Source organism: Salmonella sp. SJTUF15581 (genome assembly GCF_043356775.1).
GTDB lineage: Bacteria > Pseudomonadota > Gammaproteobacteria > Enterobacterales > Enterobacteriaceae > Salmonella > Salmonella enterica.
The window spans coordinates 692060-739615 of the sequence record NZ_JBEUJY010000001.1; the positions used below are offsets into that span (position 1 = coordinate 692060).

41 protein-coding genes and 1 rRNA gene (1 of these 42 running past the window's edge) are annotated in these 47556 nt (G+C 53.2%); 29 read left to right on the plus strand and 13 right to left on the minus strand.

Annotation, left to right across the window (positions count from 1 at the left end):
- Together degP and cdaR are read left to right on the plus strand one after the other, a co-directional pair.
- On the plus strand, positions 1–893 hold the 3' portion of the coding sequence (degP, locus tag ABVN36_RS03255) for a serine endoprotease DegP (protein WP_000753961.1). 535 nt of this gene lie to the left of the window's left edge; the window shows 893 of its 1428 coding nt (coding positions 536–1428); its start codon lies off the left edge, out of view; it ends in the stop codon at positions 891–893.
- 152 nt (positions 894–1045) lie between these two features.
- Positions 1046–2203, plus strand: coding sequence for a DNA-binding transcriptional regulator CdaR (gene cdaR, locus ABVN36_RS03260; protein WP_000929420.1), 1158 nt, complete (start codon positions 1046–1048; stop codon positions 2201–2203).
- A 121-nt stretch (positions 2204–2324) separates the two neighbouring features.
- Here the strand turns inward: cdaR and ABVN36_RS03265 are convergent, their stop codons facing one another.
- Together ABVN36_RS03265 and ABVN36_RS03270 are read right to left on the minus strand one after the other, a co-directional pair.
- Complete coding sequence (locus ABVN36_RS03265) at positions 2325–5294, minus strand: putative mucin/carbohydrate-binding domain-containing protein (protein ID WP_023138967.1); 2970 nt, start codon at positions 5292–5294, stop codon at positions 2325–2327.
- 185 nt (positions 5295–5479) lie between these two features.
- Positions 5480–5866, minus strand: a complete 387-nt coding sequence (locus ABVN36_RS03270) for a DUF3461 family protein (RefSeq protein ID WP_000272193.1) — start codon at positions 5864–5866, stop codon at positions 5480–5482.
- 246 nt (positions 5867–6112) lie between these two features.
- Here ABVN36_RS03270 and ABVN36_RS03275 point away from each other — a divergent pair, with 246 nt between their 5' ends.
- Positions 6113–7414, plus strand: a complete 1302-nt coding sequence (locus tag ABVN36_RS03275) for an MFS transporter (RefSeq protein ID WP_023138966.1) — start codon at positions 6113–6115, stop codon at positions 7412–7414.
- Positions 7415–7450: 36 nt separating this feature from the next.
- On the opposite strand, the gene dapD is transcribed toward ABVN36_RS03275, so the two are convergent.
- From dapD to map, 3 genes are all read right to left on the minus strand, one after another.
- Positions 7451–8275, minus strand: a complete 825-nt coding sequence (dapD, locus tag ABVN36_RS03280) for a 2,3,4,5-tetrahydropyridine-2,6-dicarboxylate N-succinyltransferase (protein WP_001186676.1) — start codon at positions 8273–8275, stop codon at positions 7451–7453.
- 29 nt (positions 8276–8304) lie between these two features.
- The gene (gene glnD, locus ABVN36_RS03285) at positions 8305–10977 is read right to left on the minus strand and encodes a bifunctional uridylyltransferase/uridylyl-removing protein GlnD (RefSeq protein WP_001094519.1); all 2673 of its coding nucleotides are present in this window, start codon (positions 10975–10977) and stop codon (positions 8305–8307) included.
- A 237-nt stretch (positions 10978–11214) separates the two neighbouring features.
- Complete coding sequence (map, locus tag ABVN36_RS03290; RefSeq protein ID WP_001018214.1) at positions 11215–12009, minus strand: type I methionyl aminopeptidase; 795 nt, start codon at positions 12007–12009, stop codon at positions 11215–11217.
- Between the two features lie 450 nt (positions 12010–12459).
- Between map and rpsB the strand changes: the two genes are divergently transcribed.
- The 21 genes from rpsB (at position 12460) to tilS (ending at position 38123) form a co-directional block, all read left to right on the plus strand.
- The gene (gene rpsB, locus ABVN36_RS03295) at positions 12460–13185 is read left to right on the plus strand and encodes a 30S ribosomal protein S2 (RefSeq protein WP_000246886.1); all 726 of its coding nucleotides are present in this window, start codon (positions 12460–12462) and stop codon (positions 13183–13185) included.
- A gap of 257 nt (positions 13186–13442) precedes the next feature.
- Entirely contained in the window at positions 13443–14294 is an 852-nt protein-coding gene (gene tsf / locus ABVN36_RS03300) for a translation elongation factor Ts (protein ID WP_000808106.1), read from the plus strand.
- A gap of 144 nt (positions 14295–14438) precedes the next feature.
- The gene (gene pyrH, locus ABVN36_RS03305) at positions 14439–15164 is read left to right on the plus strand and encodes a UMP kinase (RefSeq protein ID WP_000224567.1); all 726 of its coding nucleotides are present in this window, start codon (positions 14439–14441) and stop codon (positions 15162–15164) included.
- Positions 15165–15310: 146 nt separating this feature from the next.
- Entirely contained in the window at positions 15311–15868 is a 558-nt protein-coding gene (gene frr, locus ABVN36_RS03310) for a ribosome recycling factor (RefSeq protein WP_000622423.1), read from the plus strand.
- Between the two features lie 141 nt (positions 15869–16009).
- On the plus strand, positions 16010–17206 hold the full coding sequence (ispC, locus tag ABVN36_RS03315) for a 1-deoxy-D-xylulose-5-phosphate reductoisomerase (protein ID WP_000811905.1): 1197 nt from the start codon (positions 16010–16012) through the stop codon (positions 17204–17206).
- A gap of 312 nt (positions 17207–17518) precedes the next feature.
- The gene (gene ispU, locus ABVN36_RS03320; protein ID WP_000947413.1) at positions 17519–18277 is read left to right on the plus strand and encodes a (2E,6E)-farnesyl-diphosphate-specific ditrans,polycis-undecaprenyl-diphosphate synthase; all 759 of its coding nucleotides are present in this window, start codon (positions 17519–17521) and stop codon (positions 18275–18277) included.
- A 12-nt stretch (positions 18278–18289) separates the two neighbouring features.
- A complete protein-coding gene (gene cdsA, locus ABVN36_RS03325) occupies positions 18290–19147 on the plus strand; it encodes a phosphatidate cytidylyltransferase (protein ID WP_000922422.1) in 858 nt (285 codons plus the stop codon).
- A gap of 11 nt (positions 19148–19158) precedes the next feature.
- Complete coding sequence (rseP, locus tag ABVN36_RS03330; protein WP_000949017.1) at positions 19159–20511, plus strand: sigma E protease regulator RseP; 1353 nt, start codon at positions 19159–19161, stop codon at positions 20509–20511.
- 31 nt (positions 20512–20542) lie between these two features.
- Positions 20543–22954, plus strand: a complete 2412-nt coding sequence (bamA, locus tag ABVN36_RS03335) for an outer membrane protein assembly factor BamA (protein ID WP_001240922.1) — start codon at positions 20543–20545, stop codon at positions 22952–22954.
- Positions 22955–23076: 122 nt separating this feature from the next.
- Positions 23077–23562, plus strand: coding sequence for a molecular chaperone Skp (gene skp / locus ABVN36_RS03340; protein ID WP_000758966.1), 486 nt, complete (start codon positions 23077–23079; stop codon positions 23560–23562).
- A 3-nt stretch (positions 23563–23565) separates the two neighbouring features.
- Positions 23566–24591, plus strand: a complete 1026-nt coding sequence (gene lpxD, locus ABVN36_RS03345) for a UDP-3-O-(3-hydroxymyristoyl)glucosamine N-acyltransferase (RefSeq protein WP_023138965.1) — start codon at positions 23566–23568, stop codon at positions 24589–24591.
- Between the two features lie 105 nt (positions 24592–24696).
- Complete coding sequence (gene fabZ, locus ABVN36_RS03350) at positions 24697–25152, plus strand: 3-hydroxyacyl-ACP dehydratase FabZ (RefSeq protein WP_000210741.1); 456 nt, start codon at positions 24697–24699, stop codon at positions 25150–25152.
- Between the two features lie 3 nt (positions 25153–25155).
- Positions 25156–25944: an acyl-ACP--UDP-N-acetylglucosamine O-acyltransferase gene (gene lpxA, locus ABVN36_RS03355; RefSeq protein ID WP_000565950.1), complete on the plus strand. Its 789-nt coding sequence runs from the start codon at positions 25156–25158 to the stop codon at positions 25942–25944.
- Positions 25944–27092, plus strand: coding sequence for a lipid-A-disaccharide synthase (lpxB, locus tag ABVN36_RS03360; protein WP_000741216.1), 1149 nt, complete (start codon positions 25944–25946; stop codon positions 27090–27092). The genes lpxA and lpxB overlap by 1 nt, the downstream gene beginning before the upstream one ends.
- Positions 27089–27685, plus strand: a complete 597-nt coding sequence (rnhB, locus tag ABVN36_RS03365) for a ribonuclease HII (protein WP_000569411.1) — start codon at positions 27089–27091, stop codon at positions 27683–27685. Before lpxB ends, rnhB begins: the two co-directional genes overlap by 4 nt.
- Before the next feature lie 23 nt (positions 27686–27708).
- A complete protein-coding gene (gene dnaE / locus ABVN36_RS03370; RefSeq protein ID WP_001294835.1) occupies positions 27709–31191 on the plus strand; it encodes a DNA polymerase III subunit alpha in 3483 nt (1160 codons plus the stop codon).
- Positions 31192–31203: 12 nt separating this feature from the next.
- A complete protein-coding gene (gene accA, locus ABVN36_RS03375) occupies positions 31204–32163 on the plus strand; it encodes an acetyl-CoA carboxylase carboxyl transferase subunit alpha (RefSeq protein ID WP_000055753.1) in 960 nt (319 codons plus the stop codon).
- 179 nt (positions 32164–32342) lie between these two features.
- Positions 32343–34106, plus strand: coding sequence for a chitinase (locus ABVN36_RS03380; RefSeq protein ID WP_000524168.1), 1764 nt, complete (start codon positions 32343–32345; stop codon positions 34104–34106).
- A 75-nt stretch (positions 34107–34181) separates the two neighbouring features.
- Positions 34182–36323: a lysine decarboxylase LdcC gene (gene ldcC, locus ABVN36_RS03385; RefSeq protein WP_001021042.1), complete on the plus strand. Its 2142-nt coding sequence runs from the start codon at positions 34182–34184 to the stop codon at positions 36321–36323.
- A 55-nt stretch (positions 36324–36378) separates the two neighbouring features.
- The gene (locus tag ABVN36_RS03390) at positions 36379–36768 is read left to right on the plus strand and encodes a VOC family protein (RefSeq protein ID WP_000901088.1); all 390 of its coding nucleotides are present in this window, start codon (positions 36379–36381) and stop codon (positions 36766–36768) included.
- Between the two features lie 62 nt (positions 36769–36830).
- Entirely contained in the window at positions 36831–38123 is a 1293-nt protein-coding gene (gene tilS, locus ABVN36_RS03395; RefSeq protein ID WP_017441518.1) for a tRNA lysidine(34) synthetase TilS, read from the plus strand.
- Positions 38124–38206: 83 nt separating this feature from the next.
- Here tilS and rof read toward each other — a convergent pair whose 3' ends face one another.
- Both rof and ABVN36_RS03405 read right to left on the minus strand, forming a co-directional pair.
- Entirely contained in the window at positions 38207–38467 is a 261-nt protein-coding gene (gene rof / locus ABVN36_RS03400; RefSeq protein WP_000062330.1) for a Rho-binding antiterminator, read from the minus strand.
- Positions 38454–38654, minus strand: a complete 201-nt coding sequence (locus ABVN36_RS03405) for a YaeP family protein (protein WP_001518678.1) — start codon at positions 38652–38654, stop codon at positions 38454–38456. The genes rof and ABVN36_RS03405 overlap by 14 nt, the downstream gene beginning before the upstream one ends.
- A gap of 197 nt (positions 38655–38851) precedes the next feature.
- On the opposite strand from ABVN36_RS03405, the gene ABVN36_RS03410 reads away from it, so the two are divergent.
- Genes ABVN36_RS03410 through nlpE form a run of 3 tightly spaced genes read left to right on the plus strand, consistent with a single transcriptional unit; the run spans position 38852 to position 40549 of the window.
- The gene (locus tag ABVN36_RS03410) at positions 38852–39397 is read left to right on the plus strand and encodes a YaeQ family protein (protein ID WP_001185319.1); all 546 of its coding nucleotides are present in this window, start codon (positions 38852–38854) and stop codon (positions 39395–39397) included.
- Positions 39394–39816 (plus strand): alternative ribosome rescue aminoacyl-tRNA hydrolase ArfB, encoded by a 423-nt coding sequence (gene arfB / locus ABVN36_RS03415; protein ID WP_000560527.1) that lies wholly within the window; start codon positions 39394–39396, stop codon positions 39814–39816. Before ABVN36_RS03410 ends, arfB begins: the two co-directional genes overlap by 4 nt.
- 31 nt (positions 39817–39847) lie before the next feature.
- Positions 39848–40549, plus strand: a complete 702-nt coding sequence (gene nlpE / locus ABVN36_RS03420; protein ID WP_000252575.1) for an envelope stress response activation lipoprotein NlpE — start codon at positions 39848–39850, stop codon at positions 40547–40549.
- A 73-nt stretch (positions 40550–40622) separates the two neighbouring features.
- Here the strand turns inward: nlpE and proS are convergent, their stop codons facing one another.
- The 6 genes from proS to metN form a co-directional block, all read right to left on the minus strand.
- Positions 40623–42341, minus strand: coding sequence for a proline--tRNA ligase (gene proS / locus ABVN36_RS03425; RefSeq protein WP_001260683.1), 1719 nt, complete (start codon positions 42339–42341; stop codon positions 40623–40625).
- 110 nt (positions 42342–42451) lie between these two features.
- Positions 42452–43159 carry a tRNA (N6-threonylcarbamoyladenosine(37)-N6)-methyltransferase TrmO gene (gene tsaA / locus ABVN36_RS03430; protein ID WP_000093988.1) on the minus strand — a complete coding sequence of 236 codons (708 nt, stop codon included), beginning with the start codon at positions 43157–43159 and terminating at the stop codon, positions 42452–42454.
- Positions 43156–43560: an Rcs stress response system protein RcsF gene (rcsF, locus tag ABVN36_RS03435; RefSeq protein ID WP_001202315.1), complete on the minus strand. Its 405-nt coding sequence runs from the start codon at positions 43558–43560 to the stop codon at positions 43156–43158. The genes tsaA and rcsF overlap by 4 nt, the downstream gene beginning before the upstream one ends.
- 118 nt (positions 43561–43678) lie before the next feature.
- On the minus strand, positions 43679–44494 hold the full coding sequence (gene metQ / locus ABVN36_RS03440; RefSeq protein WP_000874215.1) for a methionine ABC transporter substrate-binding lipoprotein MetQ: 816 nt from the start codon (positions 44492–44494) through the stop codon (positions 43679–43681).
- A gap of 38 nt (positions 44495–44532) precedes the next feature.
- The gene (locus tag ABVN36_RS03445; RefSeq protein ID WP_001287486.1) at positions 44533–45186 is read right to left on the minus strand and encodes a methionine ABC transporter permease MetI; all 654 of its coding nucleotides are present in this window, start codon (positions 45184–45186) and stop codon (positions 44533–44535) included.
- Positions 45179–46210, minus strand: coding sequence for a methionine ABC transporter ATP-binding protein MetN (metN, locus tag ABVN36_RS03450; protein ID WP_000594018.1), 1032 nt, complete (start codon positions 46208–46210; stop codon positions 45179–45181). Before metN ends, ABVN36_RS03445 begins: the two co-directional genes overlap by 8 nt.
- A gap of 189 nt (positions 46211–46399) precedes the next feature.
- On the opposite strand from metN, the gene gmhB reads away from it, so the two are divergent.
- Positions 46400–46966: a D-glycero-beta-D-manno-heptose 1,7-bisphosphate 7-phosphatase gene (gmhB, locus tag ABVN36_RS03455; RefSeq protein ID WP_001129900.1), complete on the plus strand. Its 567-nt coding sequence runs from the start codon at positions 46400–46402 to the stop codon at positions 46964–46966.
- A gap of 370 nt (positions 46967–47336) precedes the next feature.
- A 16S ribosomal RNA gene (locus tag ABVN36_RS03460) occupies positions 47337–47556 on the plus strand; the annotation flags it as partial.

Consider the following 47556-nt stretch of genomic DNA (forward strand, 5'->3'; position numbering starts at 1 on the left):
TGGCGGACTCCGACGCGCTGCGCGTGGGGGATTATACCGTCGCTATTGGTAACCCGTTTGGTCTGGGCGAAACGGTGACGTCAGGTATCGTTTCGGCGCTGGGGCGTAGCGGCCTGAACGTAGAAAATTACGAGAACTTTATTCAGACCGACGCCGCGATTAACCGTGGTAACTCCGGCGGCGCGCTGGTGAACCTGAACGGTGAGCTGATCGGTATTAACACCGCGATTCTGGCGCCGGACGGCGGCAACATCGGTATTGGCTTCGCTATCCCCAGTAACATGGTGAAAAACCTGACGTCGCAGATGGTGGAATACGGCCAGGTGAAACGCGGCGAACTGGGGATCATGGGGACTGAGCTGAATTCCGAATTGGCGAAAGCGATGAAAGTCGACGCCCAGCGTGGCGCGTTCGTCAGCCAGGTGATGCCGAATTCGTCCGCGGCGAAAGCGGGTATCAAAGCCGGGGATGTCATTACCTCGCTGAACGGTAAACCGATCAGCAGCTTTGCGGCGCTGCGCGCTCAGGTCGGCACTATGCCGGTCGGCAGCAAAATCAGCCTCGGTCTGCTGCGTGAAGGTAAAGCGATTACGGTTAATCTGGAATTGCAGCAGAGCAGCCAGAGTCAGGTTGATTCCAGCACCATCTTCAGCGGGATTGAAGGCGCTGAAATGAGCAATAAAGGCCAGGATAAAGGCGTTGTGGTGAGCAGCGTGAAAGCGAATTCACCCGCCGCGCAAATTGGCCTCAAAAAAGGCGATGTCATTATCGGCGCTAACCAGCAGCCGGTGAAAAATATCGCCGAGCTGCGTAAGATTCTCGACAGCAAACCGTCGGTTCTGGCGCTGAATATTCAGCGTGGTGATAGTTCTATTTATTTGCTGATGCAGTAATCACCTTTGTCCCCCTTCCGCCATGGAAGGGGGCAACACTTTTCTGTGAAACCCCCCACAACTCCATACTTATTTGCACCGTTTTGTGCATTTGCACAATGTCGAGACCTGTCATCTTCCTTATGCTTGTGCTCTGCTCACAGGAGGGATTTATGGCTGGCTGGCATCTTGATACCAAAATGGCGCAGGATATCGTGGCGCGCACTATGCGCATCATCGATACCAATATCAACGTAATGGATGCCCGCGGGCGCATTATCGGCAGCGGCGATCGGGAACGTATTGGTGAATTGCACGAAGGCGCGCTGTTAGTGCTGTCGCAGGGCCGGGTTGTGGATATCGACGACGCCGTGGCGCGACACCTGCACGGGGTGCGTCAGGGGATTAATCTTCCCTTACGCCTTGAGGGCGAAATTGTCGGCGTGATCGGCCTCACCGGCGAACCAGAGCATCTGCGTAAATATGGCGAACTGGTGTGTATGACTGCCGAGATGATGCTGGAACAGTCGCGGTTAATGCACCTTTTGGCGCAGGATAGCCGTTTGCGCGAAGAGCTGGTGATGAACCTGATTCAGGCCGAAGAAAATACGCCGGCGCTGGTGGAATGGGCGCAGCGTTTGGGGATCGATTTGAACCAGCCGCGTGTGGCGGCGGTGGTGGAAGTCGACAGCGGCCAGCTTGGCGTCGATAGCGCAATGGCGGAACTTCAGCAGTTGCAGAATGCGCTTACCACGCCGGAGCGTAACAACCTGATAGCCATTGTTTCTCTCACCGAGATGGTGGTGCTCAAACCCGCCTTAAACTCGTTTGGTCGCTGGGATGCTGAAGATCATCGTAAGCGCGTAGAGCAGCTTATCTCGCGAATGAAAGAGAATGGTCAGCTACGTTTTCGCGTAGCGCTGGGCAATTACTTTACCGGGCCGGGCAGTATTGCACGCTCATACCGCACGGCGCGCACCACGATGATGGTCGGCAAACAGCGGATGCCAGAAAGCCGCAGCTATTTTTATCAGGATTTGATGCTGCCGGTTCTGTTAGATAGCCTGCGTGGCGGCTGGCAGGCCAATGAGCTGGCGCGCCCGCTGGTAAAACTCAAAGCGATGGATAACAACGGGTTATTACGTCGGACGCTGACGGCGTGGTTTCGCCATAATGTCCAGCCGCTGGCGACCTCTAAGGCGCTGTTTATTCATCGTAACACGCTGGAATATCGGCTAAATCGTATTTCGGAACTGACCGGGCTGGATTTGGGAAATTTTGACGATCGGCTGTTGCTGTATGTGGCGCTACAATTGGATGAACAGCGTTAAGCCCGGCGGCGCTTCGCTTATCAGAGCAGGGAAATTGGGCGAAGTGGTAGGCCGGATTAGGCAAAGCCGCCATCCGACAACGTAATCTCACAGCGCCCGAAGACGCTGTGATGGGGTGGGGTTAATTCGTGGTCAGGCGCTGTAATCCCCGCGCCGTGACCTGCCAGATCACGTGTTGCGGCTGCGGCCAGCTTTCGCCATTGAGCGGGTTGCGGATAACCGACTGGTCTGCGCCCTCGGCATGAAAGACCTCAATCGTATAATCCTCATCCAGCCCGCAGACGTCAGTATAGCCGCCAAGCTGCACCGAACCTTTTATCGACTGACGGTAAACCACCGTACCGCGCGTATTATAAATCGTCACTGCCGCATATTCCGTTGCGAAGTCGCTATGCGGCGCAATTGGGTATGCGGTAAAGATAAATTGTTGCGCACGGATGTCTATTTCCATACTGGCAAAACCATTTTCTTCCTTGCCAATAAGCTGCCAGCTGAATTTATCGCCATATAATGCGGCAGCATCGGCGGTATTTTTCTCTTCCGTTTGTTCCGGTGAGTCGACCTCCAGCCCATCGCTCACCACGCGCCAGCGGTTGTGTTTTTTCAGCGTGACGTTTTGCCCGGTCGTTTCATTGATGGCGCTGCAACGGTAAGGTTCGTCATGGAAGAGCTCAATGTACATTCCCGCTTGCAAAACAACCGTCTCGCTATCGGCTGAATAGTGGGTGATGCCATCATAATGACGGCTATAGATAACCTCGCCGGACTCCTCCTTTACCGTGAGCGTGCTGTATGTCGCGGTATAGTAGGGATGAGGCTGCCCGGCCAGTGTTTCTATTGTCATGCGCTGTTGCCGATTATCGTAAGCAAGCTGGCAAAACGTTCTGTCGCCTTGTCCGCGTAACTGCAACGTCACGCCTTTACCGATGCCTTCGCCCGGCTCGCTGTTATCCGCCGGCAGCACATCAACGCTGTCGCGCATTAACGCGCTACGGGTCGGCTCTTCAATGTGGGAGAGCATCAGCCAGAGATCGTTTTTGCAAGCGGCATAAGGTTGCGCCATTAATAAAGGGCAGGCGCGGATAGCATCTGCGCGATGGGTAAACATAGCCTGGAGATCTGCGGCAGGATCGTTGTTGAGCGAAAAATGATAAAGCCCTTCGCTGTCAAGACGCAGTAACTGATATTTCGTCGACGAGACCAATGTCAGATAGCCCGGCGAGGCTTTCAGGCGGCCAGGCTCGGCATGATAAAGATAAAGGTGGTAGTGGTCGCTAAACGGCACCACAATTTTTCCGGTGGCGCAGTTTGTTCCGTTCATCTTACGTTCAAAAACCTTTTCGCCGCTGGCGGTTAACACCGTTATGCTGGCGTATAACGTATTCGCGAAGTAGCTGTGCGGCGTGGCGTTCGTGATATCCAGAACTAATTGTCTGGCCTCATGATCCACGGCTAAACGGGCGAAGGGCATGTCACCGTAGCCGAGGAAAATCAACTGCTCGTTATGCGCGGCGCTGTCCTGCAAGGCGGTGAAATTAACGGTAAGTGCGTTTTCCCCTTCGCGGATAACCACATAGTCCGTGTCCGGGCGGTATTTCTGCGATCGCCCTTTGGGCAGGGTGAGATGGTAAATGCCAATGGGCAGGTGAGTTAACGTGAGCGTACTGTCGTTGACGGGCAATGTATACGTGCTGCCGGCGTTGTCGTGTAGCGTTAAGGCGCGTCCATAAAGTTGCTCCGGCTGATCGATATTCAGCGTTAGCGTGAGCGTTCCCGTTTTGTTCAGCGCCGCCAGCTCGGCGTTTTCAACCAGCCAGACAAAAGAGTCCAGCCCTAAATGTTGGCGCGCGCTTTCCCATTCGCGCTCCGGCAACAGATCGTAAAGCGGCCAGACGGGTTTTACCGCCTGTGCGGCGATCTGCTCGCGGGTGAACGCATCGACCGGTAAGCCGCACAGCTGAATAAACGGCGCGACGTCATAACCTGAGGCTGTGGCGATGGCGTCCGCCAGCAGATCGGTCAGACGATGCTCGCAGGGCAAAAAGTTTTCGCCAGCACCCAGCTCGCGGTAGTTCTGGTTAAACACCCGAAAGGCTTCTGTTCCGCCTTTAAATAACATCAGCATCAGAAATTGCAGGCGGGGGCGGACGCCCCAGGCGCTAACCGGCGTGCGATTCCGCAGATAGGTAATGAATTGCAATTCCTGCTCAGACTGCCGTCCGTAATTGTAGAGCCAGCCGTCGGTATAAAGATGGTTCCCCTGGTTCAGGTTAAGCTGCTGGAAAAACGCGGCGTAAATGTTGTTCCACACCTCACCGACTGGCAGGTCGACGTCATTCATAAAGACGCCCTGATAGCCGTGACCGATTTCATGCAGAATCGTCCACTGCGTGGCGACATTATCGATCCACCCCTGGCTTAATGTTGCAGCCGTTTGCGCGCACCACCAGGGGAGATAATAAGCCGCGCCGACGCCGTGTTTATCCGCTTTAATAAAATAGCGGTTAGCGACATTTTGATTAAGCGGCGAAGCAGGGCTATCGCTGAGACCAGTCCAGTCATTATAGGCGTCGATCACTCGCGTATAGTACGCATCCAGCGCGGTGATACCGGCGTTGATGACATTAGCGCGATCCGCCCAGGGCAGCAGAAAACGCACGCGGTCCAGTTCCAGCAGGGCAAAAGGCGACGCCTGTTCTTCCCAGGTCTGGAAAAAAGTGTCTTCGGATTGCCCCTTACGCCAGTATGGCAAATTTTTATTGCTGGTTGGCTGTCGGTAGATCACCGAAAACTCGCCGCCCTGCGCAAAAAAGAGGGTATCAATAAAGGGAACGGAATCGACCGTTGTGCTGATCGTTTGCCAGTTGCCGTTCAGCGTAAGCGATTTCTCACACGCTGAGTCATTGCACAGCAGACGGAGTCTGGCGTTACCGGCGTTGTTATTTGGCTGGCGGATTTGCAGCTGCGTATTCGCTGGCAGAATAAATCCCAGCGCCTGGCGGTCGTGCTCGCGCCCCTTTTCAAATTTGATGTTATCCAGTCCGGGGGCCGCAGGCAGCGAATAACATGTTAGCGTGATTTCCTGAGTCATATAACCTCCATAAATAGGGAGGATGAACATAGCTTTTTATTTTTATTAATAAATACAGCAGGATAACGAAATGATATGTATTGAGCCGCTGTGAGGCATAGTGATGAAAAATGGCGGTAGCCGTGAGGCGGATGAGAGGGAGCAGCAGAGTGATAGGGGCTCGAAATGAAGCCCCGGCAGCTTTTTTATTTGCGGGTAAGCTTGTCCAGATCGGCTTCGATTTCACTGATCTTATTCGCGACGACGCTTTCCAGATGGCGCAAGTCGTCGAGGATCTTACGTTTGAGATCGAGTTCTGAGCGGTCGCGCTGGCAGATTTGGTCCAGCTCGTCAATCACATAGCGTAGGTTAGGGCTAATCTCCTGTACTTCTTTATAACCCTGACCGATGCCATCGGCCACCACCGTTTTACGCTGGCGTGGATACTTAAACTTCACGCTTTTAGCAAAGAATTCACCTCTATCCTTTTGAAAATAGATTTTCAGGATATCGTTATTGGCTTCTTGCCGCAGGCTGTAACGATCGATTTCCTCAGGATTGGTAATGCCCAGACTTTTTAGATTGTCATACATAGCGGTATCCTTCATCACACTATAACTTTTGAATAATTAACGAAAAATTGGTTTTTCGCCACCAATGTATACAAAAAAAGCGCGGTTGATCGCAGAAGACGTCTCGGCAACGTCATGAGCAAAAGGGCGGCGGTTATTGATAGCTTAAGTAATTCAACGCGATATTCCGTTTATAGAGAAAGCGTTTGAAGTCAGTGTGGGAAATTGACCGGAGGCCGTGGTCGATAACCTTGAGAGGCGGAGTCTATGTCCGGAACGTATAATGCTACTATTCGCCGGGTGGTGGTTTCCGCCTGGATAGGAAACTCCATTGAATATTATGATTTTCTATTATACGGCCTGGCAAGCGCGCTGGTATTTGGCCCGCTTTTTTTTCCTGGCGCCAGCCCATTGACTGCAACGTTATCTTCTTTTGCCAGTTTCGGCGTGGGATTTATCTCCCGGCCGCTGGGCGCGCTATTTTTTGGCAACAGGGGAGATACGCTTGGGCGTAAAAACACGTTATTAATTACGTTAGGGGGGATGGGCGCGGTCACGTTTCTCATCGGTTGCCTGCCTTCTTACGCCAGTATCGGCGCGCTGGCGCCTGCTTTACTGGTTATTCTGCGTTTTCTACAGGGATTTATGGTTGGAGGCGAATGGGGAGGCGCCATGTTGATGGTCGTGGAATATGCTGCTGGAAAGCACCGGGGGCGGTTAAGCGCGCTATCGCAAACAGGAGGACTCACGGGACAATTATTGGCGACAGGCGTATTTATAGTCGTGACCCAATTACCGAAGGAGGCGTTGTTATCATGGGGATGGCGTATTCCTTTTCTGCTCAGTGCGCTTTTGGTGCTGCCTGGATTATATATGCGTCATCGTCTGGATGAGACGCCTGTCTTCCGTGCGTTTAAAAAGCAGCAGGCCATTAATCATAGGCAGCAAAAAGAAGAAAGGCCGGTGGTCAAAGTGGTACGAGAACAATGGCGCAGCATTTTGCTGATTATAATTCTACGTTTTGCGGAAAGCGTTCCCTTTTTTCTTGCTACCGTCTTCGCGGTTTCCTGGGCGACAACGCAGCTTGGGATTGCCAGCCTGACTATTCTGTACATTGTAATGTTCACCTGTCTGCTGGCGTATCCCATGCACGTGCTATTTGGCATCATGTCGGATCGGCGTGGCTGCCGTCAGGTGTATATTTTCGGCGCGCTTTTTGTCGCGGCAATGGCTTTTCCCTTTTTCTGGCTGCTGGAAAGCCGTTCGCTCATACTGATGACAATGGGCTACGTTCTGCTTATTAACATTGGTCATAATTCACTGAATGCCGTGCAACCTTCTTTTTTCGCCGGACTGTTTCATCCGCCTGTACGCTACAGCGGTTCATCAATTGGCGCTCAGTTGGGGGCGGTTGTGGCAGGGGGATTCACGCCGTTTATCGCTAAAGCGTTAAGCGCAGTCTATGATAACAGTTGGACGTTGGTTGCCGGTTATGTCGTTTTGACTGCGTTGGCTTCGGCGTTTGCAGCAAAGATTGCGCCGGAAACCGTGTTACCGCATTCGCCGTAATGCAAAGGGGGGCTGTCGCCCCCGCTTTTCACTCGCTTAATCAATAGTGCGCAATAATTCGTTAATGCCCACTTTACCACGCGTTTTGGCGTCGACTTTTTTCACGATCACCGCGCAGTACAGGCTGTACTTACCGTCTTTTGACGGCAGGTTGCCGGAAACGACAACGGAGCCCGCCGGTACGCGGCCATAGTGAACTTCACCTGTTTCGCGATCGTAGATTTTGGTGCTCTGGCCGAGGTATACCCCCATGGAAATGACGGAACCTTCTTCGACAATGACGCCTTCCACGACTTCAGAACGCGCGCCAATAAAGCAGTTGTCTTCAATGATGGTCGGGTTAGCCTGCAACGGCTCCAGTACGCCGCCGATACCTACGCCGCCGGAAAGGTGAACATTTTTACCAATCTGCGCGCAGGAACCCACCGTCGCCCAGGTGTCAACCATGGTGCCTTCGTCAACGTAGGCGCCGATGTTAACGTAAGACGGCATCAACACGGTGTTGCGGGCGATAAATGCGCCCTGACGAACGGCCGCAGGCGGAACGACGCGGAAGCCTTCTTTCTGAAAACGCGCTTCGTCGTAATCAGCGAATTTCATCGGGACTTTATCGAAGTAGCGGCTTTCCGCACCGTCGATAACCTGGTTATCGTTAATACGGAAAGAGAGCAGAACCGCTTTCTTCAGCCACTGGTGAGTGACCCACTGACCGTCGATTTTTTCTGCGACACGCAGCGCGCCGGAATCAAGTAGAGAAATGACCTGGTTTACCGCCTCTCGGGTCACGGTATCTACATTAACCGGCGTAATATCGGCGCGGCGCTCAAAAGCGGTCTCAATAACGTTCTGTAACTGCTGCATTGTTAAACTCTTTCATATAAATAAACACACTACCCTTTATCGTTTGGATTGAGGGCCGCTGTCAACCGTTGTTGTACCTCAAGTTGCAGCACATTATTAAGCGCGCGCCGATCCGCTGTGGCGATTATGAATAAATCTTCTACTCGTTCACCAATGGTTGTAATTCGGGCGCCATGAAGCGAAATTCCCAGATCGGCAAAAATTTGTCCGACCCTGGCCAGCAGACCAGGTTGATCGAGCGCGATCAATTCCATGAATGATTTTCTGTCGGTATGGGTGGGCAGAAAATTGACTTCCGTTTCGACCGTAAAGTGCCGTAACTTTGCCGGTTGCCGACGCGGCTGCGGCGGCTGCCAGCTACGCTGCGTAATGGTCTGTTCAAGACCGGTGCGAATAACGTCATGGCGATCCGCCGCCAGCGGGCTGCCGTCTGGTTCCAGAACGATAAACGTATCCATTGCCATGCCGTCGCGAGTGGTAAAGATCTGCGCGTCATGGACGCTTAAATTACGCCTGTCCAGCTCGGCGCAGACGGCGGCAAACAGATAGGGTCTGTCCGGACTCCAGATAAAAATTTCGGTTCCGCCGCGCGTGGCCTGCGGACTGAGCAACACTAATGGTTGGCGCAGATCGTGCTGCAATAAATGGCGTGCGTGCCAGGCGAGCTGATTTGGACTATGACGAACAAAATAGTTAGCGCGACAGCGGGTCCAGATTTTGTGCAGCGCGGCTTCATCAATATTGTCCATTCGCAGCAGCGCCAGCGCCTGAAGCTGATGGTGACGCACGCGCTCACGCATATCCGGCGTATTTTGCATTCCACGCCTGAGCTGTTTTTCAGTGGCGAAGTACAGCTCGCGCAACAGGCTCTGTTTCCAGCTATTCCACAAGGTTTCGTTGGTCGCGCAAATGTCCGCGACGGTCAGGCAGACCAGAAAACGCAGCCGTGTTTCGGTTTGCACCTCTTCGGCAAACTGCTTGATGACTTCCGGATCCTGGATGTCGCGGCGTTGGGCGGTGACCGACATCAGCAGGTGTTGGCGCACCAGCCAGGCGACCAGTTGCGTTTCGCGTGAGTTCAAACCGTGCAGTTCGGCGAAGGTGAGTACATCCTGCGCGCCCAGTACCGAATGGTCGCCGCCGCGTCCTTTCGCAATATCGTGGAACAGCGCGGCGATCAGGATCAGTTCCGGATGGGGAAGCCGCGGCCAGAGATCGACGCATAGCGGATGGCGCTGGCGCGTCTCTTCTTTTGCAAAGCTCTCCAGTTTGAGCATTACGCGGATAGTGTGTTCATCCACCGTGTATGCGTGGAACAGGTCAAACTGCATTTGTCCGACGATGTGCGACCACTGCGGCATATAAGCCCACAGTACGCTGTGGCGATGCATCGGCAGCAGGCCGCGGCTGACCGCGCCGGGATGGCGTAGCATACTAAGAAACAGAGTGCGCGCCTCCGGGATGTAACACAGCGGTTGGCTCAGGTGGCGGCGGGCGTGGCGCAAATGGCGTAACGTCGTAGAGTAAATGCCGGTGATCGCGCTATTGCGCACCATCATATAAAACATGCGCAGGATCGCTTGCGGTTCGCGGATAAACAGCGTGTCGTCACGCAGATCAATGAGCGTGCCGCGCAGTTGAAACTCATCGTCAACAGGACGCGGTTTTTCATCCGCAGGTAGCGCCAGAATCGCCTCGTCAAATAGCTGAAGCAGCATCTGATTAAGTTCGCTCACCCGACGCGTAACCCGGAAGTAGTCTTTCATCATCCGCTCAACCGGATCATTGCCCTCGCCGCTGTAGTTAAGGCGTTGAGCGACGCTTAACTGGCGGTCGAACAGCAGGCGGTTATCGTAGCGACTGACCACCAGATGTAGCGCAAAGCGAATGCGCCACAGGATATGCAGGCACTCGTTGAGCTCCGCGCGCTCAGCCGGGGTTAAAAAGCCGAATCCCACCATCTCATCGAGCGAGGTAGCGCCGAAGTGACGTCGGGCGACCCACTGTAACGTATGGATATCGCGCAGGCCGCCGGGGCTGCTTTTAATATCCGGCTCCAGATTATAGCTGGTGCCGTGATAGCGCTGGTGGCGCTGGTTCTGCTCTTCTACTTTGGCGGCGTAAAATTTGTCGGACGGCCAAAAACCTTCGCTGAAAATATGTTTTTGTAGTGCCAGAAACAGAGCGACATCACCGATCAGCAGGCGCGTTTCGATGAGGTTTGTCGCAACGGTTAAATCAGACAGACCTTCCAGCAGACACTCTTCCAGCGTACGTACGCTATGCCCGACATCCAGCTTGACGTCCCAAAGTAAAGTCAGCAGCTCGCCGACCTTTTGCGCCTGTTCATCGGGCAGCTTTTTGCGGCTTAAAATGAGCAGATCAATATCGGAAAGCGGATGCAGTTCGCCGCGTCCATAGCCGCCGACGGCGACCAGCGCCAGATCGGCAATCTGACCGAAACCGGCCTCAATCCACAGGCGTTGCAACAACTGGTCGATAAATTCGGTTCGGGCTTCAATAAGCTGTTCAGCACAAATGCCGCTGTCAAATGCCTCTCCCAGCCAGTGTTGAAAGATGTCGATGCGGGCTTTGATACCGGCGACGGTCAGTTCAGCGCGCGGCCAGACGCCAGGGTTTTGCGGCTGGTCAGGGAGGGTGGGGAGTGCGGTATTCGCGTGCTGTTCAGGAAGAGTATTCATATGCGCCACCCATTAAAAAGCCGGATAATGGCGTGAACGCCTTATCCGGCCTACGTATTTACTCTTCATCCTTCAAGTTGCTTCTACGTTGGCTGCGCTCGTTCACTCCAGTCACGTACTTATGTACGCTCCTGAAGATTCACTCTCTTGCCGCCTTGAGGCAACTCGAATGATTTTGAGTAAAGGTGTAATTTGTAGGCCTGATAAGATGCGAAGGCATCGCCATCAGGCAAAACATTATTCGTCGTGTGTGATGATCGCCGGGATGGTGTCATCTTTACGCAGCGTCAGAATTTCACAGCCGTTTTCCGTTACCACAATAGTATGCTCGTACTGAGCAGACAAGCTGCGGTCTTTGGTTTTTACCGTCCAGCCATCTTTCATGGTGCGGATACGGTAATCCCCGGCGTTCAGCATCGGTTCAATGGTAAAGGTCATGCCAGGCTGCAACACGACGCCGCCATCGTCTGCATCATAATGCAGCACCTGCGGTTCTTCATGGAAGCCGCGACCAATACCGTGTCCGCAGTATTCACGTACCACGGAGAAACCTTCGCCTTCGGCATATTTCTGGATGGCGGCGCCAATGGTGCGCAGGCGGATGCCCGGTTTCACCATTTTGATGCCCAGATACAGGCTCTCTTGCGTGACGCGGCACAGACGCTCGCCCAGAATGGTCGGTTTGCCGACGATAAACATCTTCGAGGTATCGCCGTGGAATTCATCTTTAATCACGGTCACGTCGATGTTGACGATATCACCATCTTTCAGATGTTTCGCGTCATCCGGAATGCCGTGGCACACCACTTCATTAATAGAGATACAGACGGATTTCGGATAGCCGTGGTAGCCGAGGCAGGCGGAGATCGCGTGTTGTTCGTTAACGATGTAATCGTTACAGATACGGTCCAGTTCGCCGGTGGTGACGCCCGGTTTGATATACGGTTCGATCATTTCCAGCACTTCGGCTGCCAGACGGCCCGCGACGCGCATTTTTTCGATGTCTTCAGATGTCTTGATAGAGATAGCCATGAATTCTGTCCATCAGTGCCGATGATTTCGGCAATAATTGTGTAAGTGCTGACAATGGTATCAGTCAGGGGTGTACCCTGCCAAATTGAGAATCATTCTGAACTTCGCCTTTCGTGCCACAGGTGCGTTGGCGACATTTTTTCACCCCAGTCACTTATTGGCCGTAAGCTCCCGGGGATGCAAAAATTTGCCGCCTGCTTGTAACACGAAATTCATCGTTCAATTCAGCATTGAGTGCCAACAATTATTGGTGTCGGTGGCGTATTTGTGGTATAAAGCGCGCCGGACTTCCGATCCATTCGAAGACTACACACGATGGACGGGAGCGACAAATCTCACTTTGTGTAACAACACACACGTATCGGCACATATTCCGGGGTGCCCTTTGGGGTCGGTAATATGGGATACGTGGAGGCATAACCCCAACTTAATCTATAGAGGTTTTAAATCATGGCAACTGTTTCCATGCGCGATATGCTCAAGGCTGGTGTTCACTTTGGTCACCAGACCCGTTACTGGAACCCGAAAATGAAGCCTTTCATCTTCGGCGCGCGTAACAAAGTTCACATCATCAACCTTGAGAAAACTGTACCGATGTTCAACGAAGCTCTGGCTGAACTGAACAAGATCTCTGCTCGTAAAGGTAAAATCCTTTTCGTTGGTACTAAACGCGCTGCAAGCGAAGCGGTGAAAGAAGCTGCTAACAGCTGCGACCAGTTCTTCGTGAACCATCGCTGGCTGGGCGGTATGCTGACTAACTGGAAAACAGTTCGTCAGTCCATCAAACGTCTGAAAGACCTGGAAACTCAGTCTCAGGACGGTACTTTCGAAAAGCTGACCAAGAAAGAAGCGCTGATGCGTACTCGTGAGCTTGAGAAACTGGAAAACAGCCTGGGCGGTATCAAAGACATGGGCGGTCTGCCGGACGCTCTGTTCGTTATCGATGCTGACCACGAGCACATTGCTATCAAAGAAGCGAACAACCTGGGTATCCCGGTATTTGCTATCGTTGATACCAACTCTGATCCGGACGGCGTTGACTTCGTTATCCCGGGTAACGATGACGCAATCCGTGCTGTTAGCCTGTACCTGGGCGCTGTCGCTGCAACCGTTCGTGAAGGCCGTTCTCAGGATCTGGCTTCCCAGGCGGAAGAAAGCTTCGTAGAAGCCGAGTAATAAGGCTTGATAACTCCCTAAAATAGTTCGAGTTGCAGGAAGGCGGCAAGCTCGAGAATTCCCGGGAGCTTACATCAGTAAGTGACCGGGATGAGCGAGTGAAGGCAACGCGCCTGCGGCTCGAAATATGAAGGGGAGAGCCCTTATAGACCAGGTAGTATCACGTTTGGTTAGGGGGCCTGTATATGGCCCCCTTTTTCACTTTTATATCTGTGCGGTTTGATGCCGGGCAGATCAAATCTTTCGAGGATTTTAGAATGGCTGAAATTACCGCATCCCTGGTAAAAGAGCTGCGTGAGCGTACCGGCGCAGGCATGATGGATTGCAAAAAAGCGCTGACTGAAGCGAATGGCGACATTGAGCTGGCAATCGAAAACATGCGTAAGTCCGGCGCTATCAAAGCAGCGAAAAAAGCAGGCAACGTGGCTGCTGACGGCGTAATCAAAACCAAAATCGACGGCAACGTCGCTTTCATTCTGGAAGTTAACTGCCAGACTGACTTCGTGGCTAAAGATGCTGGCTTCCAGGCATTTGCTGACAAAGTGCTGGACGCCGCTGTTGCTGGCAAAATCACTGACGTAGAAGTCCTGAAAGCGCAGTTCGAAGAAGAGCGCGTTGCTCTGGTTGCGAAAATCGGCGAGAACATCAACATTCGTCGCGTCGCTTCCCTGGAAGGCGACGTTCTGGGTTCTTACCAGCACGGTGCGCGCATCGGCGTTCTGGTTGCCGCTAAAGGCGCTGACGAAGAGCTGGTTAAACAGCTGGCGATGCACGTTGCGGCAAGCAAGCCGGAATTCGTTAAGCCGGAAGACGTGTCTGCTGACGTGGTAGAGAAAGAGTACCAGGTACAGCTGGACATCGCGATGCAGTCCGGTAAGCCGAAAGAAATCGCAGAGAAAATGGTTGAAGGCCGCATGAAGAAATTCACCGGCGAAGTTTCTCTGACTGGTCAGCCTTTCGTCATGGAACCGAGCAAATCTGTTGGCCAACTGCTGAAAGAGCACAACGCTGACGTGACTGGCTTCATCCGCTTTGAAGTGGGCGAAGGCATTGAGAAAGTCGAGACTGACTTTGCAGCAGAAGTTGCTGCGATGTCTAAGCAGTCCTGATTTTCCTGAGGAGCCGCCTGAGGGCGGCTTCTTTTTGCGCCTCTCTTGTAAAATCAGCCGACGCCTGGCGTCTGCGCTGAAATGCGACGTACAATGTCGCCGGAATTAACTCATATCAATCGTTGACAGTCTCAGGAAAGAAACATGGCTACCAATGCAAAACCCGTCTATAAACGCATTCTGCTTAAATTAAGCGGCGAAGCTCTGCAGGGTACGGAAGGCTTCGGTATTGATGCAAGCATACTGGATCGTATGGCTCAGGAGATCAAAGAACTGGTTGAACTGGGTATTCAGGTTGGTGTGGTGATTGGCGGTGGTAACCTGTTCCGTGGCGCGGGTCTGGCAAAAGCGGGGATGAACCGCGTTGTGGGCGACCACATGGGCATGTTGGCCACCGTCATGAACGGCCTGGCAATGCGTGATGCGCTTCACCGCGCCTATGTGAACGCCCGCCTGATGTCGGCAATTCCTTTAAACGGCGTGTGCGACAACTACAGTTGGGCCGAGGCGATTAGCCTGCTGCGTAATAACCGTGTTGTGATTCTGTCTGCAGGTACGGGTAACCCGTTCTTCACTACCGACTCTGCGGCCTGTCTGCGCGGGATCGAAATTGAAGCGGATGTCGTACTGAAAGCGACCAAAGTGGATGGCGTATTCACTGCCGATCCGGCAAAAGATCCTTCCGCGACCATGTACGATCAGCTGACCTACAGCGAAGTGCTGGATAAAGAGCTGAAAGTGATGGATCTGGCGGCGTTCACGCTGGCTCGTGACCACAAACTGCCGATTCGTGTTTTCAACATGAATAAACCGGGCGCGCTGCGTCGTGTGGTGATGGGCGAAAAAGAAGGGACGTTAATCACGGAATAATTCCCGTGAGCGCCAAATACGGGTAAGATTCTGTTCTATTGACGGGTCTTATTACCTGGCAGAAATTAAACGAGACTATACTTAGCACATCTTTGTATTGTGTGACCGTCTGGTCTGACTGAGACTAGTTTTCAAGGATTCGTAACGTGATTAGCGATATCAGAAAAGATGCTGAAGTACGCATGGAAAAATGCGTTGAAGCGTTCAAAACCCAAATCAGCAAAGTGCGCACGGGTCGTGCTTCTCCCAGCCTGCTGGATGGTATTGTCGTAGAATACTATGGCACTCCGACCCCGCTGCGTCAGTTGGCAAGCGTAACGGTAGAAGACTCCCGTACCTTAAAAATTAACGTGTTTGACCGTTCTATGGGGCCAGCCGTTGAAAAAGCGATCATGGCGTCAGACCTCGGTTTGAATCCAAGCTCTGCGGGCACCGATATTCGCGTTCCGCTGCCGCCGCTGACCGAAGAACGTCGTAAAGATCTGACGAAAATTGTCCGTGGCGAAGCGGAGCAGGCGCGTGTCGCCGTTCGTAACGTCCGCCGTGATGCGAACGATAAAGTAAAAGCTCTGCTGAAAGATAAAGCGATCAGTGAAGATGACGATCGTCGCTCTCAGGAAGAAGTACAGAAAATGACCGACGCGGCAATTAAGAAAGTTGATGCGGCGTTGGCAGATAAAGAAGCAGAACTGATGCAGTTCTGATTGATCTGTACGCAGATATAAACTCATTCCCCCGCTAAACCTGGCGGATGAGTGGTGTACAAAGCGCCGCGCAGAAGACATTATCAGGTCTCCTGTGCGGCGTTTTGCTTTTTATTCCGTTTCAACACTTCTGGACGTTTCATGAAGCAATTAACCATTCTGGGCTCGACCGGCTCTATTGGTTGCAGCACACTGGACGTGGTGCGCCATAATCCTGATAGCTTCCGCGTTATCGCGCTGGTGGCGGGTAAAAATGTCGCCCGCATGGCGGAGCAGTGCCTGGAATTCTCGCCGCGTTATGCCGTGATGGACGATACGTCGAGCGCAGAACAGCTCAAAATAATGCTTCAGCAGCATGGCAGCCGCACCGAGGTTCTGAGCGGTCAGCAGGCTGCCTGTGAGATGGCGGCGCTTGATGAGGTCGGGCATGTGATGGCGGCCATTGTGGGCGCGGCTGGTTTACTGCCGACCCTGGCGGCGATTCGCGCAGGAAAGACGATTCTGCTGGCGAATAAAGAATCGCTGGTGACCTGCGGGCGGCTGTTTATGGACGAAGTAAAACGCAGCAACGCCCGGCTTTTACCCGTCGATAGCGAACATAACGCGATTTTTCAGAGTTTGCCGCAATCTATTCAGCATAATCTGGGATACGCTGACCTTGAGCAAAATGGCGTAACGTCGATTTTGCTTACCGGGTCTGGTGGCCCGTTTCGTGAAACGCCAATGTGCGATCTGGCAGCGATGACGCCGGATCAGGCATGTCGTCATCCGAACTGGTCGATGGGGCGAAAAATCTCCGTCGACTCCGCCACCATGATGAATAAAGGTCTGGAATACATTGAAGCGCGTTGGTTATTTAATGCCAGCGCACGTCAGATGGAAGTGTTGATCCATCCGCAATCGGTCATTCATTCGATGGTGCGTTATCAGGACGGCAGCGTCCTGGCGCAGCTTGGAGAACCTGACATGCGTACGCCTATTGCGCATACGATGGCATGGCCGAATCGCGTCACGTCCGGCGCGCAGCCGCTTGATTTTTGCAAACTCAGCGCGCTGACGTTTAGCGCGCCAGATTATCAGCGTTATCCGTGCCTGAAGCTGGCGATGGAGGCGTTTGAGCAAGGTCAGGCGGCAACGACGGCGCTCAATGCGGCAAACGAAATCACCGTTGCCGCGTTTCTGGCGCAACAGATTCGTTTTACCGATATCGCCGGGCTCAATTTAGCGGTGCTGGAGAGGATGGATTTACAGGAACCGGCAAGCGTTGAGGACGTATTGCAGGTTGACGCCATCGCGCGTGAAGTAGCCAGAAAACAAGTGATACGGCTCTCACGCTGACGATTATCCCGCGACAGAAGATCGTGCTATTTGTTAGCGTTGGGCTTCGGTGATATAGTCTGCGCCACCTGATCGCAGGTTTTTGGCTTTTTTCGGTCAGGTTAGCCGTGGTTTTACACGGCTTTTTTGTGGATACACAAAATCATTCAGGACGCATCGGGACGGCAGGCGAATACGTTCCCGGCGTGCGCAGACAGCGCACGACAGGGGCGATAATGCGCAGCCATCCGCGAAGCGGACCGAAGAGAATGTGTATAAAGGCTTCAGTATTCCTGAGTACCGCTAAATCCTTTCAGGGACAAAAAACGCGTTATGTTGTCTGCAACTCAACCAGTAAGCGAAAATTTGCCAGCGCATGGCTGCCGTCATGTTGCAATAATTATGGATGGCAATGGTCGCTGGGCGAAAAAGCAAGGGAAGATCCGGGCCTTTGGGCATAAAGCCGGAGCGAAGTCCGTCCGGCGAGCGGTCTCTTTTGCTGCCAATAACGGTATTGATGCGTTAACGCTGTATGCCTTTAGTAGTGAAAACTGGAACCGACCGGCGCAGGAAGTGAGCGCGTTAATGGAGCTGTTTGTGTGGGCGCTGGATAGCGAAGTCAAAAGCCTGCACCGCCATAACGTTCGCCTGCGTATTATCGGCGATATCAGTCGATTCAACTCACGTTTACAAGAACGTATTCGCAAATCAGAAGCGCTTACCGCCCATAATACGGGTCTAACGCTGAATATTGCTGCGAATTACGGCGGACGTTGGGATATTGTCCAGGGAGTCCGACAACTGGCGGAACAGGTGCAGGCTGGAGTGCTGCGCCCCGATCAGATTGATGAAGAGAGACTAGGCCAGCAAATCTGTATGCATGAGCTGGCGCCTGTGGATTTAGTAATTAGGACTGGGGGAGAGCATCGCATTAGTAACTTTTTGCTTTGGCAAATTGCCTATGCCGAACTTTACTTTACGGATGTTCTTTGGCCCGATTTCGATGAACAAGACTTTGAAGGTGCGCTGCATGCCTTTGCTAATCGAGAGCGTCGTTTCGGCGGTACCGAGCCTGGTGATGACAAAGCCTGATGGGGGTTGCTTTTGCTGAAGTATCGCCTGATTTCTGCTTTTGTGTTAATACCCGCGGTCATCGCTGCGCTTTTTTTATTGCCGCCGGTGGGGTTCGCTATTATTACGCTGGTTGTCTGTATGCTGGCCGCGTGGGAATGGGGACAGTTAAGCGGTTTCGCCGCGCGTTCACAGCGGGTTTGGCTGGCGGTGCTGTGTGGTCTGTTATTGGCGCTGATGCTATTTTTGTTGCCTGAGTATCATCACAACATTCGTCAACCGCTGGTTGAGATGTCGCTTTGGGCATCGTTAGGATGGTGGGTTGTCGCGCTACTGCTGGTGCTATTTTATCCCGGTTCGGCGGCAATCTGGCGCAACTCAAAAACATTGCGTCTCATTTTCGGTTTGTTAACTATTGTGCCATTTTTCTGGGGCATGCTGGCGCTGCGCGCCTGGCACTATGACGAGAATCATTACAGTGGCGCAATATGGCTACTCTATGTCATGATCCTGGTCTGGGGAGCGGACTCTGGCGCGTACATGTTTGGTAAATTATTTGGCAAACATAAGCTGGCGCCGAAGGTTTCCCCGGGTAAAACCTGGCAAGGGTTTATCGGCGGGCTTGCTACGGCTGCCGTGATCTCATGGGGTTACGGTATGTGGGCGAATCTGAATGTTGCGCCTGTTATCTTGCTGATTTGCTCTGTGGTGGCGGCTCTGGCTTCTGTACTGGGCGACCTCACCGAGAGTATGTTTAAGCGCGAAGCAGGAATTAAGGATAGCGGCCACTTGATTCCAGGCCATGGCGGCATTCTGGACCGAATTGACAGCCTGACGGCTGCCGTACCGGTCTTTGCTTGCCTGTTGTTACTGGTGTTCAGGACGCTCTAACGGAAGGTTTTATGCTGAGTATTCTCTGGAATCTGGCTGCATTCATCATCGCACTGGGCGTGCTGATCACTGTGCATGAATTTGGTCATTTCTGGGTTGCCCGGCGCTGCGGTGTGCGAGTTGAGCGCTTTTCCATCGGTTTTGGCAAAGCGCTCTGGCGTCGTACCGATCGGTACGGCACCGAGTATGTCATCGCCCTGATCCCGCTGGGCGGCTACGTCAAAATGCTGGATGAACGCGCCGAACCGGTAGCGCCGGAATTGCGTCGTCACGCCTTCAATAACAAAACGGTGGGCCAGCGCGCCGCAATTATTGCCGCAGGTCCGGTTGCGAACTTCATTTTTGCTATCTTTGCTTACTGGCTGGTCTTTATCATCGGCGTCCCTGGCGTTCGTCCGGTCATTGGCGAAATAACGCCCAACTCGATTGCTGCGCAGGCGCAAATTGCGCCTGGTACGGAACTTAAAGCCGTTGATGGTATCGAAACCCCTGATTGGGATGCCGTGCGTTTACAACTGGTGTCCAAAATTGGCGATCAGCAGACGACGGTGAGCGTCGCGCCGTTTGGTAGCGACCAGCGGCAGGACAAAACGCTTGATTTACGTCACTGGGCATTTGAGCCTGATAAGCAAGATCCTGTATCTTCTTTAGGGATTCGGCCCCGCGGGCCACAGATTGAACCAGTACTGTCAGAAGTGCAGGCGAATTCCGCAGCCAGTAAAGCGGGTTTGCAAGCGGGCGACAGGATCGTTAAAGTCGATGGTCAGCCGTTAACGCAGTGGATGAAATTCGTGACGTTTGTACGCGATAATCCCGGTAAGCCGTTAGCGTTAGAGATTGAAAGGCAGGGGAGCGCCTTGTCGTTGACGTTAACGCCGGATACGAAATCGGTTAACGGAAAGGCGGAAGGGTTTGCAGGCGTGGTGCCTAAAATTATTCCTCTGCCGGAAGAGTACAAGACTATACGCCAGTATGGGCCTTTTAGCGCCATCCTCGAAGCCACGGATAAGACGTGGCAGTTGATGAAGCTGACGGTCAGTATGCTGGGTAAATTGATAACCGGTGATGTGAAACTGAACAACCTCAGTGGGCCGATTTCTATCGCTCAGGGGGCTGGGATGTCAGCGGAGTTCGGGGTGATTTATTACCTGATGTTCCTTGCGCTAATCAGCGTGAACTTAGGGATAATCAACCTGTTTCCGCTGCCCGTTCTTGACGGGGGTCATCTGCTGTTCCTGGCGATTGAAAAGCTTAAGGGCGGGCCGGTATCCGAGCGGGTTCAAGACTTTAGTTATCGCATTGGCTCGATTTTGCTGGTGTTGTTAATGGGGCTTGCACTTTTCAATGATTTCTCTCGGTTGTAAGAGAGTTAGTTAGGAAGAACGCATAATAACGATGGCGATGAAAAAGTTGCTCATAGCGTCGCTGCTGTTCAGCAGCGCCACCGTATACGGTGCTGAAGGGTTCGTAGTGAAGGACATTCATTTCGAAGGCCTGCAGCGAGTCGCCGTTGGTGCGGCTCTCCTCAGTATGCCGGTGCGCACAGGCGACACGGTTAATGATGAAGATATCAGTAACACCATTCGCGCTCTGTTCGCCACCGGCAACTTTGAGGACGTCCGCGTCCTGCGCGATGGTAATACCCTTCTGGTTCAGGTAAAAGAACGTCCGACCATTGCCAGCATCACTTTCTCCGGGAACAAGTCGGTGAAAGATGACATGCTCAAGCAAAACCTCGAAGCGTCTGGCGTACGTGTTGGCGAGTCTCTGGATCGCACCACGCTGTCTGATATCGAAAAAGGTCTGGAAGACTTTTACTATAGCGTAGGTAAATACAGCGCCAGCGTTAAGGCGGTCGTCACGCCGCTACCGCGCAACCGTGTTGATCTTAAACTGGTGTTCCAGGAGGGCGTATCGGCGAAGATCCAACAGATCAACATCGTCGGTAACCATGCCTTTAGCACCGAAGAACTCATTTCTCATTTCCAGTTGCGTGACGAAGTGCCGTGGTGGAACGTCGTCGGCGATCGTAAATACCAGAAACAGAAGTTGGCGGGCGACCTTGAAACCTTGCGCAGCTACTATCTGGATCGCGGCTACGCGCGTTTCAATATTGACTCCACGCAAGTGAGTCTGACGCCGGATAAGAAAGGGATCTACATCACCGTCAATATCACCGAAGGCGATCAGTACAAGCTTTCCGGGGTTCAGGTGAGCGGTAACCTGGCCGGACATTCCGCTGAAATTGAGAAACTGACGAAAATTGAACCGGGCGAGCTCTATAACGGCACCAAAGTGACCAAAATGGAAGATGACATCAAAAAGCTTCTGGGTCGCTATGGTTACGCCTATCCGCGCGTGCAGTCACAGCCTGAAATTAACGATGCTGACAAAACCGTAAAACTGCGCGTAAACGTCGATGCGGGCAACCGTTTCTACGTGCGTAAGATCCGCTTTGAAGGCAACGACACCTCAAAAGATTCCGTTCTGCGCCGTGAAATGCGCCAGATGGAAGGGGCGTGGCTGGGCAGCGACCTGGTTGACCAGGGGAAAGAGCGTCTGAACCGTCTCGGCTTCTTTGAAACCGTCGACACCGACACGCAGCGCGTTCCGGGTAGCCCGGATCAGGTTGATGTGGTGTACAAGGTGAAAGAGCGCAACACCGGTAGCTTTAACTTCGGTATCGGTTACGGTACAGAAAGCGGCGTTAGCTTCCAGGCCGGCGTTCAGCAGGACAACTGGTTAGGTACCGGTTATTCCGTGGGGATTAACGGCACCAAAAACGACTACCAGACCTACAGCGAACTGTCCGTTACTAACCCATACTTTACCGTTGATGGCGTGAGCCTCGGTGGTCGTATCTTCTATAACGACTTTGAAGCGGATGATGCCGACCTGTCCGACTATACCAACAAGAGTTACGGTACGGATGTGACGCTTGGCTTCCCCATCAACGAGTACAACACGTTGCGTGCTGGTCTGGGTTATGTCCATAACAAACTGTCCAACATGCAGCCGCAGATTGCGATGGATCGTTATCTTGAGTCGATGGGCGACCCTGATGCCAGCGATTTTGCCGCCGACGACTTCACCTTTAACTACGGCTGGACCTATAACAAGCTTGACCGTGGTTATTTCCCGACGGACGGCTCGCGAGTCAACCTGACGGGTAAGGTGACGATCCCAGGTTCCGACAACGAATACTACAAAGTGTCGCTGGATACCGCGACCTATGTGCCTATTGATAACGATCACAAGTGGGTGGTTCTGGGGCGTACTCGTTGGGGTTATGGCGATGGTTTAGGCGGCAAGGAAATGCCGTTCTATGAGAACTTCTATGCCGGTGGTTCCAGTACCGTGCGTGGTTTCCAGTCGAATACTATCGGCCCGAAAGCGGTCTATAAAAATGGCGCCCACACTAGTTGGGACGATAATGATGATTACGAAGACTGTACTCAGGAATCAGGCTGTAAATCAGATGATGCGGTAGGTGGTAATGCCATGGCTGTCGCCAGCCTGGAATTTATTACCCCGACGCCGTTCATCAGCGAAAAGTATGCCAACTCGGTTCGTACCTCCTTCTTCTGGGATATGGGTACCGTTTGGGATACGAACTGGGATCCGTCATCTGCGCCGTCAGATGTACCGGATTACAGCGATCCAGGCAACATCCGTATGTCCGCGGGTATCGCATTACAATGGATGTCCCCATTGGGGCCGTTGGTCTTCTCCTACGCCCAGCCGTTTAAAAAGTACGATGGAGACAAAGCCGAGCAGTTCCAGTTTAACATTGGTAAAACCTGGTAATTGTTCACTGCAAAGGAATGCATTGGTAGTGTAGCGATGACTTTTGGCGATGCCCCCAGGGATCGCCAGGCCACGCAAAGAGCTGTACCTTCGGGTGCAAATGGGATGGTAAGGAGTTTATTGTGAAAAAGTGGTTATTAGCTGCAGGTCTTGGTTTGGCGATGGTAACGTCCGCACAGGCTGCTGACAAAATTGCAATCGTCAACATGGGTAATCTGTTCCAACAGGTTGCGCAGAAGACGGGTGTATCCAATACACTGGAAAACGAATTTAAAGGCCGTGCGGCTGAACTGCAAAAAATGGAAACCGATCTGCAATCTAAAATGCAGCGTCTGCAATCCATGAAAGCAGGTAGCGATCGTACTAAGCTGGAAAAAGACGTGATGTCTCAGCGCCAGACTTTCGCACAAAAAGCGCAGGCTTTTGAGAAAGATCGCGCTCGTCGTTCCAACGAAGAACGCAACAAACTGGTGACTCGTATCCAGACTGCGGTGAAAAAAGTGGCTAACGACCAGAGTATCGATCTGGTGGTAGACGCAAACACCGTTGCTTACAACAGCAGCGATGTGAAAGACATCACCGCTGACGTACTGAAACAGGTTAAATAAGTAATGCCTTCAATTCGACTGGCTGACTTAGCAGAACAGTTGGATGCAGAATTACACGGTGATGGCGATATCGTCATCACCGGCGTTGCGTCCATGCAATCTGCAACAACAGGCCACATTACGTTTATGGTAAATCCTAAGTACCGTGAACACTTAGGTTTGTGCCAGGCTTCTGCGGTTGTCATGACGCAGGACGATCTTCCTTTTGCCAAGAGCGCGGCGCTGGTAGTTAAAAATCCCTACCTGGCCTACGCGCGCATGGCGCAAATTTTAGATACTACGCCGCAGCCCGCGCAGAATATCGCGCCAAGCGCCGTGATTGATGCGACGGCAACGCTGGGTAGCAATGTTTCAGTCGGCGCGAATGCGGTGATTGAATCTGGCGTACAACTGGGCGATAACGTGGTTATCGGCGCAGGCTGTTTCGTCGGAAAAAATACCAAAATCGGGGCGGGTTCACGCTTGTGGGCGAACGTAACGATTTACCACGACATTCAGATCGGTGAGAATTGCCTGATCCAGTCCAGTACGGTGATCGGCGCGGACGGTTTTGGCTACGCTAACGATCGTGGCAACTGGGTGAAGATCCCACAACTGGGCCGGGTCATTATTGGCGATCGTGTCGAGATCGGCGCTTGTACCACCATTGACCGTGGCGCGTTGGATGATACTGTTATTGGCAATGGCGTGATTATTGATAATCAGTGCCAGATTGCACATAACGTCGTGATTGGCGACAATACGGCAGTTGCCGGTGGCGTCATTATGGCGGGTAGCCTGAAGATTGGCCGTTACTGCATGATTGGCGGCGCCAGCGTGATCAATGGGCATATGGAAATATGCGACAAAGTCACGGTAACTGGCATGGGTATGGTGATGCGTCCCATCACGGAACCGGGCGTCTACTCCTCAGGCATTCCGCTGCAACCCAACAAAGTATGGCGTAAAACTGCTGCACTGGTGATGAACATTGATGATATGAGCAAGCGTCTCAAAGCGATTGAGCGCAAGGTTAATCAACAAGACTAACGTTCCGCCTTGTAGTTGCCATTCTTTTCCGGCCTGTCACATTCATACGATTGCGGCAGGCCGTGTTATTATTGCCTTTTTGTATATTTGGACAGGAAGAGTATTTTGACTACTAACACTCATACTCTGCAGATTGAAGAGATTTTAGAGCTTCTGCCGCACCGTTTTCCGTTTTTACTGGTCGATCGCGTGCTGGACTTTGAAGAAGGTCGTTTTCTGCGTGCGGTGAAAAATGTCTCCGTCAACGAGCCGTTTTTCCAGGGGCACTTCCCGGGCAAACCGATTTTGCCAGGCGTGCTGATTCTGGAAGCGATGGCGCAGGCAACCGGTATTCTGGCGTTTAAAAGCGTTGGTAAACTGGAACCTGGCGAACTGTATTATTTCGCGGGTATTGATGAAGCGCGCTTTAAGCGTCCGGTGGTGCCAGGCGATCAGATGATCATGGAAGTCACTTTCGAGAAAACGCGCCGTGGCCTGACCCGCTTTAAAGGGGTTGCGCTGGTCGACGGTAAAGTTGTGTGCGAAGCAACCATGATGTGTGCTCGTAGCCGGGAGGCCTGATTCGTGATTGATAAATCCGCCTTTATTCATCCTACCGCCATTGTGGAAGACGGCGCTGTAATTGGCGCTAATGCCCACATTGGTCCCTTTTGTATTGTTGGGCCGCAGGTCGAAATTGGTGAGGGAACCGTACTGAAGTCTCATGTGGTCGTGAATGGTCAAACCAAAATCGGCCGCGACAACGAGATTTATCAGTTTGCCTCCATCGGTGAAGTGAACCAGGATCTGAAATATGCGGGTGAGCCGACCCGTGTGGAAATTGGCGATCGTAACCGCATCCGCGAAAGCGTCACCATTCATCGTGGTACAGTGCAGGGCGGTGGGTTGACGAAGGTGGGTAGCGATAACCTGCTGATGATCAATGCGCATGTCGCACATGATTGTACGGTAGGTAATCGCTGTATCCTCGCCAACAACGCCACGCTGGCGGGGCACGTATCAGTCGATGATTTTGCGATCATCGGCGGTATGACGGCAGTTCATCAATTCTGCATTATCGGTGCGCATGTGATGGTCGGCGGCTGCTCCGGCGTGGCGCAGGATGTCCCTCCGTATGTGATTGCGCAGGGTAACCATGCGACGCCGTTCGGGGTAAATATCGAAGGGCTGAAGCGTCGCGGCTTTAGCCGTGAAGGGCTGGTGGCGATTCGTAATGCCTACAAACTGTTGTACCGCAGTGGTAAAACGCTCGACGAAGCGAAGCTGGAAATCGCTGAACTTGCTGAAAAGCATCCGGAGGTGAAGGCGTTTACCGAGTTCTTTGAGCGTTCAACGCGCGGTCCGATTCGTTAATGGCGGCACAGCGTCCTTTAACGATTGCCCTGGTCGCCGGTGAAACGTCCGGCGATATTCTTGGCGCAGGCTTAATTCGTGCGCTGAAAGCGCGCGTACCCAACGCCCGCTTTGTGGGCGTTGCGGGGCCGCGTATGCAGGCCGAAGGGTGTGAAGCCTGGTACGAAATGGAAGAGCTGGCGGTCATGGGCATTGTTGAAGTGCTCGGACGTTTACGCCGTTTGTTGCATATCCGCGCCGATCTGACCCGCCGTTTTACCGAACTCAAGCCCGATGTCTTTGTCGGGATTGACGCCCCTGATTTCAATATTACCCTCGAAGGTAATCTGAAAAAACAAGGGATTAAGACCATTCATTATGTCAGCCCGTCCGTTTGGGCCTGGCGACAGAAACGCGTTTTCAAAATAGGCAGATCCACCCATATGGTGCTGGCTTTTCTGCCTTTCGAAAAAGCGTTTTACGATAAATTTAACGTCCCGTGCCGCTTTATCGGTCACACCATGGCGGATGCCATGCCGCTGGACCCGGATAAAAATGCGGCGCGCGACGTGCTGGGTATCCCGCATGACGCCCATTGTCTGGCGCTACTGCCAGGCAGCCGTGGCGCGGAAGTGGAAATGCTCAGCGCCGACTTCCTGAAAACCGCACAATTGCTGCGACAGCGCTATCCCGATCTGGAAGTGGTCGTGCCGCTGGTCAATGCCAAACGCCGCGAGCAGTTTGAAAAAATTAAAGCGGAGGTTGCGCCGGATCTCGCCGTTCATTTGCTGGACGGCATGGCGCGCGAGGCGATGATCGCCAGCGACGCGGCTCTGCTGGCCTCGGGTACGGCGGCGCTGGAGTGTATGCTGGCAAAATGCCCGATGGTAGTGGGGTATCGTATGAAGCCCTTCACTTTCTGGCTGGCGAAACGTCTGGTGAAAACGGAGTATGTGTCTTTGCCTAACCTGCTGGCGGGAAGAGAATTAGTCAAAGAGCTGTTGCAGGAAGAGTGCGAACCGCAAAAACTCGCCGAAGCGCTGTTGCCGCTACTGGCGAACGGTAAAACCAGCCATGCGATGCACGACACCTTCCGTGAATTGCATCAGCAGATCCGCTGTAATGCCGATGAGCAGGCGGCAGATGCCGTCCTGGAGTTAGCGCAATGATCGAATTTGTTTATCCACACACCCATTTAGTGGCGGGTGTGGATGAAGTGGGCCGTGGCCCGCTGGTGGGCGCCGTAGTGACCGCCGCCGTGATCCTCGATCCGGCTCGTCCGATCGTCGGTCTGAATGATTCCAAAAAATTGTCTGAAAAGCGTCGTCTGTCATTGTATGACGAGATTAAAGAAAAGGCGTTAAGCTGGAGTCTGGGACGCGCGGAAGCGCATGAAATTGATGAGCTGAATATTTTGCACGCCACCATGCTCGCCATGCAGCGCGCTGTCGCTGGTCTGCATATTGCGCCAGAATATGTGCTGATCGACGGCAATCGCTGTCCGGCGCTGCCTGTGCCGTCAATGGCCGTGGTGAAAGGCGACAGCCGCGTGGCGGAGATTAGCGCGGCGTCTATTCTGGCGAAAGTCACCCGCGACGCAGAAATGGCGGCGCTGGATATCGTTTTTCCTCAGTATGGCTTTGCGCAGCACAAAGGCTATCCAACCGCTTTTCATCTGGAAAAGTTGGCACAGTATGGCGCGACGGCGCACCACCGACGCAGTTTTGCGCCTGTTAAACGCGCTCTGGGACTTGTGTCCTGATTCTTGTATCGAGAAATCTGAAGATGTCTGAACCACGTTTCGTTCACCTGCGGGTGCACAGCGACTACTCTATGATCGATGGGCTGGCGAAGACCGGGCCGCTGGTGAAAAAGGCGGCCTCATTAGGTATGCCTGCGCTGGCGATCACCGATTTTACCAACCTCTGCGGTCTGGTGAAGTTCTACGGAGCGGGTCATGGCGCGGGCATTAAACCCATCGTCGGGGCGGACTTTAATGTTCACAACGAACTGCTGGGAGATGAGCTGACTCATCTGACGGTACTGGCGGCGAATAATACGGGATACCAGAACCTGACGTTGCTGATCTCGAAAGCGTATCAGCGCGGCTACGGCGCGGCAGGCCCGATTATCGAGCGCGACTGGCTGGTAGAGCTTAAAGAAGGTTTGATCCTGCTTTCCGGCGGGCGCATGGGCGACGTAGGCCGCTGTCTGCTACGCGGCAACCAGGCGCTGGTGGAGGAGTGCGTTGCTTTCTATGAAACGCATTTTCCCGATCGCTACTTTCTGGAACTGATCCGCACCGGCAGACAGGATGAAGAGACCTATCTCCATGCTGCGGTTGAACTGGCTGAGGCACGTGGTTTGCCGGTTGTTGCGACAAACGATGTCCGTTTTCTTGAAAGCGATGATTTTGACGCCCATGAAATTCGTGTCGCGATCCACGACGGTTTCACCCTCGACGATCCTAAACGTCCACGCAATTATTCACCGCAGCAGTATATGCGCAGTGAAGAAGAAATGTGCGAGCTGTTCTCCGATATTCCGGAGGCGCTGGAAAATACGGTGGAGATTGCCAAACGCTGCAACGTAACGGTGCGTCTGGGTGAATATTTCCTGCCGCAGTTCCCGACCGGCGATATGACCACCGAAGATTATCTGGTCAAAAAAGCGAAAGAGGGGCTGGAAGAGCGTCTGGCTTTCCTGTTTCCGGACGAAGAAGAGCGCAAAAAGCGTCGCCCGGAATATGACGAGCGTCTGGATATTGAACTACAGGTTATCAACCAGATGGGGTTCCCTGGCTACTTCCTCATCGTGATGGAGTTTATCCAGTGGTCAAAAGATAACGGCGTGCCGGTAGGGCCGGGACGTGGTTCCGGGGCTGGTTCGCTGGTGGCCTACGCGCTGAAAATTACCGACCTTGATCCGCTGGAATTTGACCTGCTGTTCGAACGTTTCCTGAACCCGGAACGTGTCTCGATGCCTGACTTCGACGTTGACTTCTGTATGGAGAAACGCGACCAGGTGATTGAGCACGTCGCAGACATGTACGGGCGTGATGCGGTATCGCAGATTATCACCTTCGGTACGATGGCGGCGAAAGCCGTTATCCGCGATGTGGGCCGCGTGCTGGGGCATCCGTACGGTTTTGTCGATCGTATCTCGAAGCTGGTGCCGCCCGATCCGGGCATGACGCTGGCAAAAGCCTTTGAAGCGGAACCGCAACTGCCGGAAATTTACGAGGCGGATGAAGAGGTCAGAGCGCTGATCGATATGGCGCGTAAGCTTGAAGGCGTCACGCGTAACGCCGGTAAGCACGCTGGCGGCGTGGTCATCGCGCCGACCAAAATTACCGACTTTGCGCCGCTGTACTGCGATGAAGAGGGCAAGCATCCGGTTACCCAGTTTGATAAAAGCGACGTGGAATATGCCGGGCTGGTGAAGTTCGACTTCCTCGGTTTGCGTACGCTGACCATCATCAACTGGGCGCTGGAGATGATCAACAAGCGGCGCGAGAAAAACGGCGAGCCGCCGCTGGATATCGCCGCCATTCCGCTGGATGACAAGAAAAGCTTCGACATGCTGCAGCGCTCGGAAACCACGGCGGTCTTCCAGCTTGAATCGCGCGGCATGAAAGATCTGATCAAACGTCTGCAGCCAGACTGCTTTGAAGATATGATCGCGCTTGTGGCCCTGTTCCGTCCCGGTCCGTTGCAGTCAGGGATGGTAGACAACTTTATCGACCGTAAGCACGGCCGTGAAGAACTCTCTTACCCGGACGTTCAGTGGCAGCATGAAAGCCTGAAGCCGGTACTGGAGCCGACCTACGGCATCATTCTGTATCAGGAACAGGTGATGCAGATTGCCCAGGTACTTTCCGGGTATACTCTCGGCGGCGCGGATATGCTGCGTCGTGCGATGGGTAAGAAAAAGCCGGAGGAGATGGCCAAACAGCGTTCCGTTTTTGAAGAGGGCGCGAAAAAGAACGGTATCGACGGCGAACTGGCGATGAAAATCTTTGACCTGGTGGAGAAATTCGCCGGTTACGGGTTTAACAAATCGCACTCCGCCGCTTATGCGCTGGTTTCTTACCAGACGCTATGGCTAAAGGCGCACTATCCGGCAGAGTTTATGGCGGCGGTGATGACTGCCGATATGGACAACACCGAGAAGGTCGTCGGCCTGGTGGACGAGTGCTGGCGGATGGGACTGAAAATTCTGCCGCCGGATATTAACTCCGGATTGTACCATTTCCACGTTAACGATGAGGGCGAGATCGTCTACGGTATCGGCGCGATCAAAGGCGTCGGCGAAGGTCCGATCGAAGCGATCATCGACGCGCGTAATCAGGGCGGCTATTTCCGCGAACTGTTTGATCTGTGCGCGCGGACCGACACCAAAAAGCTCAACCGCCGGGTGCTGGAAAAGCTGATCATGTCCGGGGCGTTCGACCGCCTGGGGCCGCACCGCGCCGCGCTGATGAACTCATTGGGCGATGCGCTGAAAGCCGCCGACCAGCACGCTAAAGCGGAAGCTATCGGTCAGGCGGATATGTTCGGCGTGCTGGCGGAAGAGCCGGAGCAAATCGAACAATCCTATGCCAGCTGCCAGCCGTGGCCGGAGCAGGTGGTGTTAGATGGGGAACGTGAAACGTTGGGGCTGTACCTGACGGGCCACCCCATCAATCAGTATTTAAAAGAAATTGAGCGCTATGTCGGCGGGGTAAGGCTCAAAGACATGCATCCGACAGAACGTGGTAAAGTCACCACGGCTGCGGGGCTCGTGATTGCCGCAAGGGTTATGGTCACCAAGCGCGGCAATCGTATCGGCATCTGTACGCTGGATGACCGTTCCGGGCGTCTGGAAGTGATGTTATTTACCGACGCGCTGGATAAATACCAGCAGTTGCTGGAAAAAGACCGCATACTTATCGTCAGCGGACAGGTCAGCTTTGATGACTTCAGCGGGGGGCTTAAAATGACCGCCCGCGAAGTGATGGATATTGACGAAGCTCGCGAAAAATACGCTCGCGGGCTTGCTATCTCGCTGACGGACAGGCAAATTGATGACCAGCTTTTAAACCGACTCCGTCAGTCTCTGGAACCCCACCGCTCGGGGACCATTCCAGTACATCTCTACTATCAGAGGGCGGATGCGCGTGCGCGGCTGCGTTTTGGCGCAACGTGGCGTGTCTCTCCGAGCGATCGTTTACTTAACGATCTGCGTGGCCTCATTGGTTCGGAGCAGGTGGAACTGGAGTTTGACTAATACAGGAATACTATGAGTCTGAATTTCCTTGATTTTGAACAGCCGATAGCAGAGCTGGAAGCGAAAATCGATTCTCTGACTGCGGTAAGCCGCCAGGATGAGAAACTGGATATTAATATCGATGAAGAAGTCCATCGCCTGCGCGAAAAAAGCGTAGAACTGACGCGCAAAATCTTCGCCGATCTCGGCGCATGGCAGGTAGCCCAACTGGCGCGCCATCCGCAGCGTCCGTACACCCTGGATTATGTCCGTCTGGCGTTTGATGAGTTTGATGAGCTGGCGGGCGATCGCGCCTATGCTGATGACAAAGCCATCGTCGGCGGTATCGCGCGTCTGGAAGGGCGGCCGGTGATGATCATTGGTCATCAGAAAGGTCGTGAAACCAAAGAAAAAATTCGTCGTAACTTTGGCATGCCAGCGCCGGAAGGCTACCGCAAAGCGCTGCGCCTGATGGAAATGGCTGAACGCTTCAACATGCCGATTATCACCTTCATCGACACCCCGGGCGCTTACCCTGGCGTGGGCGCGGAAGAGCGTGGTCAGTCTGAAGCCATCGCCCGCAACCTGCGTGAGATGTCTCGTCTGAACGTACCGGTCATCTGCACCGTGATTGGCGAAGGCGGCTCCGGCGGCGCATTGGCGATTGGCGTGGGTGATAAAGTGAATATGCTGCAATACAGCACCTATTCCGTTATCTCCCCGGAAGGTTGCGCCTCTATTTTGTGGAAGAGCGCCGACAAAGCGCCATTGGCTGCTGAAGCAATGGGCATCATCGCGCCGCGTCTGAAAGAGCTGAAGCTAATCGATTCCATCATTCCGGAGCCGCTGGGCGGCGCGCACCGTAATCCGGAAGCGATGGCGGCATCGCTAAAAGCGCAGCTGCTGGAAGATTTAGCCGATCTCGATGTGTTAAGCACCGATGATTTAAAAAACCGTCGTTACCAGCGTTTGATGAGCTACGGTTACGCCTAATCATTTACCTCATTTTTCCCAGGAGGCCGGATAATCCGGCCTCTTTTTTTTGGACGAGGAAAAATGAGACGCCGATGAGTTGATGTGATTAAACGCAACGGCATGTTCTCCCTGACACTGTATCAACTGCCAGGCGTGTGGCCAGGGCAGGCAGTGAACTACCCTTCAAGGAGAAAATTATGGGATTGCAAAAAACACTGGCGCTCAGCGCCGTGGCGGCAGGAATCATGTTGAGCTTATCCGGTGCGCAGGCCGCGCCGCTGCTTAGCAGTAGTGAGCCAATGACCATCAACGCCAGCGATCTGGCGGCGAAAGAGAAAGCGCTGACGGATTTTCCGTTAATGGAGGCAGTGAAATCCTCTATCCAGACGTTGGATAACAGCGCGGTCGAACAAATCGAACCGGGGCGCGCCGCTAACCCGGCAAACGTAAAACGCGTTGAAAGTATTCTGAAAGAGGCCGACTGGGATTATCTGTTCCCGATGCGCGCGCCGGAATACACTTACTCTAACTTCCTGAAAGCGATAGGTAAATTCCCGGCGGTTTGTGGTACCTACACCGATGGACGCGATAGCGACGCTATCTGCCGTAAAACCCTGGCTACTATGTTTGCGCATTTTGCCCAGGAGACGGGCGGTCACGAAAGCTGGCGTGACATTCCGGAATGGCGTCAGGCGCTGGTCTATCTGCGCGAAGTCGGCTGGACAGAAGGGCAGAAAGGCGGCTACAACGGCGAATGTAACCCGGATGTATGGCAGGGCCAGACCTGGCCGTGCGGTAAAGATAAGGACGGCGATTTCCTCAGCTATTTTGGTCGCGGGGCAAAACAGCTTTCTTATAACTACAACTATGGGCCTTTCTCTGACGCGATGTATGGCGACGTTCGCCCTCTGCTGGATAAACCCGAGCTGGTGGCGGATACCTGGATGAACCTGGCGAGCGCCGTCTTCTTCTTTGTGTACCCGCAGCCGCCGAAGCCGTCTATGCTACATGTGATTGACGGTACCTGGCAGCCAAACGATCGCGATAAAGCAAACGGCCTGGTATCAGGTTTCGGCGTCACCATTCAGATCATCAATGGCGGCGTGGAGTGCGGCGGCGCAGATGAGAATGCGCAGTCGCTTAACCGTATCGCCTACTACAAAGAGTTTGCCAACTACCTGAAAGTGCCGGTGCCGGCGGACGAAGTGTTGGGCTGTAAAAAGATGAAGCAGTTCGATGAAGGCGGCGCTGGCGCGTTACCGATCTATTGGGAACAAGACTGGGGCTGGAGCGCCGATACTGCGGACGGTAAAACCTATTCCTGCCAGTTAGTGGGATATCAGACGCCGTATACCGCCTTTAAAGAGGGTGACTACACGAAATGTGTACAGCATTATTTCAACGTTAATGTCGTCGATGATAACGGAACCACTGAACCGGATGTCACGCCAACTCCGGCGCCAGTGACGGATGAAAACGTGGCGCCAGTCGCGCGCATTGCCGGGCCGGTCGGGGCGGTGGAAGCTGGTAGCCCGGTTTCACTCAGCGCGGAAGGATCGACCGACGCGAATGGCGACAAGCTCACCTATACCTGGATGTCGCAGGATGGCAAAACGCTGAGCGGCCAGGATAAAGCCGTTGTGATTTTCAACGCGCCGGATGTCACTCAGAACACCCAGTATGTGGTGAATCTGACCGTTAGCGACGGTACGCTCTCCAGCACTGCGGTTTATACGCTGAATGTGAAAGCGAAGGCCGCCGCTGCGGATGACGAAGATAAGACCACCAGCTATCCTGCCTGGAGCAGCAGCCAGAAATGGAATCCGGGCGACATCGTCAACAGTAATGGCGCATTGTACCAGTGCAAACCGTTCCCGGAAGGCTCATGGTGTAATGTTGCGCCTGCCTACTATGAGCCCGGCGTAGGGATTGCCTGGGCCGATGCATGGAACGCATTGTAATAAGATAAATCCTGTCGGTGCTTTGCATCGGCAGGATTGTTACTATGCTTATCTCAGGTTTTTTCAGGAGAAAGCATGAACATCATCGCCATTATGGGGCCGCACGGGGTTTATTATAAAGATGAACCCATCAAGGAGCTTGAGCGTGCATTACAATCCCTGGGATTTCAAATTATCTGGCCGCAAAATAGCGTTGACTTGTTGAAGTTTATTGAACATAACCCGCGCATCTGCGGCGTTATTTTTGACTGGGATGAATACAGTCTCGACCTTTGTAGCGAAATCAACCAGCTAAATGAATACCTTCCTCTCTACGCCTTTATCAATACCAACTCCACGCTGGACGTTAGCGTTCACGATATGCGCATGGCGCTGTGGTTTTTTGAGTATGCATTGGGGCTGGCTGAAGATATCGCGACGCGCATTCATCAATATACAAACGAATATCTCGATAATATTACGCCGCCGTTTACCAAAGCGCTGTTTACCTACGCCAAAGAAGGAAAATATACCTTTTGTACGCCGGGTCATATGGCGGGAACGGCGTATCAGAAAAGCCCGCCAGGCTGTCTGTTTTATGACTTTTTTGGCGGCAATACCTTAAAGGCCGATGTGTCGATTTCGGTGACTGAACTGGGATCGCTGCTGGATCACACCGGGCCGCATCTGGAAGCGGAAGAGTATATCGCCCGTACTTTTGGCGCCGAGCAGAGTTATATGGTGACGAACGGTACGTCGACCTCGAATAAAATTGTCGGTATGTATGCCGCGCCTGCGGGAAGTACGCTACTTATTGATCGTAATTGCCATAAATCGCTGGCGCATTTGCTGATGATGAGCGATGTGGTGCCTCTCTGGTTGAAGCCGACGCGCAATGCGCTCGGTATTCTCGGCGGTATTCCTAAGCGTGAATTTACCCGCGACAGCATTGCGCGTAAGGTGGCGGAAACCGCGCAGGCGCAATGGCCGGTTCATGCGGTTATCACCAATTCGACTTACGATGGTCTGCTGTATAACACTAACTGGATCAAGCAGATGCTGGACGTTCCCTCGATCCATTTTGATTCCGCCTGGGTACCCTATACCCATTTCCATCCGATCTACCAGGGGAAAAGCGGGATGAGCGGCGATCGGGTGCCCGGAAAAGTGATTTTCGAAACGCAATCCACCCATAAAATGCTGGCAGCTTTTTCGCAGGCGTCGCTTATTCATATCAAAGGGGAATATGACGAAGAGACGTTTAACGAAGCGTTTATGATGCACACTTCCACATCGCCGAGCTATCCCATTGTCGCCTCTATCGAGACCGCAGCGGCGATGCTGCGCGGTAATCCAGGGAAAAGATTGATTAATCGTTCGGTGGAGCGGGCACTCCATTTTCGTAAAGAGGTACAGCGGCTACGTGAAGAGTCCGATAGCTGGTTCTTTGATATCTGGCAGCCGGAAGAGGTTGATGAGGCCGAATGCTGGCCGGTCACGCCGGGAGAAACCTGGCATGGCTTCGCCGATGCCGATGACGATCATATGTTTCTCGATCCGGTTAAGGTGACAATCCTGACGCCGGGGATGGATGAACAGGGCAACATGAGCGAAGAGGGGATACCCGCCGCGCTGGTGGCGAAGTTCCTCGATGAGCGAGGCGTGGTGGTGGAAAAAACCGGGCCGTATAATCTGCTGTTTTTGTTCAGCATAGGGATTGATAAGACCCGTGCGATGGGGCTGCTGCGCGGACTGACGGAATTTAAACGCGCCTACGATCTTAACCTGCGCGTCAAAAATATGTTGCCGGATCTGTATGCGGAAGATCCGGATTTTTATCGCAATATGCGCATTCAGGATCTGGCGCAGGGGATCCATAAACTGATCCGCCAGCACGATCTTCCGGGGCTGATGCTGCGGGCGTTCGAGGTTTTACCGGAGATGATCATGACCCCGCACCAGGCCTGGCAGCGTCAGATCAAAGGCGAGGTGGAAACCGTGGCGCTCGATCAACTGCCAGGGCGCGTTTCCGCGAATATGATCCTGCCTTATCCGCCAGGCGTTCCGCTGTTGATGCCCGGCGAGAGGATCACGCAACAGAGTCGGGCCGTGCTCGATTTTCTGCTGATGCTCTGCTCGATTGGCCAGCATTATCCCGGTTTTGAAACGGATATTCACGGCGCGAAACGGAATGAAGACGGGGTGTACCAGGTACGAGTCTTAAAACACGCCTGTTAGCTTGCCTGACGGGAATGTGACGAGTAACGTACTGATAATCAATAAAGGAGACGCTATGCTGGGATTAAAACAGGTTCATCACATCGCGATCATTGCGACAGACTATGCGGTGAGCAAGGCGTTTTACTGCGATATTCTGGGGTTCGATCTGCTAAGCGAGGTCTGGCGGGAAGAGCGTGACTCGTGGAAGGGCGATTTGGCGCTAAACGGGCAGTATGTGATTGAGCTTTTCTCTTTTCCCTTCCCTCCGGCGCGTCCAAGCCGACCTGAAGCCTGCGGCCTGCGCCATCTGGCTTTCAGCGTGGAAAATGTGGAAAACGCCGTTGCGCATCTGGAAAAGCATCAGGTTAAGTGCGAACCGATACGCATCGATCCGTATACCGGGAAGCGCTTTACTTTTTTCAACGATCCGGACGGTTTACCGCTTGAGCTGTATGAGCAGTAAGGCTTGTCATTAAGACGCTCGCCAGGTAACGTTGCCGGGCTAAGTCACTATAAGCATGGATCATGACCACTCTCACGTTGAATACCTCGTTACTCTCTTCTCGCCGTATTCTGGCTGCCTTTAGCGGCGGCCTGGATTCTACGGTGCTTCTGCATCAACTGGTGTTGTGGCGAGAACGCCATCCTGACGTCACGCTGCGTGCTATCCATATTCATCACGGTTTAAGCCCTCATGCTGATAGCTGGGTGCGGCATTGCGAAACCGTATGCGAACGCTGGCAGGTTCCGCTGGTAGTGGAGCGGGTGACGCTGGCGGATAATGGCCTGGGTATCGAGGCCCATGCGCGTGAAGCGCGCTACCGGGCGTTCGCACAGACGCTATTGCCTGGCGAAGTGCTGGCAACCGCGCAGCACCTTGACGATCAGTGTGAAACATTCCTGCTGGCGTTAAAGCGCGGCAGCGGTCCGGCCGGACTTTCCGCGATGGGAGAGTGCTCGCCTTTTGCCGGAACTCTGCTTCTTCGCCCGCTGTTGAGAGAAACGCGGAAGACGCTGGAACAGTGGGCTGTGCGTCATGGCTTATGCTGGATTGAAGATGAAAGCAATCAGGATGACGCCTACGATCGCAATTTTTTACGCCTGCGCGCGCTTCCGCTCTTGCAGCAGCGTTGGCCGCATTTTCCTGCGGCGGTAGCCCGTAGCGCGACGCTCTGCGCCGAGCAAGAAAGGCTGCTGGACGAGCTTCTGGCCAGCGATCTTACGGACTGTATCACGGCGGAGGGAACATTGCGGCTCTCTCCATTAATGTCGATGAGCGATGTACGGCGGGCGGCGATTTTGCGTCGCTGGCTGGCGATGCGTAATGCGCCGATGCCCTCTCGCGACGCGCTGGAACGTATCTGGCAGGAGGTGGCGCTGGCGCGCGACGATGCCTCTCCCTGTTTACGCTTTGGCGATCGCGAGATTCGCCGTTATCAGTCGCAACTGTGGTGGATTAAATCCGTGGCCGGACAACACGAAACGACGGTGGCCTGGCCCGCCTGGCAAACGCCGCTGGCGCTGCCTGCCGGCTTAGGGACGGTACAGCTCGTTCCTGGCGGCGAACTGCGCCGACCGCGAGAGGAAGAATCCGTCAGCATTCGGTTTAAAGCGCCAGGCGTGTTACATATTGTCGGGCGTAACGGTGGACGTAAATTAAAGAAAATCTGGCAGGAGCAGGGGATCCCGCCCTGGCGACGAGACACCACGCCGCTGTTGTTTTACGGCGAAACGCTGATTGCGGCTGCGGGTGTTTTTGTGACGCGTGAGGGAGCAGCAGAAGATAAAGAAGGGGTGAGTCTGGTTTGGCATGCCTGATGGCGCTGCGCTTATCAGGCCTACGTATCGCATGGAACGTAGGCCGGATAAGGTGCTTGCACCACCATCCGGCAACAAAATACTCAGGATTCGCTAACTACCACGGTACCAATTTCCGGGTGGCTGAAACTGGCGATTTTATCGAGACGAAGCTCACAAGACTCGCCGGAAACCTCGGCAAGCAGATATTCTACATTTTTACGTAAGATCAAATCGTTCGCTTTTGCCTGCAAAACCTCGCCATCTTTTAACGTTAGCGTCAGTATTAAATGATGCATGCAGGCAAGCTCAAGACTATCGTAGTCATCGCAATTAATGGGTTGATACGTTTCATTCATTGACATAATCGCTCACCAGTAAGTTCGCGGCAGCATAAGCTGCCTTTTCCCTGACCGACTCTGAAAGGGCGCTATCTGCCGCCACTTCATTAAGCACTTTCAATACACAACCCAGCGCATCCGGGACATACCCTAAGTCTCCGCTGGCGATTTCCGCATACCGCTTGCGTACTAACTCACAATATTTTTCCACATGCCCTCCTGTCAGCATTCTGACTTAACCGTGGATGCAAGTCTAAGCCTACGAAGTTAAATCTTGTTTAGCAAGGTGACTATACCATACTCATTTGCGCAATATCAGCGCCTGACGCGAGTGGGTAAAAGATTCGTTAACAGCCTTTTAGCGCGGTTTTCGCTACAATGGGCGCCTGATTCGAAAGGAGTTTTCTCATGGCGCTTAAAGCGACAATTTATAAAGCCGTCGTCAATGTGGCTGACCTTGATCGCAACCGGTTTCTGGATGCGGCATTGACGCTGGCGCGTCACCCTTCTGAAACGCAGGAGCGCATGATGCTGCGCCTGTTGGCATGGATAAAATATGCTGATGAACGGTTGCAGTTTACACGCGGGCTCAGCGCGGAAGATGAGCCGGAGGCTTGGCTGCGCAACGATCATCTGGGCATCGATCTCTGGATAGAGCTGGGGCTGCCGGATGAGCGCCGTATTAAGAAAGCCTGTACTCAGGCAAGCGATGTCGCGCTCTTTGCTTATAACTCCCGGGCGGCGCAAATCTGGTGGCAGCAGCATCAAAGCAAGTGCGCGCAGTTCGCTAACCTGTCCGTCTGGTATCTGGATGACGGGCAACTGGCGCAGCTCAGTGAATTTGCCGATCGTACCATGACGCTACAGGCGACGATTCAGGACGGCGCAATCTGGCTTTCTGATGCTCGGAATAATCTGGAAATACAGCTAACCGCCTGGCAACAGCCCTCATGATTGCCATCTCCCGGACGGTCTCCATAGCCGATAATGAGCTGGAAATTACGGCCATTCGCGCGCAGGGCGCGGGTGGTCAGCACGTAAATAAGACCTCTAGCGCGATTCATTTGCGCTTTGACATTCGGGCCTCTGGCCTGCCAGAGTATTATAAACAGCGTTTGCTGACGGCCAGCCACCATCTGATAAGCGATGATGGCGTCATTATCATTAAGGCGCAGGAGTTCCGGAGCCAGGAGCTCAACCGGGAAGCGGCTATCGCCAGGCTGGTTGCCGTCATAAAAGAATTAACCGCGGAGCAGAAAAGCCGTCGCGCAACCCGTCCGACGCGTGCCTCGAAAGAGCGCCGCTTGTCCTCAAAGGCGCAAAAATCTTCTGTAAAGGCGCTTCGCGGCAAAGTTCGTCGTCCACTGGATTGACGGGCAGGAATAGCAATTTCATAAGGATTTTATGGTGAGAACAGCAATATTGTCAGTAGCGGCAGCCTGTACGCTATTTGCATTGATAGGGTGTAATAACCGTGCGGAAGTTGACGCCCTGCAACCTGCGCAGGCGGCGGAATTAAAACCCATGCAGCAAAGCTGGCGCGGCGTGCTGCCCTGTGCGGATTGTGAAGGTATTGAAACGTCACTGTTTCTGGAAAAAGACGGCACATGGGTGATGAACGAGCGCTATCAGGGCGTGCGTGAAGAACCTTCCTCTTTTGCGTCATACGGTACCTGGGCGCGGACGGCGGATAAACTGGTGTTAACCGACAGCAATGGCGAGAAATCGTATTATCGCGCGAAGGGCAATGCGCTGGAGATGCTCGACAGAGAAGGCAATCCGGTGGCTTCGCAGCTTAATTATACGCTTGTGCCTGTTACCGCCAGCCTGCCGGTAACGCCAATGCCGTTGCGTGGTATGTATGTATACAGGGCCGATGCGGCGACCTTTACCGATTGTGCGACCGGAAAACGGCTCCCGGTCGCCAGTAACGCCCAGCTTGAGCGCGGCTATCTGGCGGCGAAAGGTGAAGCGGAAAAACCGGTGCTGCTGACGGTAGAAGGGCATTTTGTGTTAGCCGCGAACCCGGACACGGGCGAGCCGGTAAAAACGCTAATAGCTGATAAAAATGTGAAGTTTGCGCCGGGTAAAGATTGCACTCACTAATAAAAGGCCTCGCAGGGTGCGAGGCCTTTACATATCTGCCGGGTGGCGCCGGGCAATGCCAACAAAATGTCGTTTAGCCTTTAATCGCCTTGACCAGATAATCAACGATATCGCCGGTTTTAATCAGCGATTTTTCACCGCTACGACGGTATTTATACTCAATATCGTCGTTATCCAGGTTGCGATCGCCAATCACGATAGTATGTGGAATACCAATCAGCTCCATATCGGCAAACATCACGCCCGGGCGCTCTTTACGGTCGTCCATCAGCACTTCAATGCCTTGCGCGCGCAATTCGCTGTACAGCTTTTCCGCCAGCTCCTGCACACGGAAGGATTTGTGCATATTCATCGGCAGAATAGCGACCTGGAAAGGCGCAATGGCGTCAGGCCATACAATGCCGCGCTCGTCAAAGTTCTGCTCGATAGCCGCGGCAACGACACGTGTTACGCCGATACCGTAGCAGCCCATTGTCAGGATCTGGTTACGGCCATCTTCGCCCTGAACGGAGGCTTTCAGCGCTTCTGAGTACTTGGTGCCTAACTGGAAGATGTGACCCACTTCGATACCGCGTTTGATAAGCAACGTTCCCTGACCATCCGGACTCGGATCGCCGGCGACTACGTTACGGATGTCGGCAACAACAGGCGTCGCCACATCGCGATCCCAGTTAATACCAAAGTAGTGTTTACCGTCGATGTTGGCGCCAGCGGCAAAATCGCTCATGGCGGCAACGGTACGATCGATGATGACCGGAATCGGCATATTGACCGGGCCGAGGGAGCCAGGGCCGGCATTAATTACGGCGCGAATCTCTTCTTCGGTAGCGAAGGTCAGCGGGCTGGCAACGTGCGGCAGCTTTTCCGCTTTAACTTCATTCAGTTCATGATCGCCGCGAACCAGCAGAGCCACCAGCGGAGACTTGCTGTCTTTCACCGCTTTCACCAGCAGCGTTTTTACCGTTTTTTCAATTGGCAGGTTGAATTGTTCCACCAGCTCCGCGATGGTTTTGGCATTTGGCGTATCGACCAGAGTCATTTCCTGCGTCGCCGCTGCGCGCGGCGTTTGCGGCGCGATAGCTTCTGCCAGTTCAATGTTAGCCGCGTAATCAGAAACATCAGAGAAAACGATATCGTCTTCGCCGCTTTGCGCCAGCACCTGGAATTCATGCGAGGCGTTGCCGCCGATAGAACCGGTATCGGCCTGTACCGCGCGGAAATCCAGCCCCATACGGCTGAAGATACGGCTATACGCGGCGTACATGGCGTCATAGGTTTCCTGCAACGACTCCTGAGAGGTATGGAAAGAGTAAGCATCTTTCATCAGGAATTCGCGCGAACGCATCACGCCAAAGCGCGGACGCACTTCATCACGGAATTTGGTCTGGATTTGGAAGAAGTTCAGCGGCAACTGCTTATAAGAGCTGAGTTCATTACGCACCAGATCGGTGATAACTTCTTCGTGGGTCGGGCCGAGTACGAACGGACGCTCGCCACGGTCGACAAAACGCAGCAGTTCCGGACCGTACTGTTCCCAACGACCACTCTCTTGCCACAGGTCGGCTGGCTGAACGACTGGCATCGACACCTCGATAGCACCGGCGTTGTTCATCTCTTCACGCACGATGTTTTCGACTTTTTTCAGGACGCGCAGGCCGGTCGGCAGCCAGGTATATAACCCGGAGGCGAGCTTGCGGATCATCCCGGCGCGCAGCATCAGCTGGTGGCTGATAACCTCGGCGTCGGCAGGTGTCTCCTTCAGAGTGGAGAGCAGGTATTGGCTAGTACGCATGTTGTTACGGTTCCAGTTGAACGATCGAACAGGCTCAATGTGAGCCTGATACAAAAAAAGTGATTTAGTTTACCAGCGTGCAAGAGATGTCAAAAGAGAAGGGCGTGAAATTACCGTGGTTCCAGCGCAAACACTTCAAATCCGGTGTTAACCACACGCCAGCGCACGTTAAAATCATGCAGCCAGACGGCATAGGTTTTGCCCGTCTCTTCACCCTTACGATAAGCCGGGCGAGGATCTTGCGCCAGCACATCGCAAATAAATGTCCGTAGCTGCGGATAACGCCTTTCCAGCGTCGTAAGCTGTTGAGCCACCTCAGCGGTAAAACTCACGGGCATTTCAGCTATCGGCGCCTGTTGCGCATAGCTGGCGGCGGCGTCCGGTAAGGCCTCGGCAAACGGTAAATACGGTTTAATATCCACCACCGGCGTGCCATCCACCAGATCCAGACTGCCTAATTTCAGAATTACGCTCTCTTTCCGGCACTCGATACCTTTTAGCGCAACGAGCGACATGCCAATCGGATTGGGGCGGAACGTGGAGCGCGTGGCAAAAACGCCCATTCTGGCGTTACCGCCAAGACGGGGCGGACGAACTGTTGGCCGCCAGCCGCCGTCCATCGTCTGATGAAAAACGAAAAGTACCCACAAATGGCTGAACGCTTCCAGGCCGCGAACGGCATCGGCCTGGTTGTAAGGCGCTATCAGATGCAGTTCGCCGCAGGCGCTTTTGACCAGACCAGGCTGGCGCGGAACGGCGAATTTTTCTTTATAGGGGGAGCGAATAACGCCGATTTGTTCAAACTGAAAGCTGCTCATTTCGCCGAAATATTCAGGGCGGACCCGATACAAACCGCCTGACGATAGCAGCCTGGCGTGCCGCTGGTAATTTCACAGCTGTGCAGCAGGACGGCGTTGGCTTTCATTTTAGATGCATTAATCTGCATACGCTTGCGCGCAGTTGGAATGTTAGGCGGAGAGTCTTGATTTGTCGCCTGGCAGGATTCGCCGCTAACCTCGCCAAGATCGCGGAAAGGTTTGCCGACTAAGTCTTCAGCATTGGTGTAAATCCTGACGGGAGCGGCACGCGGCGCTTTAGGTTTCTCCGGCTCCGCTTTTGGCGGGGTTGCGGTGCTTTGAACGGGTTCAACAGGGGATCTGCTTAGCATGGAACAACCGCCCAGCATGAGTGCCAATAAACAGATCGGTAAAGCACGCATAATATTTCCTCAATGAATGTTCTAATTGCCAGATATTGAATCAGGAGCTTGCATAAATGACAAGACGGGCAATAGCCCGTCCTGAATAATATTACAGATTGTGGAATCAGCCTAAAACTTACCAGCCTTTCACCGCGCCGCCATTAAAAACTTTATTTGCGGCTTCGTACACTTCATCAGACTGGTAAGCCTGAACGAATTTTTTCACATTCTCGGCGTCTTTGTTATCTTCACGCGTCACGATCAGGTTAACGTACGGAGAATCTTTATCCTCAACGAAGATACCGTCTTTCGCTGGCGTCAGGCCAATCTGGCTGGCGTAAGTCGTATTGATGACCGCTAACGCGATCTGCGCGTCATCCAGCGAACGCGGCAACTGCGGCGCTTCCAGCTCAACAATTTTCAGATTTTTCGGGTTTTCCACGATATCCAGCGAGGTAGGAAGCAGACCGACGCCGTCTTTCAGTTTAATCAGCCCTACTTTTTGCAGCAGCAACAGGGAACGACCAAGGTTGGTCGGGTCGTTAGGCACAGCGACCTGGGAACCGTCCTTGAGCTCATCCAGAGATTTGATTTTTTTGGAATATCCTGCAATGGGATAGACAAAAGTCTTACCAACGGAAACCAGTTTGTAGCCGCGATCTTTGATTTGCTGATCCAGATACGGTTTGTGCTGGAAGGCATTGGCATCGATATCGCCTTTGCTCAGCGCTTCATTAGGCAGAACATAATCATTAAAGGTCACCAATTCCACGTCCAGGCCGTATTTTTCTTTCGCGACTTTCTGTGCGACTTCGGCAACTTGCTGTTCTGCGCCAACGATTACGCCGACTTTAATATGATTCGGATCTTTTTCATCCTGACCGCAACCCGCAAGTGCCAGAGAACCAATCAGAGCACCCACTGCCGCAAAGGTTTTGAATTTGAACGCCATGCTTATTTCCTTAATGAGTATTTGTGTTGTGTTTAACGTTACTTATGCGTGACAGCCCTGACGATGCGATCGCCGGATAACTGAATTAAATAAACCAGAACGACAAGTAATACCAGCACCGTATTCATCACGGTAGCATTGTATCCAATATAACCGTACTGATAGCCGATTTGACCGAGGCCGCCAGCGCCGACGGCACCGCCCATTGCGGAGTAACCGACCAGGGTGATTAGTGTAATGGTTGCCGCATTCACCAGACCAGGCAGCGCTTCCGGTAAAAGGATTTTACGTACAATTTGCAGCGGCGTGGCGCCCATCGCTCGCGAGGCTTCAATCAGCCCGGCAGGGATCTCTAACAACGCATTTTCCACCATACGGGCGATAAAAGGCGCGGCGCCGACGGTCAGCGGTACAATTGCGGCCTGCAAACCAATGGAGGTGCCGACAATTATTCGGGTAAAAGGAATCATCCACACCAGCAGGATGATAAAGGGAATCGAGCGGAAAATATTGACTACCGCAGAGAGGGAGCGATACAGCCTGGCGTTCTCCATAATCTGCCCCGGGCGCGTAACATACAGCAATACGCCAACCGGCAGGCCAATCACGAAACCGAAGAAACCGGAGACAAAGGTCATCGCCAGCGTTTCCCAGACGCCACGAACCAGTAACCACATCATTGCCTCAGACATAACCCAGTACCTCTACTTTCACATGGTGATCCTGCAGCCAGGCAATTGCGGCTTGCGTCTCTTCTTGTGTGCCGTGCATTTCCGTTAGCATAATGCCGAACTTCACACCGCCCGCGTAATCCATCTGCGCGCTAATAATATTATTGTTCACGTTGAAACGACGCGCGGTTTCAGAAAGCAGCGGGGCATCCACAGACTGCCCGGTGAACTCCATGCGCAGCATCGGCACGCTGTCAGTTTCCGGCGACGCTTTCAAACGCGCCTGGTAATCTTCCGGAATGTCCAGGTGCAGAGTGGACTGAATAAACTTCTGCGCCAGCGGCGTTTTAGGGTGCGAGAAGACTTCGCTGACCGTATCCTGTTCAATAAGCTCGCCATTACTGATAACGGCAACGCAGTCGCAGATACGTTTTACGACATCCATTTCATGAGTGATAAGCAGAATCGTCAACCCCAGACGACGGTTGATATCTTTCAGCAATTCCAGAATCGAACGGGTCGTCGCGGGATCAAGCGCGCTGGTGGCTTCATCGCACAGCAACACTTTTGGATTACTGGCTAACGCGCGGGCAATCGCGACACGCTGTTTCTGACCGCCGGAAAGATTTGCCGGATAGCTGTCGTGCTTGTCGCCAAGACCGACTAAATCCAGCAGCTCTGTGACACGGCGTTTGATCTCTTCCTTTGGTGTGTTATCCAGTTCCAGCGGCAACGCGACGTTGCCAAACACGGTACGGGAAGAGAGCAGGTTAAAATGTTGGAAAATCATGCCGATTTGACGGCGAGCTTTGGTCAACTCAGACTCTGAAAGCGTTGTCAGCTCCTGACCGCCTACCATTACGCTTCCTTCAGTAGGACGTTCAAGTAAGTTAACGCAGCGGATAAGCGTACTTTTACCGGCGCCGGAGGCGCCAATGACGCCATAAATCTGCCCGGCAGGCACGTGCAGGCTGACATTATTTAGCGCCTGAATGGTGCGCGTCCCCTGCTGGAACACTTTGGTAATATTCGAAAGTTTAATCATTGGTTATTTATTATCGTAATTAAGTTAGCCGTGGCATTTTCGTCTGTCTAATACGGTCAACGCCGTCAACAGAATGGATGTTAAGGCATCCAGACGTCTAAATCAATCAGGCTTTATACGATGAGCACTTTCTTGCCTGCTGAAACATGCGATACTAGCGCCACTTGCTTTACTCAGGAGCTATAAAAGGTGGCAAAGTCTATACCCGCAATTTTTCTCGACCGTGACGGCACCATTAATGTGGATCACGGCTACGTACATGAAATCGATGCATTTGAGTTTATAGACGGCGTTATTGACGCTATGCGCGAGCTAAAAAAAATGGGCTATGCGCTGGTGGTGGTGACGAACCAGTCCGGAATCGCGCGCGGCAAATTCACTGAGGCGCAGTTTGAAACGTTAACCGAATGGATGGACTGGTCGTTGGCGGATCGCGATGTTGATTTGGACGGCATCTATTATTGTCCTCACCATCCGCAGGGCAGTATAGAAGAGTTCCGTCAGGTATGTGATTGCCGCAAGCCGCATCCAGGAATGCTTATCTCGGCGCGTGATTTCCTGCATATCGATATGGCGGCTTCTTATATGGTAGGAGACAAGCTGGAAGATATGCAGGCGGCAGCGGCGGCAAATGTCGGGACAAAAGTGCTGGTGCGTACGGGCAAACCGGTCACGGCAGAAGCAGAAAACGCGGCGGACTGGGTGTTAAACAGCCTTGCTGACCTGCCATCAGCGATAAAAAAGCAGCAAAAATAAGCGTTATGGATAAAAGATGAGCGGTTAAAACAAAAATGCATTTTTCCGCTTGTCTTCCTGAACCGACTCCCTATAATGCGCCTCCATCGACACAGCGGATGTGAATCACTTCACACAAACAGCCGGTCGGTTGAAGAGAAAAATCCTGAAATTCAGAGTTGACTCTGAAAGAGGAAAGCGTAATATACGCCACCTCGCGACGGTGAGCTGAAAGCCGCGTCGCACCTGCTCTTTAACAATTTATCAGACAATCTGTGTGGGCACTCGAAGATACGGATTCTTGACGTCGCAAGACGAAAAATGAATACCAAGTCTCAAGAGTGAACACGTAATTCATTACGAAGTTTAATTCTTTGAGCATCAAACTTTTAAATTGAAGAGTTTGATCATGGCTCAGATTGAACGCTGGCGGCAGGCCTAACACATGCAAGTCGAACGGTAACAGGAAGCAGCTTGCTGCTTTGCTGACGAGTGGCGGACGGGTGAGTAATGTCTGGGAAACTGCCTGATGGAGGGGGATAACTACTGGAAACGGTGGCTAATACCGCATAACGTCGCAAGACCAAAGAGGGGGACCTTCGGGCCTCTTG

Bases quoted from the DNA above. Each gene is read 5' to 3' on its own strand.
- ispU (WP_000947413.1), top strand. From the start codon at position 17,519: ATGTTGTCTGCAACTCAACCAGTAAGCGAAAATTTGCCAGCGCATGGC.
- arfB (WP_000560527.1), top strand. From the start codon at position 39,394: ATGATTGCCATCTCCCGGACGGTCTCCATAGCCGATAATGAGCTGGAA.
- ABVN36_RS03265 (WP_023138967.1), bottom strand. From the start codon at position 5,294: ATGACTCAGGAAATCACGCTAACATGTTATTCGCTGCCTGCGGCCCCC.
- ABVN36_RS03445 (WP_001287486.1), bottom strand. From the start codon at position 45,186: ATGTCTGAGGCAATGATGTGGTTACTGGTTCGTGGCGTCTGGGAAACG.
- rseP (WP_000949017.1), top strand. From the start codon at position 19,159: ATGCTGAGTATTCTCTGGAATCTGGCTGCATTCATCATCGCACTGGGC.
- metN (WP_000594018.1), bottom strand. From the start codon at position 46,210: ATGATTAAACTTTCGAATATTACCAAAGTGTTCCAGCAGGGGACGCGC.
- lpxD (WP_023138965.1), top strand. From the start codon at position 23,566: ATGCCTTCAATTCGACTGGCTGACTTAGCAGAACAGTTGGATGCAGAA.
- proS (WP_001260683.1), bottom strand. From the start codon at position 42,341: ATGCGTACTAGCCAATACCTGCTCTCCACTCTGAAGGAGACACCTGCC.
- lpxB (WP_000741216.1), top strand. From the start codon at position 25,944: ATGGCGGCACAGCGTCCTTTAACGATTGCCCTGGTCGCCGGTGAAACG.
- dapD (WP_001186676.1), bottom strand. From the start codon at position 8,275: ATGCAGCAGTTACAGAACGTTATTGAGACCGCTTTTGAGCGCCGCGCC.
- cdaR (WP_000929420.1), top strand. From the start codon at position 1,046: ATGGCTGGCTGGCATCTTGATACCAAAATGGCGCAGGATATCGTGGCG.
- ABVN36_RS03275 (WP_023138966.1), top strand. From the start codon at position 6,113: ATGTCCGGAACGTATAATGCTACTATTCGCCGGGTGGTGGTTTCCGCC.
- ldcC (WP_001021042.1), top strand. From the start codon at position 34,182: ATGAACATCATCGCCATTATGGGGCCGCACGGGGTTTATTATAAAGAT.
- tsf (WP_000808106.1), top strand. From the start codon at position 13,443: ATGGCTGAAATTACCGCATCCCTGGTAAAAGAGCTGCGTGAGCGTACC.
- glnD (WP_001094519.1), bottom strand. From the start codon at position 10,977: ATGAATACTCTTCCTGAACAGCACGCGAATACCGCACTCCCCACCCTC.
- ABVN36_RS03410 (WP_001185319.1), top strand. From the start codon at position 38,852: ATGGCGCTTAAAGCGACAATTTATAAAGCCGTCGTCAATGTGGCTGAC.
- map (WP_001018214.1), bottom strand. From the start codon at position 12,009: ATGGCTATCTCTATCAAGACATCTGAAGACATCGAAAAAATGCGCGTC.
- rnhB (WP_000569411.1), top strand. From the start codon at position 27,089: ATGATCGAATTTGTTTATCCACACACCCATTTAGTGGCGGGTGTGGAT.
- ABVN36_RS03270 (WP_000272193.1), bottom strand. From the start codon at position 5,866: ATGTATGACAATCTAAAAAGTCTGGGCATTACCAATCCTGAGGAAATC.
- bamA (WP_001240922.1), top strand. From the start codon at position 20,543: ATGGCGATGAAAAAGTTGCTCATAGCGTCGCTGCTGTTCAGCAGCGCC.
- metQ (WP_000874215.1), bottom strand. From the start codon at position 44,494: ATGGCGTTCAAATTCAAAACCTTTGCGGCAGTGGGTGCTCTGATTGGT.
- dnaE (WP_001294835.1), top strand. From the start codon at position 27,709: ATGTCTGAACCACGTTTCGTTCACCTGCGGGTGCACAGCGACTACTCT.
- tilS (WP_017441518.1), top strand. From the start codon at position 36,831: ATGACCACTCTCACGTTGAATACCTCGTTACTCTCTTCTCGCCGTATT.
- rof (WP_000062330.1), bottom strand. From the start codon at position 38,467: ATGTCAATGAATGAAACGTATCAACCCATTAATTGCGATGACTACGAT.
- ABVN36_RS03380 (WP_000524168.1), top strand. From the start codon at position 32,343: ATGGGATTGCAAAAAACACTGGCGCTCAGCGCCGTGGCGGCAGGAATC.
- rpsB (WP_000246886.1), top strand. From the start codon at position 12,460: ATGGCAACTGTTTCCATGCGCGATATGCTCAAGGCTGGTGTTCACTTT.
- nlpE (WP_000252575.1), top strand. From the start codon at position 39,848: ATGGTGAGAACAGCAATATTGTCAGTAGCGGCAGCCTGTACGCTATTT.
- accA (WP_000055753.1), top strand. From the start codon at position 31,204: ATGAGTCTGAATTTCCTTGATTTTGAACAGCCGATAGCAGAGCTGGAA.
- tsaA (WP_000093988.1), bottom strand. From the start codon at position 43,159: ATGAGCAGCTTTCAGTTTGAACAAATCGGCGTTATTCGCTCCCCCTAT.
- ABVN36_RS03390 (WP_000901088.1), top strand. From the start codon at position 36,379: ATGCTGGGATTAAAACAGGTTCATCACATCGCGATCATTGCGACAGAC.
- ispC (WP_000811905.1), top strand. From the start codon at position 16,010: ATGAAGCAATTAACCATTCTGGGCTCGACCGGCTCTATTGGTTGCAGC.
- rcsF (WP_001202315.1), bottom strand. From the start codon at position 43,560: ATGCGTGCTTTACCGATCTGTTTATTGGCACTCATGCTGGGCGGTTGT.
- pyrH (WP_000224567.1), top strand. From the start codon at position 14,439: ATGGCTACCAATGCAAAACCCGTCTATAAACGCATTCTGCTTAAATTA.